This window comes from Microvirga sp. HBU67558 (genome assembly GCF_018069605.1).
Taxonomy (GTDB): Bacteria; Pseudomonadota; Alphaproteobacteria; order Rhizobiales; family Beijerinckiaceae; genus Microvirga; species Microvirga terrae.
Genome location: NZ_JAGPUP010000559.1, coordinates 1 through 56,830 on the forward strand (window position 1 = coordinate 1; position 56,830 = coordinate 56,830).

Here is a 56,830-nt window from a genome sequence, read left to right on the forward strand (position 1 = left end):
CACACCTGTCCACCACTCCCACGTCATCACCGGCCTTGGGCCGGTGATCCCGATCAGAAAGGCACGGCGGGGATGGCCGGGACAAGCCCGGCCATGACGTCGAGGATGTCAGGACAGGCGGAGGGTGCCAGCACGGGCGGAGGGTGGTCGGGACGGGCAGCGGCCTCAGAGCCCAGGGCATCGTCTGCGCGGGCGGACGAGGCGTCAAGTTCGTTGACGCGGCAGCCGCTCCGCAGTACCGATTGTTCGAAAGAACGAACCCTTCCGTTTTATGATGTCATTTGCTCCCCTGTCCTCCGAACCGCGAAGCCAGGTCGACGACCCGTCGAGCCTGGTCATGCGGTTTGGCGCACACGAGCCCCTGATGATGGATGCAGGGATAGCGCTCGCGCCGTGGCAGATCGCCTATCAGACCTACGGCACCCTCAACGCGGACAAATCGAACGCCGTGCTGATCTGCCATGCGCTGACCGGCGATCAGCACGTGGCGAACGACAATCCGGTGACGGGCAAGCCCGGCTGGTGGCTCACCATGGTCGGGCCCGGCAAGCCCGTGGACACGAACCGCTTCTTCGTGATCTGCGCCAACGTGATCGGCGGCTGCATGGGCACCACGGGCCCCGCCTCGACCGACCCGGCGGCGGGCCGGCCCTACGCGCTCGACTTTCCGGTCGTGACCATCCGGGACATGGTGCGCGCCCAGGCGGCGCTGATCGACAAGCTCGGCATCGAGAGCCTGTTCTGCGTCGTCGGCGGCTCCATGGGCGGCATGCAGGTGCTGCAATGGGCCGCGAGCTATTCCACCCGGGTCTTCGCCGCCCTTCCCATCGCGACGGCGGCCCGCCATTCCGCCCAGAACATCGCCTTCCACGAGGTCGGCCGCCAGGCCGTGATGGCTGATCCGGAATGGCGCGGCGGGCGCTACCTGACCGAAGGCACGCGGCCCTCGAAGGGCCTCGCCGTGGCCCGGATGGGCGCGCACATCACCTATCTGTCCGAGATGGCCCTGCACCGGAAGTTCGGCCGCAACTTCCAGGACCGCGCCGCCCCGACCTTCTCCTTCGACGCGGATTTCCAGATCGAGAGCTACCTGCGCTACCAGGGCATCTCCTTCGTCGAGCGCTTCGACGCCAATTCCTATCTCTACGTCACCCGGGCGATGGATTACTTCGACATCGCGGCGGAGCATGGCGGCTCCCTGGCCAAGGCCTTCAAGGGCTCGGCCACGCGCTTCTGCCTGATCTCCTTCACGTCCGACTGGCTGTTCCCCACCTCCGACTCGCGGGCCATCGTCCACGCCCTGAACGCCGCGGCGGCCTCCGTCGGCTTCGTCGAGGTGGAGAGCGACAAGGGCCACGATGCCTTCCTGCTCGAGGAGCCCGAGATGTTCGCCGCGGTCCGCGGCTTCATCGACGCGGCCGCCCGGGTGCGGGGGATCGCATGACCGTCTCGAGCCTTCCGGCGACCGACCTCGAGACTGGCCACCGGCTCGACTTCCTTCTGGTGGCCGACATGGTCGAGCCGGGCTCGCGCGTGCTCGACATCGGCTGCGGCGACGGCTCGCTCCTGGGGATCCTGCGCGACCGCCGGGGGGTCGACGGGCGCGGCATCGAGATCTCCCGCGAGGGCGTGAATGCGTGCCTGGCCAAGGGCCTGCCGGTGATCCAGGGCGATGCCGACACCGACCTCGCCGATTACCCGGACGATGCCTTCGACTACGTGATCCTCTCGCAGACCATCCAGGCCACGCGGCAGCCCCGGGTGGTGCTGGAGCATCTCCTGCGCATCGGCCGCCGGGCCATCGTGTCCTTCCCGAATTTCGGCCATTGGCGCGTGCGCTTCGATCTGGGATTCCGCGGCCGGATGCCCATGACCGAGAACCTGCCCTATTCCTGGTACGACACCCCCAACATCCATTTCTGCACCATCCGGGACTTCGTGGAACTGTGCCGGGAGGTCGGTGCCCAGATGGAGAAGGCCGTGGCCCTCAACGCGGGCGGCCAGCCGATCCGGGTGACCCTGCCCTGGTGGGCGTGGAACCTGCTCGGCGACCAGGGCGTGTTCCTGCTGAAGAGGCGGTGAAGCTCCAACGACGACACCCCACGTCATGGCCGGCCTCGTGCCGGCCATCCCGAAGAGAAGACCGGGGCGCTTCAGTCAATCGACATCATCGGCACAAGTCCGGTGATGACGAGGGGGAGAATGCTATCCCTCCCCGTCCGCCAGCGGGTGCAGATCGCGCACCATGCTCTTCAGGCGCTCGTCGAGCACGTGGGTGTAGATCTGCGTGGTCGAGATGTCGGAATGGCCCAGAAGCTCCTGCACAACGCGCAAATCGGCCCCGTTCTGAAGCAGGTGGCTGGCGAAGGCGTGGCGGAGCACGTGCGGGCTGACCCTGTCGGCCCTGAGGCCCGCCGCCCCGGCCAGGGCCTTCAGGTCACGGGCGAAGGCCTGGCGGGTGAGATGGCCGCTCTCGCTGTCGGCCGGGAACAGCCAGGGGCCAGCGGCCTTCGTCCGCTCCTCCAGCAGAGCGAGATAGGCGCGCGCCGCATCCCGGGCTGCCTCGGTCAGCGGAACGAGCCGTTCCTTGGCGCCCTTGCCGCGCACCACGAGGAACCGGTCCCGGGTCCTGGCGGCGCTGCGCGGCAGCGCGACGAGTTCGGAGACGCGCAGACCCGTGGCGTAGAGCAGTTCCAGCAGGCAGGCCATGCGGGCCGCGCGAAGGCACTCGGCCGGCGTGGCCTCCGGGTGCTGGATGCCCTCATAGGCGACCTGCAGCAGGCGATCGACCTCGGTGACCGAGAGAACCTTCGGGAGCACCCGGCCGCGCTTGGGTGCCGAAACGGCGGCGGTCGGGTCGGCCGGGGCATAGCCTTCCACGTAGAGGAACTTGTGGAACTGGCGCACCGCCGAGAGCCTGCGGGCGGCCGACGAGGCCTTCAGGCCGCGCTCCTCCAGGCTGGCCATGAAGCCCCGGACGGTGGAGGCGCTCGCGGTATCGGGCTGGCCGCCGGTCTCCTTCAGATAGGCGAGGTAGTCGTCGAGATCGCGCCGGTAGGCCTCGAGCGTGTTCTTGGAGGCGCCCCGCTCGGCGGCCAGCATATCGAGGAAGAGGCTCGCGTGGCGCGCGCCGCTCATGAGGACGAGGGCGTGCGGCTGGTGGGCACCGGGACGGTGATTTCGCGCGGATCGGGGTCGACGAAGGTCGCGAGCGCAAACATGGCCGCGAAGCCAAGGCCTGCGAGAATGGCGACAACGAGGAGGAACCGGAACAGGGTGGGCAAGTGAGCCTCTTGATACGTTGAACCGCTAGAACCATGCCAAGGCCGCGAAGGCAAGTCCCTCACTTCGGTTAAGTTTGCCAGGGAAAGGGGAATAACGCCCTTGTGACAGGCCGCCGCGCCCGTGCTAGGACTGGAGCCATGAACAATATCAGCCGCTTCAATTCGCTCGATGAAGTCGGCGGGCAAGACCAGTCAAGCCGGCGCGGCCATCCGATCAGCCGCCAGCTCGGCACGCGATCGCTCGTGCTCGTCGGGCTCATGGGCGCCGGAAAGAGCACGGTGGGCCGCAGGCTCGCACAGACGCTCAAGCTGCCGTTCCGCGACGCCGATCACGAGATCGAGGCCGCGGCCGGCATGACGATTCCCGAGATCTTCGCCATCCACGGCGAAGCCCATTTCCGCGACGGCGAGCGCCGCGTCATCGCCCGCCTCCTGCAGGAGGGGCCGATCGTGCTCGCCACGGGCGGAGGCGCCTTCATGAACGAGGAGACCCGCCACCGCATCGCCGAGCACGGGATCTCGCTCTGGCTCAAGGCCGATCTCGACATCCTCATGCGCCGGGTCCGCAAGCGGGCGACCCGCCCGCTCCTGCAGAACCCGGACCCGGAGGGCACCATGCGCCGCCTGATGGAGCTGCGCTACCCGGTCTATGCCACGGCGAACGTGACCATCGACTCCCACGAGGCCCCGCACGACCGGGTCGTCGCCGACGTCATCAAGGCGCTGAGCGAGTGGTTCGCCCGTGAAAAGCAGGGAAACATCGAACCATGACGCGTCCCGCCTCCCGGAGGGACGATCCGTCCTTCATCACGGTGCCGGTCCCGCTCGGCGACCGGGCCTATAACATCCTGGTCGGGCGCGGGGTGGTCGAGACGGCCGGATCGCGCATCGCGTCCCTCGGCGCCCGCGCGGCCGCCATCGTGACGGACGAGCATGTGGGACCGCTCTATGCCGCGCCTCTGGCCGGAGCCCTGGAAGCCCAGGGATTGCGTGCGTCCGTGATCACCCTTCCGCCCGGCGAGGCCACCAAGTCATATGCCAACCTGGAACAGGTCTGCGACGCGGTGCTGGCCGCCAGGATCGAGCGCGGCGATCTCGTGGTGGCGCTCGGCGGCGGCGTGATCGGGGATCTCGCGGGCTTCGCGGCCGCGGTGGTGCGCCGGGGCGTGCGCTTCGTCCAGGTGCCGACCACCCTGCTCTCCCAGGTCGATTCCTCGGTCGGCGGCAAGACCGGCATCAATTCCCGCCACGGCAAGAACCTCGTCGGCGCCTTCCACCAGCCGAGCCTGGTCCTGGCCGACACGGCGCTGCTCGACACGCTGCCCCTGCGCGAGATGCGCGCGGGCTACGCGGAGGTGGCCAAGTACGGCCTCATCGACGACGAGCGCTTCTTCGCCTGGTGCGAGGCGAACTGGCAGAGCATCTTCGCCGGCGGGCCCGAGCGGGACGAGGCCGTGGCGCAGAGCTGCCGCGCCAAGGCCGCCGTGGTGGTGCGCGACGAGCACGAGAACGGCGACCGCGCGCTGCTCAATCTCGGCCACACCTTCGGCCATGCGCTCGAGCGGATCACCCGGTACGATTCGGCCCGCCTCGTCCATGGGGAGGGCGTCGCCATCGGCCTGTGTCTGGCGTTCCGCTTCTCGGCCGCGCTCGGCCTGTGCCCCGAGAAGGATGCCGAGCGCGTCGAAGCGCATCTGTCGGCCGCTGGACTTCCCACCCGCCTCTCCCATGTTCCCGGGGGCTGCGGCACAGTCGACGCGCTTCTCGACGCCATGGCCCAGGACAAGAAGGTGAAGGGCGGCGCCCTGACCTTCATCCTGGCCCGGGGCATCGGGCAGAGCTTCATCGCTCCCGGCATCGGGGCCGACAAGGTCCGCAGCTTTCTGGACAGCGAACTCGAACCGTCACGGTCATGATCGAAGACTCCTCCGGCGATCTCTGGTTTGCGGCCCTGGTCGTCGTCTTCTGCCTTCTGCTCTCGGCCTTCTTCTCGGCCGGTGAGACGGCGTTTACCGGCGCATCGCGCTCGCGCATGCTGGTCCTGGAGAAGGGCGGCGACCGGCGCGCCAAGCTGGTGAACCGCCTGCTCGAGATGCGAGAGCGCTTCATCGGCACGGTGCTGATCGGCAACAACATCGTCAATATCGGCGTTTCGGCCTTCGCCACCAGCGTGCTCGTGGCGATCTTCGGCCAGGAGGGCGCGATCTACGCCACGGTCATCATGTCGGTCCTGGTGATCGTCTTCGCCGAGGTGCTGCCGAAGACCGTCGCGATCTCCTCACCCGAGACCGTGTCGCTCGCCCTCTCGCGGCCCATGACCTGGGCGGTGGCGTTTCTGGGGCCGCTCGCGATCGCCATCGAGGGGATCGTGCGGCTCATGCTGCGCCCCTTCGGCATCCGGATCGGGGCGAACACGCCGATCCTCTCGGCCAGCGAGGAGATCCGCGGACAGGTCGCCCTGCTGCACAAGGAGGGCGGCGTCGCCAAGGTGGAGCGCGACATGCTGGGCGGCCTCCTCGACCTCGAGGACCTGACGGTCTCGGAGGTGATGGTCCACCGCACCAAGATGCGCACCATCAACGCGGATCTCTCGTCCGAGGAGATCGTGCGCGAGGTGCTGTCCTCGCCCTATACCCGCATGCCGCTCTGGCGCGAGAGCCAGGAGAACATCGTCGGCGTGCTCCATGCCAAGGACCTGCTGCGGGCCCTCGATGCGGTGGGCGGCGATGCGGGCAGGCTCAAGGTCGAGGCGATCGCGCTGGAAACCTGGTTCGTGCCCGACACCACGTCGCTGCGCGACCAACTGAAGGCTTTCCTCGCCAAGAAGACCCACTTCGCCCTCGTGGTCGACGAATACGGCGAGGTGATGGGCCTCGTGACCCTTGAAGACATCCTCGAGGAGATCGTCGGCGACATCAAGGACGAGCACGATCTCTCGGTCCAGGGCGTGCGCCCCCAGCCGAACGGCTCGGTCAATGTCGACGGATCCGTGCCGATCCGCGACCTCAACCGAGCCATGGACTGGAACCTGCCGGACCAGGAGGCCACCACCATCGCGGGCCTCGTCATCCACGAGGCGCAGACCATTCCCGACACGGGCCAGATCTTCACCTTCCACGGCTGCCGCTTCCAGGTGCTGCGCAAGTCGCGCAACCGGATCATGGCGCTCAGGATCACGCCGCTCACGACGGTCCGCGCCAGGGCGGAGTAGAATTGACCCGGTGAAACCTTCCCGTCATGACCGGGCTCGTGCCGGTGACGACGGGAGCGGATCGGAGAAGCGTTCGATCGACTAACCCGTCAGAAATTCCACCAGCGCCGCGTTGACGGCTTCCGGTTCCTCGTGCTGGACCCAGTGGGTGGCGGTCTCGATCCAGCGAATGTCGCCCGACCGGCACAGGGCGAGGCTCGCCTCCGCCAATCCTCTTTCGAGAAACCGATCGCGTGCGCCCCAGATGACGAGCGTCGGTGAACGGACCGTGGGATCCTTCATGTCCGGCCGGAACGGGAGCGCCCGGTACCAGTTCAGCATGGTGGTGAGCGCCCCGGGCCGGGACCAGGCTTTCACGTAATGCGCCATGTCCTCCTCCGAGAACGTGCCGGGACGGCTCGTGCGCAGGAGGGCATCCTTAAGGCTGCGATGGCCATTGGCCGAAAGCATGGCCTCGGGCAAACGCGGGATCTGGAAGAACCCCACATAGAGGCTTCTCAGCATCTGGCTCGGATGCGAGCGGATGTAGGATCCGGCGACGCTCGGATGGGGCGCGTTGAGAACCGCGAGCTTCGCGATGCGGTCCGGATACCGCGAGGCCGTCCACCAGGCGACGAGCCCGCCCCAGTCGTGGCCGACCACGGAAAACGTCCTGCGCCCGAGCGCATCGGCCAGCCCGACCACATCCTTCGCCAGGACGTCGAGATCGTAAGCGCGCCGTCCGTCGGGCTTGTCGCTGAGATTGTACCCGCGCTGATCCGGCGCGAGCACGCGGAACCCGGCCTCCGCGAGCGAGGCGATCTGATAGCGCCACCCCCACCAGAACTCGGGAAAGCCGTGGAGCAGGATCACGAGCGGCCCGTCCTCGGGCCCTGCCTCCACGGCATGGAGCGTCACGCCCTCGACCCGATGGCGGATGCCCGTCGTCTCGGGATCGAAGCTCCGGGTCATGCGTGCGCCGATACCTTCACGCGCTTCGGCGGCGGCTCCTCGGAGGCCATGAACTGCGCCCGGGCGAGTTCGGCGAACCGGCCGCCCTTCGCCACGAGGTCGTCGAAGGTGCCGGTCTCGATGACGCGGCCCTGATCGAACACGAGGATGCGGTTGGCGTTGCGGATGGTGGCGAGGCGATGGGCGATCACGAAGGTGGTGCGTCCCTTCATCACCTCGTCGAGGGCGAGCTGCAGCTTGCGTTCGGTGGCGGCATCGAGCGCGCTCGTCGCCTCGTCGAGGATGAGGATCGGTGGGTTCTTCAGGAGCGCGCGGGCGATCGACAGGCGCTGGCGCTCGCCGCCGGACAGCGAGCGTCCGCGCTCGCCGATGACGGTGTCGAGCCCCTCCGCCTGGCGTGAGATGAACTCGATGGCCTGCGCGCGCTCCAGGGCCTCGATCATCTCCTGGTCGGTCGCGTCGGGCCGCCCGACCTGCAGGTTCTCGCGGATTGTGCGGGCGAACAGCATCGGCTCCTGGAACACCACGCCGATGTTGCGGCGCAGGGACGAGAGCGTGACGTCGCGGATGTCGAGCTCGTCGATGCGGATCGAGCCTGATTGCGGATCGAAGGCCCGGTGCAGCAGCCCGAGCGTCGTCGACTTGCCCGATCCGGTGGCGCCGACCAGTGCCACGTTCTCGCCGGCGCTCACCGTGAACGACACGTCCTGCACGGCGGAGCGCTTGCCGTCGTAGGAGAAGCTGACATTGTCGAAGACCACGTCGCCCCGATAGCGCTCCACGTGCCTGGCGTTGACGCGATCGTGCACGACCGGGGCGGTGTCCAGGATCTCGAAGAATTCCTGCAGCTTGGGCGCCTGCATGAAGAGCTGGTTGATGAAGCTCACCGCCTGCTCGAGCCGGCCGATCAGCATGGTGGCCATGCTCATGAACATGACGACCTCGCCGATAGTCGCCAAGCCGTTCAGATGCAGCCAGGTGCCCAGAAGAAAGATCGCCGTGACGGTGATCGTCGCGGAGGCCCGGGATGCCACGGAGGCGAGCGCCCACCAGGACAGCACCGGATTCTGCGCCTGGAGCAGTTGCTGGATGATGGTCCGCAGGGAACGGCTCTCGGCCTCGACGCGGGTGAAGGACTGGATCACCGGCACGTTGCCGAGCGCGTCCGAGGCATGCTCGGCGAGGCTCGAATGATAGCGCTCCACGGAGCCCTGCAGGGTCTCCGTCTTGCGGAGCACGATGGCGGTGAGAAACGTGAAAACCGCCACGAGCCCGACGAGAAGCAGGCCCAGGCGCCAGTTCAGGAATACGGTGAGCGGCAGGAGGACCACGAGGGCGATGAGAGCCGACAGATGCTCGCGGAAGAAGCCGAGCCAGAGCCACGACATGGCGCCCGAGCCTTCCAGCATGACCTTCAGCACGCGGCCCGAATGGGTCGAGGTGTGGAAGGCGAGCGGCAGTTCGAGCACGTGCTCGAAGTAATTCGCCACGACGGCGAGCCGCCGCCGATGCGCCAGCCGGTCCGCATGCAGCGCCACCAGGGCGCCGGCCCCGATGGAGAACAACCCGAACGCCACCCAGGCGAGGATGAGGGGCATCAAGGCCCCGAAGGTCACCGGGGTTCCGTTCGCCGCCTGAGCCCGGGTGAGCACGTCGATGATGCGCCCGAACAGGATGGGCTCCGCGAAAGCCGAGATCGCAAGGGCGATGTTGGCCAAGGCCAGCAGGGCGCCGATCCTGATATCGGACCCGAGCTCGCCCAGAACACGGATATAAAGCCTGATCAGCCGCATGGAGATTTACCCGCGAACATGACGAAGGGCACTCCGCCTCCCATCAAGATTTGATCCCGTCCAGATTTGCGCACTTCACACCGCTTGGAAAGTCGAGACCTTCCCGTCTGTTCCACATCATGCCCTGCTCCTCGCCGGCTTCAGGCTCCGGCGGAAGCGCCCGATCCATTTCGGCCCGCTCTTCGAGTGAGAGCCTTCATTCTGCCGTGACCGCGGCCGGGCCAGGAGAATGGCGCCTTCCTTGGTCTTGCGGATATGGAGGGTGCGGGTGTGGAACTCCTCGAGACCGGGCCGGTGTCCGATCGACAGGACGCTCGCGCCGTTCAGTTCGTTCTCGAACAGGGCCAGCATCGACGCCTGGTTCTCCTCGTCGAGGGCCGAGGTCGCCTCGTCCATGAACACCCACCGGGGTTTGTGCAGCAGCACCCGGGCGAAGGCCACCCGCTGCTGCTGGCCCAGCGACAGGCTCCGGTCCCAGCGCTCGTGCCTGTCCAGCATCGTGACGAACTCGCCCAGGCCGCAGCGCTCGAGGGCCTTGCGCACCTCCTCATCCTCGAACGTCTCCGGCGAGGCCGGATAGCTGATGGCGGCCCTGAGCGATCCCAGAGGCAGATAGGGCCGCTGCGGCAGGAACATCATCTCCTCCGGCTTGGGGATGCGGATGCGGCCCGAGCCCCATGGCCAGAGGCCCGAGATGGCGCGGAACAGCGTGCTCTTGCCGGCGCCCGATTCACCCATGATCAGCACTCGCTCGCCGGGCTGGATCTCGGCCGTCGCATCCTCGATCAGGATGCTGCCGTCGTTGAGCGCGATCGAGACGGCCTCGAAGCTCAGCCAGCCCTTGGGATGGGGACCGATTTCGATCTTGCGGCTCTCGGCCGTGACCTCGTCGAGATCCACGGCGGCCTGCCTGAACGTCGCGACGCGCAGGACGGCGGAGCGCCAATCGGCGATCTTCGGGAAGTTGTCGACGAAATAGCGCAGGGCCGACTGCACCTGATTGAAGGCGCCGACCACCATCATCATCTCGCCGAAGGACAGGCGACCCGCGAAATAGTCCGGCGCGGCCGCGAGAATCGGCACCACGATGGCGAGCCAGCCGTAGCCCGAGGTGATCCAGGTCAGGCGCGCGAGGCCGCCGGAGAGGCGCCGCGACGCCTTGAGGACCGCCTCGACGAACTCGTCGAGGTTGCGGCGCTCGTCCGGCTCGCCATTGTAGAGGGCGACGCTCTCGGCGCTCTCGTTCACGCGCACGAGCGCGAAGCGCAGCTCGGCCTCGCGGGCGTAGCGCAAGGTGTTGAGGCGGATCATCGGACGTCCGACGAGCCAGGTCAGCCCAGACCCGATCCCGGCATAGCCGACCGCGACCCAGACCATGTAGCCGGGAATCGTGATCTCGCGGCCGCTGAGCGTGAAGCTCACCGGACCCGACAGCGCCCAGAGAACGCCGATGAAGCTGACCAGCAGCAGGAAGGCCTGCAGCATGCCGACCCCGAGCTCGGTCGAGAGTTCGGAGAAGAGGCGGCAATCCTCCTGCATCCGCTGGTCCGGCTGGGCGCTGTTCTCGCCCATGAAACCCATCTGGTAGGCGCGGTTCGGCAGGAGCCAGATGTCGAGCAGCACCTGCGTCAGCCGCTGGCGAAGCCGGATCTTGAGTCGCTCCTGCAGCCAGGTCTGCGCCACCACGAGGGCCAGAAGGACCGCCACGATGACGAGGAAGACCAGGAGCTGATGGAAGAAGGTAGCCGAATCGCGTTTCTCGACGGCGTCGAAGAAGGCGCCGTTCCACTCGTTGAGCCGCACCTGGCCGAACATGTTGCCGACCAGGATGACGAGAATGGCCGCGCCCAGCCGCAGCATGGGCCAGCCCTTGCCGCTCCGGAGCATGTCGCGAAACAAAAGAAACAGCTCTCGGATGATGCTCGGGGCGATTTCGTGCGCATGGGGCGGCTCGGGAGGATGCGCCGCCGCGGTGGCGGCCTCCTTCGCCAGGGTGACGCCTTGGCCGGGACCGACCTCCTGATCGCTCCCCACCGCTGGCGGCGGAGGCAGCTGCTTGCCCAGTTTAGGGTCGAAATCCGGCATCGTGATACGCGCACTTGGTGAGCTTGAGAGTTCCTCAAGCTAAAGCGCGCTCACATAGGTTAAGTTCCGACCAGGGCCTTCCGGGTCGCCGCCGGCGGTCAGCGGCGGTCGGCCGCGACCGCCAGGGCCCAGTAGACCTTGTACTTGGAATTCGGCGTGTAGGCCGTGGCGATTCCGATCCGGGTCGCCCTGGAATCGAGGAGAACCCGGTTGTGCTGCGGGCTCTCGCGCCAGCCCGAGAAGGCCTCGGCCAGGGTGTGGTAGCCGGCGGACAGGTTGGCGGCCGGAGCCGTGAAGCCCGAGGAGGCAAGACGGGCCTTGAAGGCCTCCGCGGAGCTCGGCTTGTCGGCCCGTGCCATGGCGTCGGCCTCGGCCTGGGCGGCCGCCTGCAGGTCGGGATCGAGCGTGAGCGGCCGCAGGCCGTTGTTGCCGCGATAGGCCCCGATCATGTCGCGGGCCATGGCGGCATCCACGACCGCATCGGCCCGGGCCATGGAGACGTAGAAGCTCGGGGTCTGGCTGCGTTGGACGGGCTTCTCGCTCTGGCAGGCGGCAAGAGCGAGGGCGGGAAGGATCAGGAGGATGAGACGCTTCATGCAGGCGTCTTATCCTTGAGAAGGGTTAAGGTTTCGTCCTCTTTCTCATCCGCCTTTGGGGCTTTGTCCTGCGGCTCTTCGGCTGGTTCGGGCGCGGGCGCCGGCGCGGGAACCCCGACGCCGGCCTTCCGCAGGCCGCGGAAGATCTCGAAATAGATGTCGCTCGAGACCCGGCCGGCCGCATCGATGTCGTCCACGAAGCAGATGAGATCGAAGTCGATGGTGTTTTCCGTGACCTTCTTGAACAGGACCCGGGGCGCGGGCTCGCTCATTACCTCCCGGTGGGCGAGAGCCGCCTTGCGCATGATCTCCGCCACCTGATCGGGATCCGAGGCCCGGGGGACGGGGATCGACACCAGCACGCGCCCGACGCGGTCGTTGCGCACCCGGTTGCGCACGATGCCGGAGATCAGGTTCGAATTCGGCACGATGATCGTCGAGCGGTCGAAGGCCTGGATCTCCGTGGACCGCACATTGATCCGGCGCACGTAGCCCTCCCCGTCGCCGACGACCACGAGGTCGCCGACCCGGATGGGGCGTTCCCACAGGAGGATGAGGCCGGAGATGAAGTTGTTGACGATGGATTGCAGGCCGAAACCGATACCGACCGACAGGGCGCCGGCCACGATGGTCACCCGCTCCAGGCTGAGGCCCAGATAGGTGAAGGCGATCATGCCCGCGATGATGATGCCCACATAGCCCGCCGCCGTGCTGATCGAGTTGCGCAGACCCGCATCGAGCTCGGTCGCCGGCAGGAAGGTGTTGTTGAGCCAGCGCTGGATCACCCGCGTGACGGCGAAGCCCGCCGCGAACAGCACGGCCGCGATGAGGATCGACGACAGGGAGATCGTGACCTCGCCGACGTTGAAGCCGAAGAACAGGGCCCGGAGCGATCCCGTCACGTCCGCCGACTCGATGCCCCAGGGCAGCAGCACGAGCAGGATCGCGATGACGATCAGGGCCAGTCGCATGATGCCGCTGGCCAGGATGCCGATCTGCTCCAGGGAGCGGCGGCGCAGGCCCGTATTGGCCTGGAGTGCCGTGGCGAGCCGGGTCTGGCCGCGCAGGGAGCCGCCGATGAACTCGTCGGCGAACGCGATGCCGAGGACCAGTAGGGCGATCACGATGGAAATGCCCACCGCCTGATCGACCACGAAGGACGCCAGGGCCACATAGCCGCCCACCACGCTGCCGACGATGAGCGCGACCACGAACCAGCCGAAGCTGCGCAGGGGTCCGCCGATATCGACCTCCTGCGCGACGTACGGCCCCAGGCACGCCTCGTCCTGGGACTCGCGCGCCGCGAAGCGCCGCAGGAGCTCGGCGAAGACCAGCCCGGCGGCCAGGGCGAAGACCGCTCGGGTCATGACCGTGACGGGCAAGGCGGCCGCGATCGCCGTGTTGAACGACTCGATCACCTTGCCGGCCACCATGACGGTCGCCAGGGTCACGGCAAAGCTCATGATGCGTGCCGCCGAGGCGTCTCGGACCGGGATCAGCCGCCAGGAGGTATGATCCGGCGCCAGGATCGCATCGATCAGGGCGCGCACGAAGGCGATGAAGGCGAGGCCGCTCAGAAAGGCCCTGCCGACCTGCTCGAGCCGCGGCGGCACGATATCGACCGAGTCGAACGCCACCCAGACGATCCAGCTGCCGGCGATTGCCGGGCCCGCCCCCAGGATCAGCACGCCGAGCGCGGCCAGAAGGCGGCTGCGACGGGCCGGGTCGGTGACGGCGGGATCCCGCCTGACGAGGCGCGGCGCGAGGGAGCGGCGCCCGGCATAGAGGGCGATCGCCACGCCGATGGCCAATCCGAGAAGCAGCAGCACGCCGATCGAGGTGCTGCGCTCAAGCTGCTCCAGAGCATCGCCCAGGACGATCCCGAGCGCCCGAAGCTCGCGCGGAACGGCCTGCACCACGTTCATCCAGAGGCTGGGGCTGAGGAGGCCGTCGCTCTGCTCGAACAGCGCCCGGGTGAACCCCGCCCGGCGCAGGTCGCCGATCTGGGTGTTGAGCTGCTCGGCCTGGACGAGCAGTGCGCGCCCGAGCCGCTGGGTCTCGTCCAGTTCCGCTACGGCAGCCTCGCGCTCGGCGCGGTCGCGGGCCACGTCGGCGCTCTCCTCGGGCTGGCCCTTGTCCGGCTTCGGTCCGAGTTGGCTCAGTCGCTGCTTGCTGGCCTCGAGCTTCGGGGCCTGTTCGTCGACGACGGTGCGGATTTCGGCGATGATCGGCTCGATCTGCACGCGGATGTTCTGCAGGTCCGCATCCGGCATGGTCCGGCCCTGGATGGCCGCTTCCTTCTGATCGAGGTCGGCCTTGAAGCCGTCGAGCTTGGCGCGGGCGGCCTTGGTCTCGGCCGAGATGGGAGCAGGCGCCGGCACGGCGGCCTGAGGCTGGGTTGCGGCGGGGCTCTGAGCCGGCGGGGTGGTCGGAGAGGTCTGAGCCTGCTGCGCATGGGATGCGCCGCCTGCTGCAATGCCCGCCACGATCACGGCAGCCCGGAAGAGCCGCTTCATCCCCATGCTGATCATTCAGTCGTCCTATCGCATTCCCTGGAGCACCGGATCGCTCCGGTGCCCGTCTTTTCAAAGAGCGTCCCGTTCGCGCCGAGAACCGGCCCGCTTGTGCAGGTCGCCGCATCGGCGGGGCGGTTCTTTGCGAATCATTACGGCGAAAAGTCGCCGTCCGGTCGGCCAAGCGCAACAAAAAAGCCGGGAGAGGCGGCTGCCTCTCCCGGCTTCCTGAAGGGAAGATTCTTACTGCTTCGGAGCTTCGTTGGCCGAAGGCTGTGCGCCGGGGGCCGGATAGGCCGGGTTGGCGGGCGAGATCCGGTTGGTCGGGTTGGCATTCGAGGAGCCGGTCGTGGAGCCCGTCACATTGGCCCGGGCCGCATCGGTGCCCGGATCGTCCGGAGACGTCGAGCCCGCCCAGATCATGTATCCGGACACGGCCACCGCCAGGAGCAGGAGCGAGCCGATCAGAACACCCAGGACCGGGCGGCCGGACGCCCCCTGTCGGGCACGATCATCAGGAATCTGTTGAGCCATCTGGAGCCTCTTCGAGAAATGCGGGTTGTCGGGCGAGCAGCAAGGCTCGGCATTATCAGGGCAACGCGAGATGGAAGAGCCGGTTCCTGCCGACCCGTCCGTTCGACCCGGCCTCGGGATCGATCCGTCCCGGGATCCAATGGAGCGTTTCTCCGTTGTTCGAGACGGGCCACCAACAATGGTCAGAGACGAGGGGCCGATGGTTCGAGCAGGCTTCGACGACACGCTATGTCGCAGGCTGGGCGCCTTCCCGCATCGCCGGCATTCGGCCATGTTCTCGCCGCTTTCGAAACCATTGGGTAATCTCTGATTCAAGGAGATGTCATGCAGGACAATCGCATCAGTCTGGACGGGACTTGGGAATTTTTGCATGTGGCCGACGACCGTCTGTCGGGCCCGGCCGAGGTTCGCCAGATCACGGTGCCAAGTCCCTGGCAGGCCCAGTTTGCGGACCTGCGGATGCGCGCCGGCATCGGGATCTATCGCCGGACCATCGAGATCGACGAATCTTGGCTGCACGACAGCGTCTGGATCCGCTTCGGCGCCGTGTTCCACAACACCAAGGTCTTCATCAACGGAGAGGCCGTGGGCCACAACGAGGGCGGGTTCCTGCCGTTCTCGTTCGACGTGACCTCCCACCTCAAGCCGGGGGCGAACGAGATCAAGGTCCGCGTCGACAGCCCGACCGACAACCCGGCCGAGTTCCCGGATTCGCCCTTCGCCGAAATTCCGTTCGGCAAGCAGAGCTGGTACGGCCCCCTGTCGGGCATCTGGCAGCCCGTCTACCTCGAGCGCCGCATCTCCGACCACATGAACCGGGTGCGCCTCGTGCCCAACCTGACCACCGGACGGGTGACTTCCGGGGTGTTCTTCGCGCGCCCGCTCACGGACGCGACCCAGATCCGCATCGCGGTCACGGACCCGTCGGGCGATGTGGTGCTCGACGAGATGCACGAGACGCAGGTGGGCGTCACCTCCATGCCGTTCGAGTTCACGCTCGACGACGTCCGCGCCTGGTCGCCTGACCATCCCAATCTCTACCGCGTCCGCCTCGAACTCATCCGCAACGGCGAGGTGAAGGACGAGATCGCTGACCATTTCGGCTTCCGCTCGATCGAGACGCGCAACGGCAAGTTCTATCTCAACGGCGAGCCGCTCTACCTGCGCTCCGCGCTCGACCAGGACTACTATCCGGACACGATCTGCACCGTGCCGTCGGTGGAGTTCCTGGAAGATCAATTCCGCAAGGCCAAGGAACTCGGCCTCAATTGTCTGCGCTGCCACATCAAGGCGGCCGATCCGCGCTACTACGAGGTGGCGGACCGGATGGGGATGCTGATCTGGACCGAGCTACCGAACGGCGGCATGGCCACGGACCGCTCGCGGGGACGCAAGGAAAAGCTGCTGAAGGGCATCGTCGACCGCGACGCCAACCATCCGTCCATCGTCATCTGGACGATCATCAACGAGAACTGGGGCGTCGATCTGGTCAACGATGCGGATCACCGCGACTGGCTCAAGCGCACCTTCGCCTGGCTGAAGGCCTACGATCCGACGCGCCTCGTGGTCGACAACTCGCCGCTCGCGCCGAGCTTCCACGTGGAATCCGACATCGCGGATTACCATTTCTATGCCGCCTATCCCGACCATCGGGCGCAATGGGACCAGTTCGTGGACGAGCTGTCGAGCCGGGCCTCGTGGCTCTACTCGCCCCATGGCGATGCGGTGATCACCGGCCGCGAGCCGCTGATGTGCTCCGAGTTCGGCAACTGGGGCCTGCCCTATCCGAAGGACCTGCGCGACGCCAAGGGCGAGGAGCCCTGGTGGTTCGAGACCGGACACGACTGGGGCGAGGGCGTGATGTATGCCCACGGCGTCGAGAACCGTTTCTCGGACTGGAGCCTGGACCGGGTCTTCGGGGATCTGCGCCGCTTCGTCATCGCGGCGCAATGGCAGCAGTTCCGCGCGCTCAAATACGAGATCGAGGCCATGCGCCGGAAGCCGAACCTCGCCGGCTACGTGATCACCGAACTGCACGACTGCCATTGGGAATCGAACGGTCTGCTCGACATGCGCCGCAACCCGCGCGTGTTCCATGAGCTCTTCCATATCGTCAACTCGGACACGGTGATCGTGCCGAAATGGGAGCGGGCCTCCTACTGGTCCGGCGAGACGGCGGTCCTCGGCCTGGCGATCGCCCACGGGGCCGGACCGGTGCTGGAGGACTGCACGCTGGAGATCTCCCTCTGCGGCGAAAGCCAGACCCTCTCCCTGCCCCGCCTCGAGGCGCCGGCTGTGCTCGATCTCGGCCGCATCGAGATTCCCGTGCCGGGGATGGACGAGCCCTCCCTGCGGCGCATCAGCCTCGATCTGCGCACCGCGGATGGCCGCTTGGTCGCGCATAACCATCATGACATCGCGATCCATCCCAAGCGCACGAGGCCGGTTCATGCGCGCGAGCTGGTCTGGTCGCCGGACGAGGACATCCGGGAACGGTTCCGGGCGCTGGGCTACAGTATTGCCCGCGCTTTCGAGGAATCGACCCTGATCGTCTCCCGCACGCACAACAAGGCCATTGCGGATCACGTGCGGGCGGGCGCCAAGCTCCTGCTTCTGCCGGAAGAGGATATGGCCCTTTACCCGTTCTTCCCGCACTGGCAGGCCGTGAGGGTGCAGGCGCGTGCCGGCACCCTCTGGTCCGGAGACTGGGCCTCGTCCTTCGGGTGGCTGCGGCGCTCGGGTCATTTCGCCCGCTTCCCGTCCGGTCCTCTCCTCGACGAAACCATGGACCGGGTGCTGCCGGATTACGTGATCGCGAACTGCAACCTGCTCGACTTCCAGGCGCGCGTTTTCTCCGGTCTCGTGGTCGGCTGGATCCACAAGCCTGTGGCGCTCGGCGTCGAGCGCTCCTATGGCCGCGGGCGGCTGGTGGCCTCGACCCTGCGTCTGTTCCGCGACGAACCGCTGGCGGATCCGACCGCCACGATGCTGACGGACGCGCTCGTGGAGCTGGCCGTGGAGTCCAGAGCGGCGCGCCTCGAGGAAGCCGTTCGAGCCGCGGAGGCGGCCGCGTAAGCCTCGCCCGCACAATCAAAAGACGGCCAGGGAAACCTGGCCGTCTTTTCTTTTGCCTTGCGCCGGAAGGGTGCGCGTGCAGGAGCTCCCTATTCGGCCGCCACCTTCATGGCTTCGTCCGACCATTCCACTTCGCTGTCCGCGAAGAACCGGTCGAGGGCGCTCTCCAGCCGCGGCATGAGAAGACCGCGCTCGGTGGAGAGAGCCGTGTTGAGAGCCGGATCATCGCCGGCCCCGATCACGCGCTCAGGATCGAAGCCCGCACGCTCGGCCGCCATGGCGGCGAGATCGCGCCAGGAGGTCTCTCCGGTATTGGCCATATGCCAAATGCCGGTGCCCCCATCGATCAGGAGGTCGAGGGACGTGTTGACCAGATCGGGCACGTAGGTCGGCGACACCACGTCCAGGCTGGCTTCCACGTCCTCGCCCTTGCTGAGGGTGTTCAGGATCGACCAGATGAAGTTGTAACGATCCCAGGGACCGAAGAATGCGCTCGTGCGCAGGACGAGAGCCTTGTCATAGGCCTCCAGGATTCTGCGCTCGGCCTCGGCCTTGCTCTCGCCATAGACCGTCGTCGGGTTGACCGCGTCGCTTTCGACGTAAGGCCGTTCGAGCGTTCCGTCGAAGACGAGATCGGACGAGAAGGTGACGAGGGGAATGTCCAGGTCCGCGCAAACTCTGGCCAGCGTCTCTGCGCCTGACGTGTTCTCCCGGAAGCATGCCTGTCGGTCGTTCTCGGCTTCCATCACGCGCACATACCCGGCGGCGTTGATCACCGCCCAGGGCCGATGGCACTCGAGCGCCTTCGCGACGCTCCTAGGATCGGCGATGTCCATGTCCCGACGGGAGAGCAGCACGTGATTGAGGCCCCGGAAATCGCACAGGCGCGAATAGGCGCGGCCGAGGGTTCCCGTGGCGCCCGTGATCAGGAGCTGGCGCGGCTCGTCGGCGAGCCAGCAGGACCTCGATTGTCTCGCCGGCGGCCTGTAGAAGCGGATGTCGCGCTTCCACCAGCCGGCGCGGTCGAGCACCGGATGGTCGAAGGTGCCCGTCTTGGCGAGCGCCTCCGCCGCATGGGCGAGCGCCGTGCGCCGCGGCTCGGGAGCCCGCACGTCGAAGGGCCCAGGCTCGTAGAAGCCGTTGCGGCGCGTCAGCAGGCTGTTCCAGTCGACGGCCCCGTAGAGGGACCAGACGGTGACGGCCCGGATGTCGGCTCCCTCGTCGCGCAGCGTGTTGGCGCCGTTCCAGACCTCCATGAGCCAGCGCAGCTGGTCGTCGCGGGTGCTGCCGTGGTGCGCCTCCGTGACCGCTATGGGCCGCTTGTAGCGCTCCCAGACCTCCCGAAGCCGCGCGGCAGGCCCAAGGTCAGTGGACGGCAGAGGCATGCGGACCGCTTCCGCATCCGCGTATCGGTGCCGGCCGTTGCCGCCCCAATGATGCTCCGGATAACGGTTCATGCGCTCGTCGAGATAGCGCTCGCTGGTGAGGTAATGGTTGATGCCGATAATGTCGGGCGCCGCATCGGCCTCGAGCAGGAGCTCGAGATCGGCCTGCGGGACGCCGTTGTCCAGCAGGATGCTCCACCAGGGATGATCCCGATCGACCATGCCGCAGAGGAGATCGAATCCCAGGAAGCGCCGCTGATTCTCATGCTCGGCCTGATAGGCGAGCGTGGACGTCGCGAAGGTCTTGCCCATGTCGTCGGTCTGAACCAGCTGCGCATCCGGCCGGACCTTGCGGATGGCGCGCATGGACAGGACGGTCGCCTTGCACTCGTTCACCAGGATCTTGAGGAAAGCCTCATAGGTCGTTCCGTGCGGATACCAATGACCGTAGAGCCCCGAGAACCGGGCGGTCGTGAGCGGCTCGTTGACGGGGGTGTAGAGATCGAGGTGGGGATAGCGCTCCGCCACATGCGCCGCATGACGGGCCAGGAGATCGGGCCAGGCGGGATCGAGCATGTGGGTGTAGCGAGGGCCGCTCCCGTGATGGCACAGGCCCGCGATGGCGCGGATGCCGAGGGTCTGGAGATGCTCCAGGCGCGCATCGTGCCAGGAGAAGTCCGTGCGGTCCGGGCTCTCGGGAGAGATCCTCTCCCAGAGCACCGGATGACGCAGCGTGCGGATCCCGAGCTCGGCGATGCGGTCGAGATCCTCGATTCGCTCATGATGACCGGTCTCCAGGCTTTGGTCGCGGTAGTCGTCGCCAACTCTTGCGACGGTACATTCCAGTCCGCCCCAAAGCTCTAGTGGTCGTTTCATCATGCAACTCCGAGCTATTACAACAGTACTTCCACAACTATTCCTAGTGCGGAATGTTCAATGCTCTTTGTCGATTACGAAACCAAGGCTGCCGAGCCCGATACGACTTTCACCGCGGAGGTGTCGGCCCCGACTGGCAGAGACTCGTTGATGCGCCGGAAGGTGGCGAGCGCCTGACCGACGATCTGGTCCATGTTGTAGTAGCGATAGGTTGCCAGCCGTCCGACGAACCACACGTCGGGCGTGGCCAGGGCAAGCTTCTCGTACTTCTTGAACAGTTCCTGGTTCTCGGCCTTCGGAATCGGGTAGTAGGGATCGCCTTCGGCCGACGGATACTCGTAGGTGAGCGCCGTCTTGGCGTGTTCCTGGCCGGTCAGGTGCTTGTATTCCGTGACGCGGGTGTAGTCGTTCGTCTGGGGGTAGTTCACGACACCGACGGCCTGATGCCAGGTCTGGTCGAGGGTCACGTGCTCGAAGCGGAGCGACCGGTAGGGCAGCTTGCCGAACTGGAAGTTGAAGTACTCGTCGATCGGCCCGGTATAGATGACGCGGCGATGGGGAACGACGTTCTTCACGTCGTCATAATCCGTCTGCGTCATAACGTGGATGTTCGGATGGCTGACCATCTTCTCGAACATCCGCGTGTAGCCGTGCTTGGGCATGAACTGGAATTCGTCCGTGAAATAGCGGTCGTCCCGGTTGGTGCGCGTCGGCACGCGCGAGGTCACCGACTTGTCGAGTTCGGAGGGATCGAGCCCCCATTGCTTGCGCGTGTAGCCGCGGAAGAACTTCTCGTAGAGCTCGCGTCCCACGACCGACACCACCACGTCCTCGGACGTCTTGATCTCGCCGATCGTCTCGGCACGCTCGGCAAACCAGTCCTGCAGCTGCTCGGACGTGAGATTCAGGCCGTAGAGCTTGTTGACCGTGTCGAGGTTGATGGGAATCGGCACGAGCATGCCATCCACTTCGGCCAGGACCCGGTGCTCGTAGAAGCGCCATTCCGTGAAGCGGGAAAGATGATCGAAGATCTGCTTGGAATTGGTATGGAAGATATGCGGACCATACTGATGGATCAGAAGGCCGTCGTCGTCGTACCGATCATAGGCGTTGCCGCCGATATGCGGACGGCGGTCGATGAGGAGGACGCGCTCGTTGCGCTCGGTCGCCAGACGTTCCGCCAGAACGCTGCCTGCAAAGCCGGCGCCGACAATCAACCAATCATACATTCCAGATCACTCCGCAGGCGTGGTGGCATAAACGGGAAGGGAAGAAGCTGGACGATCGGCCGTCGCGTCACCGGTCGCATCCAGCATGAGCTTGTGCATGGACGCCCAGGTCTTGTCCCAGGAGCCGGCCGCGAGATGGCGGTCGACCTTGGCAAGCCACGACTCCTTCGGCCGAGCCAGGATGGTTTCGACCTTGGCGACCACCTCATGGGCATCCTTGGCGATCTCGACGAGTCCCTTCTCACCGTAGGGCCGTACCACATCGGTGATCGGCGTCGAGACGACCGGCACGCCGGCCGCCAGGAATTCCGGCGTCTTCGTCGGACTGATGAACTTCGTGGCCTCGTTGAGGGCGAAATTCATGAAGCCCACATCCCAGCCGGACAGGTAGTGCGGCAGTTCATTGTAGGACTTTCCGCCGAGCCAATGGATATTGGGCCGCTGCGGGAGGGTCGCAGGATCGATCTTCACCACCGGGCCGATCATCACGAACTGCCAGTCGGGACGCAGGTCGGCGACCTCGGCCAAAAGATCGATATCCATGCGCTCGTCGACGACGCCGAAGAAGCCGAGGCGCACATGCGGGATCTGCGCCTGGTCGTCCGGATCCTTGTCGATGGAGCGGGCCTGCGAGAAGTGCTGGAAGTCGATGGAGGACGGGAAGCCGTGAACGCTGCGGTGGCGGTGGCGCTTGGCCTCGAAGAGGCTCATGCCGCCCGTGAAGACCAGATCGCAGCGGGAGAAGAGGGCGTTCTCAAGATCGAGGAGCTCCTGCGATGCGCCGCGGAAGAGCGAGAGCTCGTCCATGTTGTCGTAGACACACAGGTCGCATTCAAGATCGCTGGTGAATGCCATGGCCATCGGCGTGTAGTACCAGAACACGCGCGGGCTCTTGGCCTCGCGGCCGATCAGTTCTTCGATCAGGTCGTGCTGCTCGGCGATGACGTCCTCATGCGACAGACCTTCGGGAAGAACCGGCACCGCGATGGTCACGCCCTGAGGCCGGTCGCTCACGTCCATATGAGGCTTCGCACCGGCTTTGAACATGGGCTCTTCGATGATCAGGACGTCGTAATGCTTGACCGCCCGGCTGAGGAGATGCTGAGGCCGCTGCCAGACGAAATCCCAGCGCAGATGTGAGAAGCAGACGAGAAGAGGTTTTTCTGAACCGACCTTGACAGGCGAACGAAGGGCATAGGACTGCGTCATCAAACGCTCATGCATAGCGCCATCCTCAAATACAGGTGTGTTGTCGCGATCGGACGGAAGAACACGGCCCGGGGTGAATAAAGCGATGTCTTAAGTGAAGCGCACCAACGAAGGGTCGTGGTCGCAATCGATGACACAACGCAGACAGGCCTGTTTAGTTCCATCTGCGTTCATATTCCTGAACGGATATTCATCGCTATAGCCACCGTCATTTCTTCTCGAGCATCAGTGTTCCTTGCTTTTGGATGAAGGTCTTCGCCTTCTCTGCAACCATCGCAAGGATCCACGGCAACTGCACTTCGACGCGAACCTGATCCTGCATCACTTCGAGGTGGCCGCTGACGTTCTGGCCCATCGCCCCGACATGGAAATCCATGCGGTTGCCGTTCCAGGTCTCGTTGATGGACGCGACCTTGTCCCCGAACTGGGATTTCAGGCCCGTCATGCCGCCGTGAAGCCGGCGCATGGCTTCGGCCTGGCCGAGGTTGTGGGGAATGGAAACGATTAGTGGCTTGGCCATGGGAGTGCTCCGCTTTTCCAACGACAAGCGAAGCAGTGCGGGTCGGGTTCCCTCCACGCGGTGAGGAGCCCCGCGGGATGGAACCCGCTACAGCATCTCGACCTTGATGGCGCGCATCACGATGGTTTCCTGCTCGAACCGGCGCTCCAGTTCGGCGCGGTACCGCTCCCACCAGGAATGGTCGAGTTCCCGGGCCATGACTTCGAACACCACGATATCGTCGTGGGCGGTATGGCCGCCCTCCTTCCAGACGCCGTGGGCCGGCGCGCGCGTGAAGCTCGTGATGCCGCCGAACCGCTCGGACAGTTCCGTGCGAACCCGCCCATAGGCGCCGCCGTCGAAGCGGCGGCCGGCATTGTCGGCAAGCGGCAGAAGAATCTGGACCAGGTGCATGGACATCCCCTGAGGCGCCACAGGCTGGCGCAGGAAAATAGTTCAGGAGACGGAAAAGGCGAGGTCCCTATCGCAGGTCAGGCCTGCAGGGCGGCGAACAAGGCGCGATCGGTTTCCGGCCAATCCTCATCCATCCGGTAGCGGCCCGACGGTTTCGAGACGCGCCAGGGACAGGCCGCGGACGCATGGATCGCCTCGGAGGCACGCAGGCGTCGCGCACTCCCATCCGCCTGCACTTCGTCGATCACGACGAAGCCGAAGATGGTGAGCCGCGTTGCCATGGCCTTGGTGGTGCGATCACCCGCGTCGATCGACAAGGAGCCCGCGGCATAAACCGCATCCATGAGGCTCCGCTGATCGCGCCTTGGATTGGACGTCGAGCGCGCGCCCGGAAAGCGGATGACGTTCGTCGCCTGAGACGATTTCGATTCCATGTAAGCAACCCTTGGTCCCGAATCGTGCCAAGGATCGCCGCAAGGGATTAAGAAGCGCCTAATCGAGCCTGTGCAGGGATACGTAGCCCGTGCCGGTGGAAGTCAGCCCCAGGGCCAGCGCGGGCCCCTTGGCGAGGTCGATGATGCGGCGGTGGGCAAACGGACCGCGATCGTTCACCCGGACGACCACGGAGCGGCCATTGGTTTCGTTCACGACCTTGAGTCGCGTGCCGAACGGCAGGGAGCGGTGGGCGGCCGTCATGTCGTTGGAGTTGAAGCGCTCGCCGCTGGCCGTTTTGCGGCCGTGAAACCCCGGTCCGTACCAGGAGGCGGTGCCGCGCTGAAAGGCATTGCCGGTCTCGATATTGGCCTGTGAGATGGATCCCGTGATGCTCGGGTCGTTGGAGGCGGTCGTATTGCAGGCTGCTACAAGAAGAAGAGGCATCATCGCAGATGCCCGGGTGAGGATGTTCTTCAAAGACAGTCTCCCCTTCCGTTGTGGTTGGAAGTGAAACTGAGCCTTAAAAAGGCAAGAATAAGGCGCTGAGAAATTTTTCTACGTTCACTCATCCTTCAGGATTACAAGACTATTCGCGGAACTAGCCTGGAAGAGTCACGAGAGCAATTATTATAGCCTGAATAACGTTACTTTTCCGAGCGGATTAAGCTTCACCTTTCCGTGATCGTGGAGGGCGGCTACTGGTCGAGACGCCGGACTGGTCTAGTTCAGACATCCGTTGTTCCATCACAGCCACAGCCGAGGCAGCCGCTCATGGTCACATCCTCCCCGTCGCAGCCTGTTGCGATTGTCGGGGCCGGCCCGGGAGGTCTTGCTTCAGCCATGCTGCTGGCACGGGAGGGCATTCCCGTCACCGTGTTCGAGCGCGAGCCAGCCGTCGGTGGCCGCACCCGGACGATTCATGCTCCCGGCGGCTACAAGTTCGACATCGGCCCGACCTTCTTCCTGTATCCGCGTGTGCTGAAGGATATTTTCGAGGCATGCGGCGAGCGGCTGGAGGATCACGTCGAACTCAAGCGCCTCGATCCGCAATATCATCTTGTCTTCGAAGGCGGCGGGTCCATTCGCGCCACCTACGATCTCGACCGGCTCGAGCAGGAGATCGCGCGGCTTGCGCCTGCCGATGCGCGCAACGTGCGCCGGTTTCTCGACGACAACCGGGACAAGCTCGAAGCCTTCCGGCCGGTGCTGGAACAGGCCTTCTCGAGTCCGGCCGATCTCTTCTCGCCAGCGATGCTGGCGGCCCTGCCGAAGCTGCGGCCGTTCTCCAGCGTCGACAGTGATCTCAAGCGCTACTTCGCCGATCCGCGCGTGCGTCTCGCCTTTTCGTTCCAGACGAAATACCTCGGCATGTCGCCGTTCCAGTGCCCGAGTCTGTTCACGATCCTGTCCTTTCTCGAATACGAGCACGGGGTGTTCCACCCCATGGGCGGCTGCGGCGCGGTCTCGGACGCGATGGCCCGTGTGGCGCGCAAGATGGGCGTCGACATCCGCCTGAACACGCCGGTGGATCGCATTCTCTACGAAGGCGGCGAGGCCGTCGGCCTCGAGGCTGGCGGTGAAAAATTCGCCGCCGGATCGATTGTGGTAAATGGCGACTTCGGCCATGCCATGCAGCGGCTCGTGCCCGAATCCATGCGCCCGCGCTGGAAGAACAAGAAGCTCGATCGTGCAAAGATCTCGTGCTCGACCTTCATGCTCTATCTCGGCATCGAGGGCGACGTGGGCGATCTCGCCCATCATACGATCCTGTTGTCGCGCGAATACGAGCGCAACATCCGCGAGATCACCAGCGGCATTCTGCCCGAAGAGCCGTCGATCTACGTGCATCACGCCGGCGTGACGGACCCGACCCTGGCCCCCAAGGGCCACACGAGCCTCTACGTGCTGGTCCCGGTGCCGAACCTGCGCTGCGGGGTCGATTGGGCCCGCGAGGCGCCCCGCTATCGCAGGCTCGCCCTCGAGCGGCTGAAGCTGCTCGGGCTCCACGACATCGAAGACCGAATCCGCTTCGAACGCGTCGTGACGCCGCGGGGCTGGCAGGACGACTTTGCCGTGTTCGAGGGTGCCACCTTCAACCTCGCGCACAATCTCACGCAGATGCTGTACTTCCGGCCCCACAACCGCTTCGGGCGCAACGTCTATCTGGTCGGCGGAGGCACGCATCCGGGCAGCGGCCTGCCGGTGATCTATGAGGGCGCGCGCATCACCACGCGCCTGCTGCTGGAGGATCGGGAGCGCCGACGAGCAGGCCACCGGGAATCGGAACCTGCCGTCGCACCGCTCGGCCAAGCGGCTCTCTAGAGGAACACCGGATGGGACGCATTCGACTGACGATCGCTCTTCTGCTTTCCGCCTCGTCCGCTCACGCAGCGACGCTGACGATCCGCGCACAGGGCGTTCAGCCGGATCAGAACATGGTCTATGCTGGAATCTGCGACACGAGCTTCGAGGAAGCCACCTGCCCCTACAAGGATCGCGGCAAGGCCTCCTCGGGAACGGTGGAACTGCAGGTCAGGAACGTGAAGCCCGGCACCTATGCCATCGCGGTCTTCCATGATGTGAACGGCAACGGCAAGCTCGACCGCAGCTTCATCGGCCTGCCCAACGAGCCCTACGGCTTCTCGAACGATGTGGGCCGCCGCGGCCCTCCGAACTTCGAGGCGGCCCGGATCGTCGTCAGGGAACCCGCGACGACGGTCGTGATCCCGATCCGATAGGGCTGCCATGCTGTGGCGCGCCTATGCTCTCCTGTCCCACGGAGGAGACCGCGTGGGCTTCGGATCCATTGGTCTTCCCTCCTGGCATCGCACGGCTGCTCCGCCGTTCCGGCGATCGGGCGACGTGCTGAAAGTCCTCGAAGAGGCCGATCATGCGATCTGGTCGGCCAGCGCCCTTTCAGCCTGTGCCGACAGCGGCCTTCTCGCCCAGCTCGGCAAGCCGACGGCGATTGACGAACTGGCACGAGCTGCATCGCTGCCGCTCCCGCTCGTGCAGGTCCTGATCGACGTTCTCGCCAGCTACGGATTCCTCGTGTGGGAGCACGGCCGCGTCCGTGCGGCCCCGTCCCTCATGCCCTTCACCACGCCCGAGGGGGTGGCGACTTTTCAGGCCTCCCTTCGGGCCCCACTTCTGCAGGCGCAGAGCTTCCGGCACCGATCGGCCGAGGGCGCCCTGACGCTTGACGGCTGGACCCACACCGACGAGGCGATCATCGAAGCACAGGGGACCCTGACCCAGCTCTGGACCACGCGGGCTCTGCCGAAATTGAAGTTTCTGCCGGGCCTCGTGCCGCGTCTCGAGAGACCCGGCGCGGGCCTTCTCGACGTGGGCGCAGGAGCCGCGGGCCTTTCGATCACGCTCTGCCGGCATTTCCCGCACCTGAACGCGGTGGCGCTCGAGCCCGCGCCGCACCCGGCCGCCGTCGGGACCCGCCATGTGCAGGAGGCCGGCCTTGCGGGTCGCATCGACGTTCGGCAGGAGCGCGTGGAAGATCTGAGGGACGAAGAGGCCTTCGACCTCGCCTTCCTGCCTCAGATGTTCCTGCCTGAGGCCATCATCCACGAGGCGATCGAGCGAGTCTTTCGGGCCCTGAGGCCGGGCGGGTGGCTTCTCGTCGCCGTTCTGGCGTCCGAAGGTCATGGCCGAGTCCCTGCGATCAACCGTCTGAAGAATCTGCTCTGGGGCGGAGGCATCCGCAATGTGAACCATCTGAGGCCACGCTTGGCCGCGGCCGGGTTCGACCCGGTGATCCGCGCACCGGGCGGGGCTTCACTTCGCATGATCTGCGCCCGTCGGCCAAACCTTCGTGATCCGCCTTGAACTGGCCCCTGGCCTTCCTAGAACCATGACGATTGGACGCAGACCCACGGCGCGTGGGCTCGTGCCCGGCAGGAGGAATGCGTGAGCGCTCGAGAGACTTCGGTTGCCGTCATCGGCGGAGGATTGGGCGGGCTGGCGGCGGCCTGTGTCGTGGCGGCTCGCGGGCACAAGGTCACCCTGTACGACAAGAATGCCTGGATCGGCGGCAAGGCGGCGGTTCTGCACGAGGACGGCTTCCGCTTCGACATGGGACCCACGATCCTCACCGTCCCGCGTGTTCTCGAACGCATCTTCGCGGAAGCCGGCCGCAACCTTTCCGACTATCTCGACCTCGTCCGCCTCGACCCGCAATGGCGGTGCTTCTTCGACGACGGCACGCAGATCGACCTCCAGGAGAACATCGCCGCCATGGCCGAGGCCATGGATCGCTTCGCGCCCGGCAAGAATGCCGGCGACGGGTACAAGCGCTTCCAGGAGATCTCCGCCCACCTTCACGACATCTCAAACCGGTTCTTCTTCTGGAAGCCCGTCGAGGATCTCTTCGACACCATCAACATCCGGGCCAACATGAACCCCGCGACCTTGCGGGATGTTCTGTCCCTGCGCATGGGCTCCTCCGTGGCCGGCACCATCCGGTCCAAGGTGAAGGACGAGCGTCTGGCGCAGATGCTGGACCACTTCACGCAATATGTCGGCTCGTCCCCGTACGGCTCGCCCGCGGTGCTCTGCGCGATCGCCCACATGCAGGCGGCCGATGGGGTGTGGTATCCCATGGGCGGCACCCGCGCCGTGGCGGAGGCCCTGGCGAAACTCGCCACGGAACTGGGCGCCACGATCAGGACCGACAGCGATGTCGCCTCGCTCAGGATCGTGAACGGCGCGGTCGAAGGCGTCGTCCTCGCGAGCGGTGAGACGGTCGCCTACGACAACGTCATCTCCAACATGGATTCCATCCGCACCTACCGGGAGCTCGTGGGCGGCGAGGTCGGCGAGCATTATGCGCGCAAGGATTTCGAGCCGGCCTGTTCCGGCGTGGTGCTCTATCTGGGCCTGAACAAACGCTACGATCATGTCCTCCACCATGACTTCGTGTTCTCCCGGGACCCGGAGGAGGAGTTCGACTTCATCTACCGGCGCGGCGAGCCGGCACCCGATCCCACCTGCTATCTCGCGGCGCCGGCCGCTACCGATCCGAGCGTCGCGCCGGATGGCGGCGAAGCGCTCTATGTGCTCGTCCATACGCCTTATCTGCGCCCGCACCACGACTGGTCGCAGATGTTCCCCGCCTACCGTCATGTGATCATCGACAAGCTGAAACGGACGGCCGGCATGGACGACATCGAAGAGCGCATCGTCGTCGAGCGCCATCTCACGCCGCAGGACATCCATGACCGCTACAAAGTCCTCAACGGCGCCATCTACGGGTTGGCGAGCCACGGCAAGTTCATGGGCGCCTTCAAGCCGGGCAACCGCAGCCGGCAGGTGCGGGGCCTCTACCTTGCGGGCGGCGCCGCCCATCCGGGCCCCGGCATGCCGATGGTGATGATGTCGGGCTGGATCGCCGCCGACGCCCTCGATGCGGATTGCAAGGTCGAGAATCTACGGAACGTGTCTTGAGGCAGAACCCGAGCAAGGCAGAGACGGCGCGCGCCTTTCCCCAGGTCCCGGGAGGCTCTCCCGTCGCGCGCCGCTCCGCCCTGCTCCATCGCTTCATGGTCTCGACCTTCCGGCGCTATTTCATCCGCCACATGAATGCCCTGCGGATCGCCCCATGGGGCCTGCCGGATGTGCCGGAGCGGGGCCCGGTCATCGTCTATTCCAATCACCCGGCCTGGTGGGATGCCGCGGTCTACATTCTGGCGGCCGACAGCCTCTTTCCCGCCTATGAGAGCTACGCGCCCATCGATGCCGCGATGCTCAAGCAATACGGCATCTTCGGCCGCATCGGCGCCTTCGGGGTCGATCTCGACTGCCCGCGTGGCGCAGCCGACTTCCTGAAGGCCGGCGGGGAGGTTCTTGCCGCGCCCAACCGGGCGCTCTGGATCACCGCGCAGGGACGCTTCGGCGACGTGCGCGAGCGCCCGCTCGGCCTCAAGCCCGGCGTGGCGCGCCTCGTCGAGCGTGCGCCCGATTGCACGGTCCTGCCGCTCGCCATCGAGTACAGCTTCTGGCTGGAGCGCGGCGCGGAGGCCTTCATGGCGTTCGGCCCGGCGATGCGCGGGCAGGATCTCGTGAACCTCGCACGTCCCGCCCGCCTGGCGCGGCTCGAGGACGAACTCGCCGCGACCCTCGACCGCCTGAGCGCCGACGTGCAGAGTCGCGATCCCGCCCGCTTCCGGGCCGTGCTCGCAGGGCGCGCCGGCGTCGGCGGGCTCTATGACGGGTGGCGGCGAATGGCGGCGGCCCTGCGCGGACGTGCCTTCGACCCGTCCCACGAGGGACGCGCCTCATGATGGTGCTCGGCTTCCTCCTGCTCGCCCTGGCCGCCATCCCGTTCGTGCTCACGCTCATGAACCTGAGCACCTTCAGGGCGACGCCCCGCCACGCGCCGCAGGGCGATGTTCTCGTGTCGATCCTCATCCCGGCCCGCAACGAGGCGAAGAACATAGGACCGGCCCTCGAGGCGGCGCTCGGCAGCATGGGCGTGCCCATCGAGATCCTGGTGATGGACGACGGATCGACCGATGGGACGGGCGACATCGTCCGCGCCGTCATGGCCCGCGATCCCCGGGTGCGCCTCCTCACTGCACCACCGCTGGCGGAGGGCTGGACCGGCAAGATCCATGCCTGCCACCATCTCTCCGAGGCCGCACACGGCACGCATCTCCTGTTCGTGGACGCGGATGTGCGCCTGGGCCCCCATGCGGCGGCTCTGCTGGCGGGCCACGCGCAGGCCACCGATGCGGGTCTCGTCAGCGCCGTGCCGCGCCAGATCATGGTCACGCTGGGCGAGTTGCTGACGGTGCCGACGATCAATCTTCTGCTTCTCGGCTATCTGCCCATGGGCTTCATGCGCCTCTCGCGCGATCCCGGCCTCGGGGCGGCCTGCGGCCAGCTCATGCTGATGGAGCGCGGGGCCTACCGGGCCAGCGGCGGCCACGCGGCGGTCCGGTCGCGCATCCATGACGGCATCCAGCTGGCGCGCCTCTTTCGCCGCAAGGGCATCATGACGGATCTGATGCCCGGCGAGCGCCTCGCCACCTGCCGCATGTATGCCGGCCTCGACGAGGCCTGGAGCGGGTTTGCCAAGAACGCCCATGAAGGCATGGCGACGCCGGTCGCCCTGCCGATCTGGACCGTGCTGCTGCTCGGCGGCCATGTCCTGCCCTTCGCGCTTCTCCCCTTCCTGCCAAGCCTTCCGATTGCCGGTGCGGCTCTCCTGTCGCTCGTCACCCGCATGCTCGTGACCTTCGCCACGCAGGAGAACCCCTGGTCCATTCCCCTGCATCCCGTTACGACCCTTGTGGGCCTCGCCATCCAGTGGAGCGTGCTCCTGCGGATCGGAGATGCTTGCCGTGCCGGATGGAAGGGCAGGCTTTATCCCGTGGAGGAGAAGCCATGAGCATCGACGCCGGGCAACCCTCGAAGCGGCCGCGTGACGAGAACTTTCCGGTCGCCTCCCTGGTGCTCTCGCGCGAGCACCGGGACGCGGTTCTCGCCTTTTACGGGTTCGCGCGCACTGCCGACGACATTGCCGACGCACCCGAACTCGGCGCGGCCGAGAAGCTGACGCGTCTCGATGCTCTCGAACAGGCTCTCGTGGCCGGCGATACGGACATTCCCGAGGCCGCGCGCCTGCATGCCGTCGAGACGCGGCACGAGGCCGGCCTGAGCCAGGCCCGCGACCTGCTCCGCGCCTTCCGCCAGGACGTGGTCAAGGCGCGCTATCACGACTGGGCGGAGCTGATCGATTATTGCCGCCTGTCGGCCAATCCGGTCGGCCGGTTCCTGCTGGCCGTTCACGGCGAGCGCGGTTCGGCTCATGGGCCGGCGGATGCCCTGTGCACGGCGCTTCAGATCCTCAATCATCTTCAGGATTGCCGCAAGGATCGCGAGCACCTGGGCCGGATCTATATCCCGATCCGATGGATGCTGGGGGCGGGCTCGGAGAAGGCCTTCTTCGAACCGTCGCACACGGGAATGCGCCGCGATGTCTTCGACGCCATGCTCGACCGGGTCGACGCGCTGATCGATCAGGCGCAATCGCTGCCGGAGCACCTGCAGAGCAGGCGCCTGCGGGCGCAGAGCATCGCGACCATTGCCCTCGCCCGACGCCTGAGCGGGCGTCTGCGACAGGCCGATCCGGTTCTGGAGCGCATTCAGGTGAGCAAAGCCGACATCGGCATGGCATTCCTGCAGGGCGTTCGCGGCACCGTTCGGGCTCCCTCATCCAGCGACCGTCACGTCACGGCAGCCGTGGTGCGGCGCTCGGGCTCGTCCTTCCGCCTCGGCATGCAGAGTCTCGGTCCGGAGCGCCGTCGCGCCATTCATGCGGTCTATGCGTTCTGCCGCGCGGTGGACGACATCGCCGACGGCGCGGCGCCTGCGTCCGAGAAACGCGCCTTCCTGCGCGAATGGCGGCGCGAGCTCGACCGGCTTCATCGGGCACCGGAAACGCCCATCGGGCGGGAGCTTGCCCGGGCGTCGACTCTCTTCAAGCTGCCCGTCGAGGAGTGCCATGCCCTGCTCGACGGCATGGAGACGGACAGCGCCGACCGGGTGCGCTTGGCCGGCGATTATGAACTGGGCCTCTACGGCCGCCGGGTCGCCGGCTCGGTCGGCGCCCTGTCGATCCGCATCTTCGGCGTACCCTCGGCGCACGACTTCGCGCTCAATCTCGGACGTACCCTGCAGCTCGTGAACATCCTGCGCGACGTGGACGAGGATGCGGCCTGCGAACGGGTGTACATCCCCCTGTCCCGGCTCGCACAGCTCGGATTGCAGGACGCCCCGGCGGTCACGCTCGTGGCGGATCCGCGTTTCGCCCGCGTCTGCGAAACCCTCGCGGGGGAGGCGCGTGCCGGTTTCGCGGATGCGGATGCGGCCCTGGCGCGTCTCGACCGCCGGGCTCTGAAACCGGCGATCCTGATGATGGAGAACTACCGCCGCGTCCTCGACCGACTGCAGGCCCGCGGCTGGGGCGTCCGTCAAGGCAGGCTGCGCCTGAGCGCCGCCGACCGGCTGCATCTCATCACCCGCGCCATGAGGCCCGCATGACGACGAGGCCCGCATGACAAGGCGCACCCACATCGTCGGAGCCGGCATCGCGGGCCTGAGCGCGGCGCTTGCCGTCACGGGGCAAGACGGCGAGGCCGTGGTCTACGAGGCCGCCCCGCAACCAGGCGGGCGATGCCGGACGCTCCAGTCCTCCGATGGCTTCATCCACGACAACGGCACCCATGTGCTGTTCACGGCGAACGGACGGACGCTCGATCTCCTCAAGGCGGTCGGCGCCCGCAACCGGTGGATCGAGCCCGAGCCCAAGGGGCTTCCGCTCTACGACGGACGGACGGATGCGTTTCAGCGCGTCGGGCTTTCCCCCTGGTCCTGGCTTCTTCCCTCGCGCCGCCCGCCCGGCCTGACCCTGCCGGATCTCGCGCGCATCCTGCGCCTCGTCTTCCCCGCGAAGGACTGCCCGGTCGCATCCATCATCGGCGATCGGCCGATCATGGACAGCCTGATCGAGCCCTTGACGGTGGCGGTGCTCAACACCCCGGCCGCGCAGGCGTCCGCGCAACGGCTTGCCTGCGCTCTGCGACGGCTCCTCCGGCCCGGCTCCGGACGGCTGCTGGTGGCGAGGAACGGACTGAGCGCGGACCTGATCGAGCCTGCTCTCGCCACGCTCGCGACGAGAGGCACGTCCGTCCTCACGGGGCAGCGCCTGCACAGGCTCCTGATCAGCAACGGGCGTGCCATCGGCATGGCCCTGTCCGACCGCACCGTGATGCTCGGTCCCGACGACCAGGTCGTTCTGGCGCTTCCCCCCTACGAGGTGGCGCGGCTGCTCCCGGGCCTCCCGGTGCCCGCCTCCTTCGAGCCGATCCTCAACGTCCACTTCCGCATGGCCGGCCCGGCCGCTCCGCGCTTCGTCGGCTTTACCGGCACGCTGGCGCAATGGGCGCTGATCCGGCCGGCCCATGTGAGCGTCACCGTCTCGGCCGCCGACGCGGTGATCGACCAGAATTCCGCCGATGTAGCGGCCAGGATCTGGCGCGAGATCGTGCCGGCGCTGCGCCGTCTCGGCCTCGATGCTGCCGGCGACCGCCAGCCCGAAACCAGGGTGGTGAAGGAGAAGCGCGCGACGATCCGCCAGGCCGCCGAGTTTCTCCCGCAACCACCCCTTCTGCCCCTCGCCAATCTCGCTCTGGCCGGGGACTGGCTCGGCTCCCTTCCCGCCACCATCGAGAGCGCCGTCATGGCCGGGGAGCATGCCGCTGCCCTCCTGCGCAATGCACGCTGCACCCGCGCTTCCATTCTGCGCGACCGCCCCTTGAAGACGGAGGATGCGGCATGATCCAGGACCATCTCCCGCTCACCGTGCTGCTCGCGGCGCCCCGCAGTTTCTGCGCCGGAGTCGAACGGGCCATCCGCGCCGTCGAGGATGCCCTCGAGCGGACCGGAGGGCCCGTCTACGTGCGTCATGAAATCGTGCATAACGGCCGCGTGGTGGAGGACCTCAGGCGCAAGGGCGCGATCTTCGTCGAGGACATTGCCGAGATCCCGGACGGAGCCGTGGCGATCTTCAGCGCCCATGGCGTATCCCGTGCGGTGGAGCGCGAGGCGGCGGGGCGTCAGCTCTCGGTGCTCGACGCCACCTGCCCACTCGTCCGCCGCGTCCATCTCGAGGGGCAGCGTCATGCCAGGGCCGGACGCGAGGTCATCGTCATCGGCCACCGCGGCCATGTGGAGATCGAGGGAACGACGGGGCAGATCGACGGCATCGTCCACGTGATCGAGAGCGTCGCCGAAGCCCTGACGGTTCCCGTCACCAACCCCGAGCGCATCGCCTACATCACCCAGACGACCCTCTCCGTCGACGATACGCGCGAGATCATCGCGGCCCTGAAGAAGCGCTTCCCGTCGATCCAGGGGCCCGACATCAAGACGATCTGCTACGCGACGCAGAACCGCCAGATGGCCGTGCGCGTGATCGCCAAGCGGGCGGAGCGGATCATCGTGTGCGGGGCGCGCAATTCCTCGAACACGAACCGTCTGTGCGAGGTGGCGGTCAGCGAGGGCCGCCAGGCCCTGCTCATGCAAGATCCGAAGGATCTGTCCCTCTCCTTCATCGACGGTGCGGCGGTCATCGGCCTGACCGCCGGCGCTTCCGCCCCCGAGGATCTGGTGCAGGAGGCGCTGGAGCGCCTTGCGCGGTGGCGCAGGCTGACTGTCGAAGAGGTGCGCGTGACCCATGAGGACGCGCAGTTCGCGCCCGTCGATCTCTCGCGCCTCGTCAATCAGCTCGCGAATGCTTCCTGAACGTCCTGCGGCGCCGCCGTGACCAGTCCCAGCCGGTCGCGGTGCAGCCAGCGCCACAGCATCAGGCAGGCCACCACGGCGAGCCCGCTCGCAAGGCCGATCCAGATGCCGACGCCGCGCAGCGAGGTGCCGAAGGCCAGGAGCGTCCCGAGCGGGAGGCCCACGCCCCAATAGCCGAACGCCGCATAGAGCATGGGCACCCGGGTATCCTGCAGGCCGCGCAGCATTCCGGCCCCTACCGCCTGCGCGCCATCGACCAGCTGGAAGATGGCGGCCACCACCAGGAAGGTCCGCGCCAGATCGATGACGAGCGCGTTCTTCGGGTCGCCCACGTCGAGGAAGACACCGAGCAGGAGATGGGGCGCGAACAGCATGAGGGAGGCCGTGACGACCATGAAACCGGTGCCGAGCGCAAAGGACGTCCAACCGGCGCGGGTGACGCCCTCCGCGTCCTGCGCCCCGTAGGCCCGGCCCACGCGCACCGTCACGGCCTGACCGATGCCGAGAGGCACGGAGAAGCAGAAGGACGCGATCTGCAGCGCCACCGCATGGGCGGCCAGTTCGCTCGCGCCGATCCGGCCCATGAGCATGGCGGCGGCGTTGAAGATCGTCACCTCGAACATGAGCGTCAGGCCGATGGGAACGCCGATCCGCCACAGGGTGCGGTAGCGCGGCCAGTCGGCCCGCCAGAAGCGCCCGAAGACATGGTAGCGCCTGAACTTCGGATGGAGGACGATCACGAGGGCGAGCCCGAGGAACATGAAGATGCTCGAGATGATCGTGCCGATGCCGACGCCGATCAGCCCCAGGGCCGGCAGGCCGAACGAGCCGACCATCAGCACATAGGCGGCGCCGAAATTCACCGGAATGGCCAGGAGGCCGATGAACAGAGCCCAGCCGGGGCGCTCCAGGGCCGCCAGGAAGGAGCGCAGGACCAGGAAAAACAGAAACGGCAGAAGACTCCATTGCAGGGCACGGATGTACTGACCCGCATCGCGAGCAAGGCCCGCCTCCTGCCCGATGGCGAGAAGGATCGCCTCCCCGTTCCAGGCCACGATCCAGATCGGGACCGCGACGGTGACGCAGGCCCACAGACCCTGACGGACCGTGCGGCGCACCTCGCGCACGGAATGGCGCTTGCGGCCGAGTTCCTCGGCGATCATCGGCGAGGTCGCGTTGACGAGGCCGATGCCGAAGATCAGGAAGGCGAAGTAGAGATTCGTTCCCAGGGCGCCCGCGGCCAGAGCCCCAGACCCCATCCAGCCCATCAGGATGACGTCGGACGTGATCAGGGCGTTCTGCGCCACGGTGGCGAGAACCAGAGGCCAACCAAGGGACAGGGTCGCGCGCAGCTCCGCCATCCAGGCGGCGCGCTCGATCGGAGAGGTGCGGTGAATCATGGTAGCGGGCTTGTAACCGGCCCACGACCGGAAGGCCACACCTCACGGCTTTGAGGGGAACTCTTGCTGGACAAGGAACCCGAGCGGAAGCGCATCCGTTCATTCCCGTGCTCACGTTTTCGTGTTGTTTTCCGGAGTTCTCGATGGCGCAGCCGGCGCTCTCAACCGATATCGACTTCGCTCTCCCGCCCTGCCTGTACAACGAGCGGGGCGAACGGCGCACGGTCGGGGTCGAGATCGAGTTCGTGGGCCCGTCCGCGGAGCGGACCGTGCAGGCCCTGCAGCAGGCCCTCGGCGGCAGGCTGATCGAGGAGGATCCGCATGCCTTCGCCCTGAAGGAATCGGCCATCGGCGACCTTACGGTCGAGCTCGACAGCCGCATCCTGCACCCGGGCAAGCAGGCCGGAACGCAGAAGGGCGTGCTGCCCAAGATCGCGGCCCTGTTCGGATTCGCGGCCCGTTATCTCGTTCCGTGCGAATTGGTCACGGCCCCGTTTCCGATCGACCAGCTCCAGGAGCTCAACCGCATCCTGACGGTCCTGCGCGGGCTAGGCGCCAAAGGCACGCAGGATGCGCCCTTCTATGCCTTCGGTCTGCATTTCAACCCGGAGATCCCGCGCCAGGATGCGGCGACCCTCACGGCCTTCATGAAGAGCTTCGCCCTGCTCAACCCCTGGCTCCGACGGGAGGCCTCGCCGGACGCCACGCGCAATCTCCTCGGCTTTGCCGACCCGTTTCCGGCCGAGTACGTCCGCAGGATCGCAGAGCCGGATTACTGGCCGGACATCCCGGCCTTCATCGACGATTATCTCAGCCACAACGCGACCCGGAACCGGGATCTCGACCTGCTGCCGCTTCTGCATCATTTCGACTCGAAGCGCGTCCGAGCCATTCTGCCGAACGAGAAGATCAACGGCCGCCCCACGTTCCATTACCGCCTGCCCGATGCACGGGTCAGCGACCCGGGCTGGAGCATCGCGCCGGACTGGAACCGCTGGGTCTGCGTCGAGCGCCTGGCGGGCGACCGTGACACGCTGGACGCCGTTGCCTCCGCGTATCTGTCGTTCGACGGCGAGGACAAGAGCTGGGCCAACGTGGTGGAGCAGATCGTACGGTCATGACGAGCCCCTTGATCGGCGTAACCACGTCCCGGCGCGGTGGATGGCGCAGCTATCTCATGCACCGGCTGGCGCTCTACCGCGCCGGCGCGCGCTCCGTCCGCCTCGTGCCGGGACATCCGCTGCCGACGGAGCCGCTGCAGGGCCTCGTGATCGGCGGCGGCGACGATATCGGGGCCGAGATCTATGGCGGACAGGTCCTGCCCGACGTGCGCATCGATCCCGAGCGGGACAAGCTGGAGCTCGGGCTCCTGAAGGCAGCCCTGCCGGCAGGGCTGCCGATCCTCGGCATCTGCCGCGGATCGCAGATGATCAACGTGGCGCTCGGCGGCACGCTGCATACGGACATCTACGAAGTGTATGTTCAGGCGCCGAAGATGCGCACGGTCCTGCCGCGCAAGACGGTCACCATCACGCGCAGCTCCCGGCTGGACCGGATCCTGAGCTGCAATCCCTGCCAGGTGAATGCCCTCCATCACCAATCCGTCGACCGGCTCGGACAGGGACTGACGATCGCCGCCCATGACGAGAGCGGCATCGTGCAGGCCATCGAGAGCGAGAGCGGTCCGTTCCTGCTCGGCGTTCAGTGGCATCCGGAGCTTCTGGTCTGGAAGAAGCCGCAGCAGCGATTGTTCGCGGCTCTGACCGATGCGGCGCGCGAGGCGGAGGCGCCCCTGTCGGCGGCAGCGCTCGCCGGCTAGATCGTCGAACCCGAACCGAACCTGCGTTCGGGTCCGATGCGCTTGTTCAGCGAGCGCGCCGCGACGTGCGCGGGAACAGCGAAATCACCTTGTTGTCGCTGCGCGCATTGAGGTGCCGCTGGATCGCCACATGCAGGTCGCGGCTGACGACGGGCTTTTGCAGCAGCGGGAACTCGCTGTCCTCGCCCGCGATGCTGGGACTGCCGGTGATCAGCAGCACGGGCAGGTCTGGGAAAACCTGCCGCACCTCGCGCGCCAGTCCGACTCCGTTCATCGTTCCGTGCATGGCCACATCGGCGAGCACGAGAGCGGGCCTGCGCGTGTTCAGGGCCTTCACGGCCTGGGCCGCGTCTGTCGCGATGCTGGTGACGTAGCCGAATTCCTCCAAGGTCGATTGCAGCGCCAGCGCGACTTCGAGTTCGTCGTCCACCACCAGAACCTCCGTATGGCCCTGCACGCTCTCGTCCGGTGCATCGTCCTCGCGCAGAGGAGCCATGGGGAGCAGGGTCGCATCGGACCGGGGAATGTAGAGGATGATGGACGTCACAGGACCGTCCCGGCGGACTTCCGAGGTTCCGCCGAGCTCCTGCAGGAAGTGGAGGCTCTGACGAAGGGACAACCAGGATGAGAGGTCGAGATCCCGCAGGGCGAAGGCCTGCTCCGCGTCCGTCTCCACGGTATGGCGTCCCTCATCGGGGCCGGCGCTGTGGATGGTGAGCTGCACGAAGTCGCCCTCGCGGGTCAGATCGGGCAGCGCGCCTCTGTCGACCTGCACGTTCCGGGCCTCGATCGTGATGGCCCCCCCTTGAGGCAGGGCGTCGCGAACGTGGCCGCTCAGGGACACGATGGCCGTCTGGATGTCGTCGGGATCCGCCTCGATGGTCCAGAGGTCCTCCGCCAGGGACACGTGCAATTCGACCGTGTCGCGCAGCAGAGAGCGGCTCATCAGGTCGGCGACCGTACTCACCTGTTCGGCAATGTTCACGTATTGCCGCTTCCCCTCGCCCGGCTTGGCGAAGGCCGTCGATTGCGCGATGAGCTTGGCAGCCTGATCCGAGGCCACCAGCGCCGAGAGCAGCTTGCGCTGGAGGATCGGCTGGTCCTTCAGCTGGCGGGCTGCCGCATCGATATTGGCACTGATCACCATGAGCCGGTTGTTGAGGTCGTGCGCGATCCCGTCCCGCAGCCGATCGACCGCCTCGGCCTTCTGCATGCGGCGCAGCACATCGTCTTCGTCGGATGCCGGCGGCTCCTCGAACGCAGTGAATTCGGCAAAGGTGAGGGCTGGGTCCTCAGGCAGTTCGAAGGCCGCCGCGGTGACGTCCTCGAACACGGAGAATTCGTCGGATTCTCCATCCTCCCTGTCTCGCAGAGACTGCCTGATCTGGCGGCCGATCACCAGGGGGGATCCGGCGGCGAGCAGCAGAAACAGTCCTGCCGAAGCGGCGACGAGAGCCGAGTTCCGGAGATAGGCGGCCGCCGCCAAGGCTGCTCCCGACATGATCAGGGCGCCGGACAGGCTCAGCAGGGACAGCTTCAACGAGACGGGCAGCAGATGCATGAGGCTTTCTAAAATATGATTTGACCTGACGGCCCCCAGACGCCACTTGCACAACCAATCTTGTGCGGCACGACCGGGCGGCAAGCGAGGGCGGTCTCGCGATAAAGTGGTATTGTTCCATAAAGGAGATAATTGTGCGGCTTTCTGATGTCCCGGGCTTGACGCAACTGGCGCTTGCATTCGCCCTGACGGCTTCCTCTCCTGCCACAGCGGCCGCTCAGGAAACCGGAGACCAGGCGGTCGAGCGCCGCGTGAACGAGCTTCTCGGGCAGATGACCCTGGAGGAGAAGGTTGGGCAGCTAAACCTCGTCTCCCACGGCCCGCCGCTGCGCTGGGAGGACATTTCGGAAGGTAAGGCCGGGGCTCTCCTGAATTTCAACAGCGCCCAGGACGTCGCCCGGGCTCAGGGGCTGGCCCGCCAGAGCCGCCTCAAGATCCCGCCCCTGTTCGGCCTCGACGTCCTGCACGGCTTCCGCACCCAGTTTCCCCTGCCCCTGGGCGAGGCTGCGGCCTTCAGCCCGCGCGTCTCGCGTCTCGCGTCCGAATGGGCCGCCAAGGAGGCCGCCTATGTGGGCGTGAACTGGACCTTCGCACCCATGGCCGACCTGTCGCGCGACAGCCGCTGGGGCCGCATCGTCGAGGGCTTCGGCGAGGATCCCACCCTGGGCGCCGCCCTCACGGCGGCTCGCGTGGAAGGCTTCCGCAAGGGGGGCCTCGCGGCAGCGGCCAAGCATTTCGCCGGCTACGGGGCTCCTCAGGGCGGGCGCGATTACGACACGACCTATATCCCGCGAGCCGAGATGTACGACACCTACCTGCCGCCGTTCCGGGCCGCCGTGGAGGCCGGCACGGCGAGCTTCATGGCGGCCTTCAACGCCCTGAATGGCGAGCCTTCGACGGCCAATCCATGGTTGCTGACGGATGTGCTGCGTACCCAGTGGGGCTTCGACGGCTTCGTCACCTCGGATTGGGTCGGCATTGGAGAACTCATCAACCACGGCGTCGCGGCCGACGGCGCGGAGGCCGCCCGCAAGGCGATCCTCGCCGGGGTCGACATGGACATGATGGGCCAGCTCTACATCAGGCACCTGCCCGACGAGGTGCGCGCCGGCCGCGTGCCGGAGAGCGTGGTCGACGAATCCGTGCGGCGCGTGTTGCGCGCCAAGTTCCGCATGGGCCTGTTCGACCGTCCGGACATCGACCCGACCCGCGTGGATTCGACCTTCCCGACGCCGGAATCGCGCCAAATGGCCCGGGAGGTCGCGCGCGAAACCTTCGTGCTGCTGCAGAACCGGGACAACGTGCTGCCGGTGCCGTCGACCGCGCGTTCCATCGCCGTCATCGGGCCGCTCGCCGATGCGCCGCACGACCAGCTCGGGCCTCATGCCGCCCGCGGCCATAAGGAGGACAGCGTCTCGATCCTCGAGGGAATCCGCCGACGCGCCGAGAGTGCCGGGATTTCGGTGCGCCATGCCCCGGCCTGCGACCTGTTCTGCCGCAACACGGACGGACTGCCCGCCGCGCTCGATGCGGCCCGGCAGTCGGACTTCGTTATCGCGGTCTTCGGCGAACCGCAGGAACTGTCCGGCGAGGCCGCCTCCCGGGCCCATCTGGAGCTCAACGGCCGGCAGATCGAGGTGCTGGAGGAGCTCGCCAAGACCGGCAAGCCCGTTGCCCTCGTGATCATGGGCGGCCGGCCGCAGGTGCTGGGTCCGGCGGCCGAGCGCATCCCGTCGATTCTGATGGTCTGGTATCCGGGCACGGAAGCCGGTCCGGCGGTGGCCGATGTGCTGTTCGGCGACGTGAGCCCGAGCGGCAAGCTGCCGGTCACCTGGCCGCGCGCCACGGGACAGCTGCCCTTCTACTACAACCGGCTCCCCAGCAGCCGTCCCACCCTGCCCAACAACCGCTTCACCCTGAACTACATCGACGAGGCGATCACGCCGCTCTACCCCTTCGGCTGGGGCCTGAGCTACACGCAATTCGCCTATTCCGACGCAAAGCTGGCGAGCCGGCGGCTCGACGAGGGCCAAACCCTGGAAGTGTCCGTCAGCGTGAAGAACACCGGCGCGCGGGACGGCCAGGAGGTGGTGCAGCTCTATACCCGCGATCCGGTGGCGAGCCGCAGCCGTCCCCTGCGCGAGCTGAAGGCGTTCGAGAAGATCGCGCTGAAAGCCGGCGAGACGAAGCAGGTGACGCTGCGGGTGCCCGTCGAGTCCCTCGGCTTCCACCTCGACGACGGCACCTATCTCGTCGAGGCCGGGGCCATCCAGGTCTTCGTCGGCGGCTCTTCGCTGGCCGAGCCCGCGGGCGAGGCCGAGGTCCTCAAGACCGTCCGCATCCCGCCCATGGAGCGGCGCGCCTCGGCCTCGACGAGCGTCGCGCAATAAGCGCAACGACGGCCGGAGACCGGTCTCCGGCCGTCGTTGCGGCCTCTTGGATTCAGCAGGGGATCGGCGATAGGCTCATCTCCATGAGAGTCCAATCGACAAAGCCGGGGCATCGGGATTTCACGATCCGATCGGTGAGGACCATCGCGGCGTCCGAACGGACGGGCATGGCCGATACGCTCCTGGGCATGGCCCTCACCTTCGTGGCGGGGGCCGTCAACGCCGGCGGCCTTCTGGCGGTCGGCCAATACACCTCGCACATGTCGGGAATCGTCTCCGCGACGGCCGACAATATCGCCCTGGGCTCGCTGGGCCTCGCAGGGTTGGGCCTCGGGGCCTTTCTACCCTTCGTCTTCGGGGCGGCGTGTTCAGCCATGCTGATCAACTGGGGCAGGCGCCATCATCTGGGCAGCCGCTATGCCATGCCGCTGATGCTCGAGGCCTTCCTTCTTCTGGCCTTCGGCCTCCTGGGCTGGCTCACCCATCCGTCGCCGGGCTTCGCGGTCGTCGCGGTGCCTCTCCTCTGCTTCATGATGGGCCTCCAGAATGCCACGGTGACGAAGATCTCGGGCGCCCGCATGCGCACCACCCATGTGACCGGCATCGTGACCGATATCGGGATCGAGCTCGGCAAGCTGTTCTACTGGAACCGCAATGCGCACAATCCGGACCGGGTCCTGGCGGACCGGGGCAAGCTGCGCCTGCTTGTCCTGCTGTTCGCATCCTTCTTCGCCGGCGGCATCATCGGGGCCATCGGATTCAGCAGGATCGGGTTCCTGTTCGCGCTGCCCTTCGCCCTGCTCCTGCTTCTGCTTGCCGGACCGCCCCTCGCCGAGGATGCGGCCGCCCTGACCCGACGCGCGACAAAGCGCTGACCCGGCATTGGCCAGCGTGAGGCGGGTCCTAGAGCATCGGACCCAAAAGCGGGTCCACTTTTGGAATCTCATCCGATGCACCGCTCCTTGAAGAGCGCATCGTTCGGGGCGGACCCAAAGGGCCGCGTCAGCGAAAATCGGATCCACTTTTCCGCACGATGCACTAGATCCCCTCCATGCAAGAGAGAGCCGCCGGCACCCTTCCGACACCGCCTGACGCGCGCACGCGCCGGACGACCCGCTTCATCGGCGCGGCGCTTCTCCTCGCGCTGACGCTCTGGATGATCCAGTCCTATCTCGTCACGCTCGGCTGGGCGGTGATCATCGCCATCAGCGTTTGGCCGCTCTACCGGCGGATCCGCGCCCGCCTCGAGGGCTCCCGCATCGCCGCGCCACTGCTCGTGACGATCGGGCTTGCGGCCCTTCTCCTGGTCCCGGTTGCCCTTGTCCTCACCGAAATCGGCCGCGAAGGGCAGTTCGCGGTGCAATGGGTCACGAACATTCAGCAGAACGGTCTTCCCGTGCCTGAATGGGTTCACCGGGTGCCGCTGATCGGCGGCCATCTGGCCCCCTGGTGGCAGGCGCATCTGGCTCAGCCCCATGCCGCCGAGCAGTTCCTGAACGGCATCGACAACCGGACCTTGACCGGCTGGTCGAAGAGCCTGGGCGGTGCGCTGGCCTCGCATGTGCTCCATGCCTTCCTGACCTTCCTCACCCTGTTCATCCTGCTGCGCAACGGCGACGAGGCCGCCCGGCACGTCTTCAACGCCATCGACCGCTGGTTCGGACGGCCGGGCGAGCGTCTGGCCGAGACCATGGCGACGGCCGTGCGGGGGACGGTGAACGGAACGATCCTGGTGGCCGTGGGCGAAGGGATCCTGATCGGCATCGGCTTCATGGTGGCCGGCGTGCCGAATGCCATCCTGTTCGCCGTTCTCACCGCGGCTTTCGCGATGCTGCCGCTGGGCGCGTGGTTCGCCTTCGGGGCCGCAGCCATCGCGCTGGTGCTAGCGGGCGGGTCCGTCCTGGCGGCCGCCGGCGTGGTCGGTTGGGGCGCGGTCATCATGCTGATCGGCGACAATGTGGTTCAGCCGGCCCTGATCGGCGGAGCGGCGGAACTGCCCTTCCTCTGGACCCTTCTCGGCATCCTCGGCGGCCTGGAAACCTTCGGGCTGATCGGCCTTTTCCTCGGCCCGGTCCTGATGGCGGCGCTCCTGACGATCTGGCGCCAGCAGAGCAGGCCCGTTCCCGACCAGCCGCGATGAGCGATGTCGTGGCCGCAAGGAACATCCTCGCAGGCTTGACGGTTCATCTGTACCAGACCGGAGCCACCCACCATGCCCACGATCAGCCGTAACCCCGTCGAGACCCTGGCCCGTCTCGGCTATGGCGCGCGCGGCGTGGTCTACGGCCTCGTCGGGGGACTGGCCCTTCTCGCGGCCATGGGATCCGGCGGCCAGACGGGGGGCAGCCGCAGCGCGCTGCAATCCCTGCTCTCGCAGCCTTTCGGCAAGCTCTGGCTGACTTTGATCGCGCTCGGCCTGTTCGGCTTCTGCGCGTGGCGCGTCCTGGAGGCCCTGACCGATGCCGACCATCGCGGCTCCGACCTGAAGGGCTGGGGCGTGAGGGGGGCGCATCTGATCAGCGGCGTCATCTATGCCGGCCTGGCGATCTCGGCCCTGAAGCTTGCCCTCGGCCGTGCCTCGGGCGGCGGCGAGGATCAGGCCGCTCAGGACTGGACGGCCTGGCTCATGAGCCAGCCCTTCGGTCAGTGGCTCGTCGGCCTCGTCGGCCTGGCCATCGCCGGGACGGGTCTGGCCTTCGTGGCGAAGGCCTGGCGCGGCAATGTCACGGAGCGTCTGGCGCTGCCTGCCGACAAGCGGAACTGGATCGTCATCCTCGGCCGGATGGGCTTCGCGGCCCGCGGCGTGGTCTTTCTCATGATCGGCGGCTTTCTGATCCTCGCCGCCCTTCACGCTTCGTCCTCGGACGTCCACGGCCTCGGGGGCGCCCTCCAGGCCCTGCAGCAGCAGCCCTATGGCTGGGTGCTCCTGGCGCTCACGGCGCTGGGCCTCTTCGCCTTCGGCCTCTTCGGCCTCGTCCAGGCCCGCTACCGCCACATCGACGCGCCCGACCTCGACGACGCCAAGGCGGCCGTCGCCCGGGTAGGACGGTGAGTCGTAACAGGGGAGCTGAAATATTGGCGATCCCGGGAAGACTCGAACTTCCGACCTTCGGTTTAGGAAACCGCTGCTCTGTCCTGCTGAGCTACGGGACCGCGTGAGGACAGGGGATTTAGCACGGTCGGCAGGGTCATTCCAGAGGTTTGCCGTTCTTCGCCAGCGGAGAAAGCGTCATCGGTGACCCTGTGTCCCCGTTCGACTGGCCTCACGGCCATCGTGTCGCCGGTCACGGGCACGGCGGCCGGAGCGGCAATGCGGCCGGGTCGGCTACCGGGTCATGGGCTGGGCGGCACGAACCGGCAGCATGAGGCGTTCATAGGACGTGCCGGCCCTCGGGGTCTCGGACAGCCCTCCATCATGCCCTTGGCTCCAACCGCCCGACATGTTGGCCGGTCTCGATCAGTCGTTGCCAGGCGCCGGTTGCCAGGCCTAGGGATCGGTTTCATGGCTCACCTCCTGTTGCTGGCGACCGGCGCGCTCGATTCGACTCCCATCGCGCCGCCAGGAGGAGGTGGGTCGCCCGACGGAATGCCGCCGGAATCCGGACGATTCGCACCGCGAAGGAACCCGCCACGTCCCGGCCGGTTTGTTGAGGGCAACCGGAGGCATATCATGGCGCAGACGCTTCGAGACTTCCTGAAACAGGTCGAGAACCTTCCTCCCGATACCCTGCTCTGCGTGGCCGAGGTGGACGAGGCGTTTGCCGCTCACGTCGAGGAGATCGAGATCGTCGAGGACGCGAGGACGCAGAACCGGAAGGTGGAAGGCACCGAGGCAGTCGAGCTGGGTAACGGCCATCAGAGGGTCGTGGTGATCCGCTGGTAGTTCCGGGAAATCCGTACTCGACCGTGAGAAACCCGCAGATCTTGGCCGCAACAATTCGTGCCCTTTGCCATTGATGTCCCGGGAAAACGGTTCCTGCCGGCCTGCGGCCCGCTCCTGAGAAGTGGGAGGTCCCGCGCCCGGCCGTTGCCCCGTCCCGGCACGACAACCAGTCAGGATTTCATCATGACGAAAAACATCCCAGGCTCGCGCACGAATCCCGAGGGCATTCCCCAGGAAGGCCATGGCGGCTTGAACGGGCGCGGAACGCAGCACCAGCAGGGCAAGGACGGCAACGGCGCCCAGAAGCGGCAGCAAGAGAAGAAATCATGAGCAGCACCGGCAATCGCAGCAACCCGAACGAGACCCGCATCGGGGGCCGTCCGGAGACCAACGAGGCTCGCGGCGATGCGGGCGCCAAGCCCGATATCGGCCGACAGGGCGGCGCGACGCATCAGGAAAGCCGCGACCACAACAAGCACAACAAGGCCGGGCAGAGCGGTCACGCACCGCAAAAGCACAGCCCGGCGCAGGAAAAGCACTGAGCGGCCCGTTTCAAGCGTAGCCGTTCTCTGCCGAACGGGTATGATCCCGTCTGATGACGGGATCGACCCTGAAAGCTTTCTGGGGCGCAGGCCTCGGGATCGTCCTGACGATCCCGGCCGGCTGGGCGCAGCCCCTTTCGCCGGCACGACAGAAGCCGGGCTGCGTGGCCGAAGCGCGACCCGATCGGCTGCAGGCCCTCTCCCCAGAGGGCGACCTCGTTCTGGCCTCGGGCTTCCTGGCCCGGCTTGCCGGCATCCGGCTTCCCGACGAGGCGCCGCACCGCGCGATGGCCGTGGCCTGGCTGCAGGACCGGGCGGAGCAGCCCGTTCTCATCCAGGCCGCCGCCGGCCCGGATCGCTGGGGGCGAATTCCCGCCCGCATCCGGTCTTCCGGTCAGACCCCTCCGGTCGATTGGAGCCATGTCCTCGTGGAGGCCGGGCTCGCGATGGTGGATGCGGGCCTGGACGATCCCTTCTGCCAGCCCGAACTGCTCGCTTTCGAGGCCACCGCCCGCGAACGACGCCTTGGTCTTTGGGCCGATGACCGCTATAAGCCCGTGGACGTCAATGAGTCCGAGCGCCTGCGGGACCGAATCGGGAGCTTCGTGCTGGTCGAGGGTCGCGTCAGGAGCATCGGGGAGCGCAAGCAACGCACCTACTTGAATTTCGGGGGGCACTGGGCAGAAGACTTCACGATCATCATTCCGAGGAAGACCTGGAAGCAGATGTCGGATCGCGGCATGGGCGCCGAGGCGCTCAAGAATCGGCAGATCCGGGCCCGAGGCATTTTGCAGTCTTGGCAAGGGGCGGCCTTCTCCATTGTCATACCGGATATGATCGAGCGTCTCGAAGACGGTCGCCTGCCATGATGAACGAGCATGAGCATCACACGTCCGACAGGTAGCTTCAGAGGTCTCGCGACCATCATGCTCGGCGCCATGCTTGCAGGCTGCACCGGCTTCGGCGGGGACGTTTCGCTGCCCGCCAACGCACCCCGGGTGATCGGCCCGGACAGGGACCGGGACCATATCAGGCTCGTGAGGGCGTTCGGGGGCGAAGGACGGGCGCCCCAGCTCCAGCAGATGCTCACTGACGTGACGAACCGGCTCGTCATGGCCACCGACAGGCCCGATGAGGCCTTCCAGGTGACGATCCTGAACTCGCCCGTGGTCAATGCCTTCGCCCTGCCCAACGGGCGCCTCTACGTGACCCGCGGGCTTCTGGCGCTCGCCAACGACACGTCCGAGGTGGCGGCCGTGCTGTCCCATGAGATCGCCCACGTGACCCTACGCCACGCGTCCCAGCGGAGCGAACTGCAGGCCCGCTCCGAGTTGATCGAGCGCGTGGCCGAGAACGTGCTGAACGACGCCGAGGAGGCCGCCGTGGCGCAGAGCCAGGCCCGTTCGACCCTGGCAAGCTTCTCCCGCGCCCAGGAGCTCGAGGCGGACCAGACCGGCGTTAAGGTGCTGGCCCGGGCCGGATTCGATCCCTACGGAGCCTCTCGCTTCCTGACCGCCCTGGGACGCTCGGGCACGAGTTCCGACAGTTCGACCGCGGAGCGGAACGCCTCGCACCCGCGCACGGACGACCGGGTGGCCCGGTCGCTTCAGGCGGCGCGGCGCACGGGCATGCAGGGCACCGGCGAGACCGGACGCCTCGCCTATCTGGGGGCCCTCGATGGGCTCGCCTATGGGGACGACCCGGCCGACGGCGTCGTGAAGGGCCGCCGCTTCATCCATTCGCGGCTCGGCGTCGCCTTCGAGGCGCCGGAGGGCTTCACCCTGGAGAACACCTCCCAGGCCGTGCTAGGCGCCTCGGGCGACAGCGAGCGCCGTCTCCTGTTCGATGCGGCCGACACGCCGGAGGGGCAGAGCCTCGAGGATGTGCTGCGCTCCACCTGGACGGACACGCTCGAACCCGGCACCCTGACCACCGGGATGGTGAACGGCCTGCCGGTGGTCACCGCCCTGTCGAACGGCAAGGAATGGACCTTCCGCCTCTCGGCCATCCGGATCGGCAGCACCACCTACCGGCTCATCATGGCGACCCGCGGCAACAGGGGAGACCTGGAGGCCATCTTCCAGCAGACCCTGAACAGCGTCCGGCAGGTGCAGCCTGACGAGGCTCGCCGGATCAGGCCGCTGAAGCTCCAGATCATCACGGCCCAGCGCGGCGACACGGCCCAGTCCCTGGCCGCCCGGATGCCGGTCGACCGGGCGCTCGAGAAATTCCAGCTCCTCAACGGGCTCGACAGGAACGACGCCCTGAAGGTGGGCGAGCGCTACAAGGTCGTCGTGGAGTAGACTTTCCGGATCTTGAAAGGAAAGCGGCGAGGCGGTGACCACCTCGCCGCGTGCATTGTGTGCGAACCCGGAGCCGTCAGACGAAGGCGCCGGAGGCCTGGGGGTACTTTTCCACCAGGGCGCGCTTGAGCTTTTCCAGAGCCCGGTTCTCGATCTGACGGACTCGCTCCTTGGAGATCCCGAGCCTGTCGCCCAGAAATTCCAGGGTTACCTGCTCATCGTCGAGACGGCGGGCCCGCAGGATCCGCAATTCGCGCTCGTTGAGAACCTCGAGCGCCTGCTGCAGCCAGCGCACGCGGCGCTCGGTGTCGATCACGTCGCTGACGCTCTCGTCCGGCAGCGGGCTGTTGTCGACGAGGAACTCGACGCGCTCGGCGGAGTTGCCCGGATCCGCGTCCAGGACCGGCGCATTGAGGGACGTGTCGGGTGCGGACAGGCGGGCATCCATGAGAGCGACGTCCGCTTTGGAAACGCCGATCGCCTCGGCGATCTTCGCGTGCACGTCGGACGAGATGCGCTCCTCGCCGCCACGGGTCAGGCGGGCACGCAGGCGGCGCAGATTGAAGAAAAGTGCCTTCTGGGCGGAACTCGTTCCGCCGCGAACGATTGACCAATTGCGAAGGATGTAATCTTGCACGGAGGCACGGATCCACCAAGTCGCATAGGTCGAGAAGCGGACTTCCCGTTCGGGCTCGAACCGGGCGGCGGCTTCGAGAAGACCCACATGGCCTTCCTGAACGAGATCGGCCATGGGCAGGCCATAGTGCCGGAAACGGGCTGCCAGCGCGATGACGAGGCGCATATGGGCAGCAGTCAGTTGATGAAGTGCTGCTTCATCGCGGTTCTCTTTCCAGCGCACGGCAAGAAGATGCTCCTCTTCCCTTTCGAGAAAAGGTGCATTCATGGCTGCGCGGACGAACCGGCGGCGAACCCCTGAGATTTCTCCCATTGTGTGCTCTCCCTTGGCAGAGACACAACGAGCGAGGCCGCGAAAAGTTCACTTCCAACAGCCAAGTTTTGCGAAATAGATTCCTGCTGATGAAAAACAAGGCATCCGGACACAAAAAAGCCCGGCAAAGGCCGGGCTTTTTCGAACACTAGGGGGAGCCTCCGATCAGGCGGCTTCTTCCTGAAGATCGTCACCCTCGCCCTCGCCGTCGGCCTCGGCGCCCTTGGCACGGCGCGGCGACTTGGCAAGGCTCTGCTCGATCAGCTTGAGGGCTTCCGTGTCGGTGATCTTGTTCACGGCGGCGATTTCGCGCACGACACGATCCAGAGCGGATTCATAGAGCTGGCGCTCGCTGTAGGACTGCTCGGGCTGGGCCTCGGAGCGGTAGAGATCGCGCACGACCTCGGTCACGGCGATCAGATCGCCGGAATTGATCTTGGCCTCGTATTCCTGAGCGCGACGCGACCACATGGTGCGCTTCACGCGGGCACGACCCGTCAGAACGTCCAGGGCCTTTTGGACCAGGGCCGGCTCGGCAAGCTTGCGCATGCCGACACTGGAGGCTTTACCGGTCGGAACCCGAAGGACCATCTTGTCCTTGTCGAAGGAGACCACGTACAGCTCCAGTTTGAAACCAGCGATCTCCTGCTCTTCGATGGCCGTGATGCGGCCGACACCGTGAGCGGGATAGACGATCGCTTCACCGGACTTGAACCCAAGGCGCGGGGCGGACTTCTTGGCGGTTGTCATGCGAGAGAGGCCTCCTTGCATGGTCCTCGCTTGGCAGCGAGGAAGCTTTGGTTCCACCGGGCAGGGTCCCAGGGGAACGAGGATAGGATTCGAGTGTCGCGGAACTTGACTATTCCGCTCGTCTCCCTGATGTAAGCCAGCGGCTACAAACGCTCATACCCTTGACCAAGGCAGCAACGCTCCCTTAAGTCAAAGGACGCGAATCTTTGCTTCATTATGTGAACCGCCGGTCTGCGGAGACGGTGCACGGCTTGAGCGCAAGCGACGGCATTTGCGGACCCTATCACAGTCCGGCCGAAAAAGCAAAAATATTCCAACAGATAGCGTAAAGAGCGCCCGTTTCGGGCCGCGCCGGAACACTGACGCAGCGTCCGGCAAAGCGGTTCCGGTTTCCCGCTTCGAACGATTCGTTCTCAGAAAAGAGCGGCCGGGGCCCTCCCGAGGCCCCGCTAATCCGGGTCGAGCCCCTAGTCGCCGTCACCCGGATTGGCCGAGAAATACGTCTCGAACTTGCCCGCCACCCCGTCGAATTCCTTCGCGTCGCCGGGCGGATCCTTCTTGATGGTGATGTTGGGCCAGTTCTTGGCCATGTCGGCGTTGAGCTTCAGCCATTGCTCGAGGCCGGGCTCCGCATCCGGCTTGATGGCCTCAGCCGGGCATTCCGGCTCGCAGACGCCGCAGTCGATGCACTCGTCGGGGTGGATGACGAGCATGTTCTCGCCCTCGTAGAAGCAATCGACCGGACAAACCTCGACGCAGTCCATGTATTTGCACTTGATGCAATTTTCAGTGACGACGTAGGTCATGAACGGTCCTTCGAAGGTCTTCTGGAAGATGAGAACAACGCGCCGCCGCTCTAGCGGTTGTCGGGGTTGCTGACAAGCGCTGCGTTGTCCTGGTTGAGATCTATGTAGAGCTGCCTTGCTTCCGTTGCAGGACCCCGGCGGTCGCCCAGGCTCTCGACCCGGACCACGACGGTGGTCCGGGGCAGCGCAACGGTTACCACGTCACCGACGGCCACCGCCTTGGCGGCATTGTCCGTGCGCTGGCCGTTGAGCCGGACGAAGCCGCTCGTCACCAGCTTGGCGGCAAGCGTCCGGGTCTTCGCGAAGCGCGCGAACCACAGCCACTTGTCGAGCCGCTGCCGGTCCTCACGCATGCGCGTCATGCCCTCACTTCTTGCTGTCCTCGAGCTGAGCCTTGAGGGCCATCAGCTTGGCGAAGGGCGAGTTCGGGTCCGGCTGCTTCTCGCGGCGCTCGTGACCGCCTTCGCGGCGGTTGTCGGGGCGCTTGTCGGGACGCGGCCCGCGGCGCTCCTCCCCGCGGCCCGGGCCGCGCGGCGGACGGTTCTGCGGCCGGCCGCCCTCCCCTTGCGCCTCGCGGCGTTCGGGACGGGGACGGCGCTCGCCGGCCTGGTCGCCCTGGGCATCGCCATGGCGTGGACGCCGGTCGCCGCGATCCTGACGGTCGCCGCGCTCGTGCCGTCCGCCGCGGGCGTCGCGGCCGTGACGGGCGTGGCCGCCCTCGTGGTGGCGCCGGCCTTGGCGCCAGACCTCGATCATCTCGGGTTCGGCGGGGGTCTCAGCCGGAACTTCGGAAGAGACCTCGGCAGAGACCTCGGCGGGGATTTCGGCAGACGCAGCCTCGTCGGGCGCCAGAGCCTGACCCTCGGGCGAGGCCATGGCCTCGGCGGCGCTCGTCGCTAGTTCCTGCGCCGAGACGCTCGCGTCGGGTTCTGCTACGGCGACAGCGCCGATCTCCTCCGTTCCGACGGCTGCTTCGGACGCCTCGGCGGGCGCCTCTTCGGCGGGCGTCTGCTCGGCCGGAGCGGCAGTCTCGCTCGTGGCAGGTGCCTGCGGCTCGACGGCCTTCGGGGCCTCGACCAACGGCACCGTGATGGCCGGGCCGGGACGACGCTCCATCACATAGCCGAGGGACTTGAGGATCGTGGCGAAGTCCTCGCCCGCGCAGCCCACGAGCGACGTCATGGACACGGTCGGGACGAAGCTTTCCCCATCGGCGGTGCCGGCCGGCGGCTCGCCGGGCGTGATCCCGGGCCGATAGGCCATGGCCGGACGGATCAGGTCGGCCAGGCGCTCCAGGATGTCGACGCGCACGGCGCGGCCGCCCAGCACGCGGAAGCCTGCGGCCCGGTAGAGGCCGTGGGCGATCTCGGCGTCGACCGGGATCGAGGTGCGGCCGGACTGGGCGAGATGGGCGATCTCGTCGATGCCCTTCTGCTCGAGGCCGCCGTTCTGCAGCGCCCAGAGCTGGGTCGCCAGGACGCGGGGCGCAGGCTTCAGAAGGGCCGGCAGGTAGAGATGATAGGCACCGAACCGGACCCCCGCTTTGCGCAGGGCGCCGCGGGCGTCCTGGTCGAGGCTGCGCACGTCGTTGAGAACCTTCGCGCGCTCGAGCACGCCCAGGGCCTCGCCGATCTGGAACCCGATGCCGCGGGCCAGGCCCGTGAGCTCCGTGCTGTCCTCGAGCTGCTGCAGCGGCCCGAGCAGGCGGACCACATAGGCCTTCAGCCATGCGCGCAGGCGGGTGTCGACCTTGTCCCGGGCCGGACCCGTGAGGTGCTCGTCCGAGAGGATACGCACCCTGGGCTCGAACAGCTTGTCGCCGGCCTCCAGCTTGGCCACCGGGTCGCCCATCCACCGGATGGTACCGTCGTTCGACAGCACGAGCATGGCGTCCGGCGTCTCGGCGAACCGGTCCGCCCGTGCCTCAATCTCGCCGGCCAGGGCCTTGCTGGCTGCGTTGCGCAGGGTCTTGGCCTCCGTCGTGTCAGCCTGGGGATCGGGCACGAAATGGAAGCCGTGCAGGTGACCGATGTGCTGACCCTCGACATTGACGTCGCCGGTGGTCGTGATTTCCGCTTCGAGCATCGTTTTCTCTCTCAAGCGCCGCATGAGAACGCTCGTCCTCCGGTCGATGAACCTTTGGGCGAGGCGTTCATGGAGCGCATCCGATAGCTTGTCCTCTACCTGACGCGCAACATCCTGCCAATGCTCTGGATCCTTCAACCAGTCGGGACGGTTAGCGACGAAGGACCAGGTCCTGACCTGGGCGATGCGGTTGGAGAGGGTGTCGATATCCCCATCGGTCCGGTCCATGGCGGACAGATGGCGGGCAAACCAGTCGGCCGGGATGGCCCCGTCCTTCATGAGGAAACGATAGAGCTGGCCGACGAGATCCGCATGGGTCTGCGGAGAAACCTTCCGGTAATCCGGCACCTGGCAGATCTGCCAAAGACGCTCCACGGCATGTTGGGAGCGGGACATGGCCTTGATGTCGTCTTCCCGCGACAGGACCTCGAGGGCCGTCGCGTCCTCGCCCGTGGGCGCCCGCACAAGGCCGTGCTCCCGCGGCTGCACCCCGAGCGAATCGCGCAGACGGACGAGGGACGAGAAATCCAGGTCGGGGTTGCGCCATTGCAGGATGCGGATCGGATCGAAGGTGTGGTTTTCGAGCGCCTCGACGGTTTCGGCATCGAAGGGCGGGCAGCGGCCCGTGGACCCGAAGGTTCCGTCGCGCATGTAGCGGCCGGCTCGGCCGGCGATCTGGGCGAGTTCGGGGTTGTTAAGCTTGCGGAACTGGAACCCGTCGAACTTCTTGTCGGACGCGAACGCCACATGGTCCACGTCGAGATTGAGCCCCATGCCGATGGCATCGGTGGCGATCAGGTAGTCCACGTCCCCGTTCTGGTAGAGTTCGACCTGGGCGTTGCGCGTCCGGGGCGAGAGCGCCCCCAGCACCACGGCCGCGCCCCCGCTCTGGCGGCGGATCAGCTCGGCGATGCCGTAGACCTCCTCGGCCGAGAAGGCCACGATGGCCGAGCGGCGGGGCAGGCGCGAGACCTTCTTCTCGCCCGCGAAGGAGAGCTTCGACAGGCGCGGCCGCGTAACCACGTGGACGCCCGGGATCAGAGCCTCGATGAGCGGCCGCATGGTGGCCGAGCCGATGAGAAGCGTCTCCTCGCGCCCGCGCTGGTTGAGGAGCCGGTCCGTGAAGACGTGCCCCCGGTCGAGATCGCTGGCGAGCTGGATCTCGTCCACGGCCACGAAGGCTAAGTCGAGATCCCGCGGCATGGCCTCGACGGTGGAGATCCAGTAGCGCGGCCGGTCCGGCTTGATCTTCTCCTCGCCCGTGATCAGCGCCACGTTGTGGTGGCCCGCCTTCTCCACCACGCGGTTATAGACCTCCCGGGCGAGCAGACGCAGGGGCAGGCCGATCATGCCGCTGTCGTGACCGAGCATCCGCTCGATGGCCAGGTGGGTCTTGCCGGTGTTGGTGGGGCCGAGCACGGCGGTCACGCCGCGCGAGCGCGCCTGCGGGGGAAGGGAACGACGGGCCATGCCTTGATGACGGGTAATCGGAAAGGTCCCGGAGTGAGAGCCGAGAGGCTTTAGGACCGGAGACCGGCGCCGGGAGCCTTCTCTACAAAGCAGCCTCGGTCCCAAGCGGCGGGCTGCGGTTAACCCCTTATATGGGGCAAGAGGCTGCTTTCGCTACCCGGACCGGCGCGAATGTCCAGGGGATTTTCAGGAAATGTCCATGGGATTTTCAGGACTTGAGCAGGATCTGGATCTGCCCCGGCTTACGGCACGGCCTCGGCCTTGACGGTCTCCCCGGATGTCTCGGCCTTTCGGTCGGGCGCGGAAGATTTGCCGTCGTCCAGCGACCAGAGAGAGGCCTGCAGTTCGCCCATGCCGATCATGGTGCGGACCGAGATCTTGAGCGGAAAGAGCAGGCGCGGCCCCTCGACGGGCGCCAGCCAAACGGACATGTCCTTGTTTTCCTGCATGAATTTCGTGGCCGGCCGTTCGCTCCGGTGACCGGAAATCGGCACATAGCGGGCATTGCAGACGAGGACGGGCCCGGAATAGCCCGCCATCTCGACCGTCTTCGTTTCCGCATAGGACAGGACCACGTTCATCCGGGAAGCCCCATCGAAGACCGGGAGGGTCCGGTCGCAATTGGCCGGGTCGGTGAGGCTCTTGGAGGCCACGGCCGGCATGAGCAGCGCGCTCATGGGGTCGACCACGTCGCGCTTGTCGGCCGCCTTGACCGGGACCCGGTCGGGCTTGGGCTCGAGGGGCGGATCGATCTCGACCTTGGCCACCCGGCCGCTCTTCAGCCCCATGCGGACGCTGCGCTGATTGTCGGAGGTCCTGGAGATCACCGCGAAGCTGGTCGAGCGGGGCGGCGCGTCTCCGGCCAGGGTGCCGGACGCATTGGCCTCGCCCTTGCCGCCGGTCAGGATCATGGCGAGCCCCGTCAGCTTCGCCCGCCCTTCCATCGCGTATTTCGCCCCGTTGAAGGACGAGGACAGGTCGGCCTTGCCCAAGGGAAGGCCCGCCAGGGTGATGTCATAGCTCACCTTCAGGGTCTGACCCTGCGGGCTCTGGGCTTGCGCGAGCGAGGCCGATCCGGCCAAGGTCAGGGTCACGAGAGCTGAGGCGATGAGGCGCATAAGGCTTTTCCGACAGTCTATTCCGTTGCATCGCACGAGATACGGAATAGATAATGACCATGGTGCTCTAAAAAAACGAGATGCGGCGTCGCACTATTCTTGACGTCCGCCCCGTTTTTGGCCTATAGGCTCGCACCTTCCAAGGACTTCTGGTGTCCGGCCGCGTGGGATCTGCGATCAGGCAAACCCGCGAATTCAGGGTCGCGACCCTTCATAGACGAATAGGATTGAACCCATGTCGCGCCGTTGCGAACTGACCGGCAAGGCCGTGCTGAGTGGCCACCTGGTGAGCCACTCGAACCGCAAGACGAAGCGGAAGTTCCTGCCGAACCTCTGCAACGTCACG

The 56,830-nt window shown here is 66.6% G+C and carries 50 protein-coding genes and 1 tRNA gene (1 of these 51 cut by a window edge); 27 read left to right on the forward strand and 24 right to left on the reverse strand.

The features are described from left to right. The first annotated feature begins 271 nt into the window (after nt 1–271). Entirely contained in the window at nt 272–1,444 is a 1,173-nt protein-coding gene (locus tag KBI52_RS28125) for a homoserine O-acetyltransferase (RefSeq protein ID WP_371823223.1), read from the forward strand. Next, on the forward strand, nt 1,441–2,082 hold the full coding sequence (gene metW / locus KBI52_RS28130) for a methionine biosynthesis protein MetW (RefSeq protein ID WP_173948157.1): 642 nt from the start codon (nt 1,441–1,443) through the stop codon (nt 2,080–2,082). The genes KBI52_RS28125 and metW overlap by 4 nt, the downstream gene beginning before the upstream one ends. A 123-nt stretch (nt 2,083–2,205) precedes the next feature. Here metW and xerD read toward each other — a convergent pair whose 3' ends face one another. Together xerD and KBI52_RS28140 are read right to left on the reverse strand one after the other, a co-directional pair. Then, nucleotides 2,206–3,138, reverse strand: a complete 933-nt coding sequence (gene xerD, locus KBI52_RS28135) for a site-specific tyrosine recombinase XerD (RefSeq protein ID WP_173948156.1) — start codon at nt 3,136–3,138, stop codon at nt 2,206–2,208. Continuing rightward, a complete protein-coding gene (locus KBI52_RS28140; RefSeq protein ID WP_036354334.1) occupies nt 3,135–3,284 on the reverse strand; it encodes a hypothetical protein in 150 nt (49 codons plus the stop codon). Before KBI52_RS28140 ends, xerD begins: the two co-directional genes overlap by 4 nt. 138 nt (nt 3,285–3,422) lie before the next feature. Between KBI52_RS28140 and KBI52_RS28145 the strand changes: the two genes are divergently transcribed. From KBI52_RS28145 to KBI52_RS28155, 3 genes are read left to right on the forward strand one after another with little or no spacing between them, the layout of a single operon-like run. Then, on the forward strand, nt 3,423–4,055 hold the full coding sequence (locus tag KBI52_RS28145) for a shikimate kinase (RefSeq protein ID WP_173948155.1): 633 nt from the start codon (nt 3,423–3,425) through the stop codon (nt 4,053–4,055). Further along, on the forward strand, nt 4,052–5,200 hold the full coding sequence (gene aroB, locus KBI52_RS28150; RefSeq protein WP_210812431.1) for a 3-dehydroquinate synthase: 1,149 nt from the start codon (nt 4,052–4,054) through the stop codon (nt 5,198–5,200). The genes KBI52_RS28145 and aroB overlap by 4 nt, the downstream gene beginning before the upstream one ends. Continuing rightward, nucleotides 5,197–6,495, forward strand: a complete 1,299-nt coding sequence (locus tag KBI52_RS28155; protein WP_173948153.1) for an HlyC/CorC family transporter — start codon at nt 5,197–5,199, stop codon at nt 6,493–6,495. The genes aroB and KBI52_RS28155 overlap by 4 nt, the downstream gene beginning before the upstream one ends. 81 nt (nt 6,496–6,576) lie before the next feature. Here the strand turns inward: KBI52_RS28155 and KBI52_RS28160 are convergent, their stop codons facing one another. The 6 genes from KBI52_RS28160 to KBI52_RS28185 form a co-directional block, all read right to left on the reverse strand. After that, nucleotides 6,577–7,446, reverse strand: a complete 870-nt coding sequence (locus KBI52_RS28160; protein ID WP_210812432.1) for an alpha/beta fold hydrolase — start codon at nt 7,444–7,446, stop codon at nt 6,577–6,579. Then, nucleotides 7,443–9,239 (reverse strand): glucan ABC transporter ATP-binding protein/ permease, encoded by a 1,797-nt coding sequence (locus KBI52_RS28165; protein WP_173948151.1) that lies wholly within the window; start codon nt 9,237–9,239, stop codon nt 7,443–7,445. The genes KBI52_RS28160 and KBI52_RS28165 overlap by 4 nt, the downstream gene beginning before the upstream one ends. A gap of 117 nt (nt 9,240–9,356) precedes the next feature. Next, nucleotides 9,357–11,324 (reverse strand): ABC transporter ATP-binding protein/permease, encoded by a 1,968-nt coding sequence (locus KBI52_RS28170; RefSeq protein ID WP_173948150.1) that lies wholly within the window; start codon nt 11,322–11,324, stop codon nt 9,357–9,359. 98 nt (nt 11,325–11,422) lie between these two features. Then, nucleotides 11,423–11,920 carry a CAP domain-containing protein gene (locus KBI52_RS28175; RefSeq protein WP_173948149.1) on the reverse strand — a complete coding sequence of 166 codons (498 nt, stop codon included), beginning with the start codon at nt 11,918–11,920 and terminating at the stop codon, nt 11,423–11,425. After that, nucleotides 11,917–14,451: a DUF3772 domain-containing protein gene (locus KBI52_RS28180; protein ID WP_247654703.1), complete on the reverse strand. Its 2,535-nt coding sequence runs from the start codon at nt 14,449–14,451 to the stop codon at nt 11,917–11,919. Before KBI52_RS28180 ends, KBI52_RS28175 begins: the two co-directional genes overlap by 4 nt. A 225-nt stretch (nt 14,452–14,676) precedes the next feature. After that, complete coding sequence (locus tag KBI52_RS28185; protein ID WP_173948148.1) at nt 14,677–14,967, reverse strand: hypothetical protein; 291 nt, start codon at nt 14,965–14,967, stop codon at nt 14,677–14,679. A 324-nt stretch (nt 14,968–15,291) separates the two neighbouring features. Between KBI52_RS28185 and KBI52_RS28190 the strand changes: the two genes are divergently transcribed. Beyond that, a complete protein-coding gene (locus tag KBI52_RS28190) occupies nt 15,292–18,042 on the forward strand; it encodes a glycoside hydrolase family 2 protein (protein ID WP_173948147.1) in 2,751 nt (916 codons plus the stop codon). Nucleotides 18,043–18,131: 89 nt separating this feature from the next. On the opposite strand, the gene KBI52_RS28195 is transcribed toward KBI52_RS28190, so the two are convergent. The 7 genes from KBI52_RS28195 to KBI52_RS28225 all read right to left on the reverse strand — a co-directional run bounded on the left by KBI52_RS28195 (nt 18,132) and on the right by KBI52_RS28225 (nt 24,566). Next, complete coding sequence (locus tag KBI52_RS28195; RefSeq protein ID WP_173948146.1) at nt 18,132–20,303, reverse strand: family 1 glycosylhydrolase; 2,172 nt, start codon at nt 20,301–20,303, stop codon at nt 18,132–18,134. 74 nt (nt 20,304–20,377) lie between these two features. Next, nucleotides 20,378–21,532 (reverse strand): UDP-galactopyranose mutase, encoded by a 1,155-nt coding sequence (gene glf, locus KBI52_RS28200; RefSeq protein WP_210812433.1) that lies wholly within the window; start codon nt 21,530–21,532, stop codon nt 20,378–20,380. 6 nt (nt 21,533–21,538) lie between these two features. After that, nucleotides 21,539–22,741: a glycosyltransferase gene (locus tag KBI52_RS28205; RefSeq protein WP_247654704.1), complete on the reverse strand. Its 1,203-nt coding sequence runs from the start codon at nt 22,739–22,741 to the stop codon at nt 21,539–21,541. Nucleotides 22,742–22,949: 208 nt separating this feature from the next. Beyond that, the gene (locus KBI52_RS28210) at nt 22,950–23,261 is read right to left on the reverse strand and encodes a polyhydroxyalkanoic acid system family protein (protein ID WP_173948143.1); all 312 of its coding nucleotides are present in this window, start codon (nt 23,259–23,261) and stop codon (nt 22,950–22,952) included. 87 nt (nt 23,262–23,348) lie between these two features. After that, nucleotides 23,349–23,654, reverse strand: coding sequence for a hypothetical protein (locus KBI52_RS28215; RefSeq protein WP_173948142.1), 306 nt, complete (start codon nt 23,652–23,654; stop codon nt 23,349–23,351). A 77-nt stretch (nt 23,655–23,731) separates the two neighbouring features. Continuing rightward, entirely contained in the window at nt 23,732–24,088 is a 357-nt protein-coding gene (locus KBI52_RS28220; RefSeq protein WP_210812435.1) for a hypothetical protein, read from the reverse strand. 58 nt (nt 24,089–24,146) lie between these two features. Next, nucleotides 24,147–24,566, reverse strand: coding sequence for a septal ring lytic transglycosylase RlpA family protein (locus tag KBI52_RS28225; protein ID WP_173948140.1), 420 nt, complete (start codon nt 24,564–24,566; stop codon nt 24,147–24,149). Between the two features lie 294 nt (nt 24,567–24,860). Between KBI52_RS28225 and crtI the strand changes: the two genes are divergently transcribed. The 9 genes from crtI (at nt 24,861) to ispH (ending at nt 35,408) form a co-directional block, all read left to right on the forward strand. Next, on the forward strand, nt 24,861–26,411 hold the full coding sequence (gene crtI, locus KBI52_RS28230) for a phytoene desaturase family protein (RefSeq protein WP_173948139.1): 1,551 nt from the start codon (nt 24,861–24,863) through the stop codon (nt 26,409–26,411). Between the two features lie 11 nt (nt 26,412–26,422). Then, nucleotides 26,423–26,827: a DUF2141 domain-containing protein gene (locus KBI52_RS28235; RefSeq protein ID WP_210812436.1), complete on the forward strand. Its 405-nt coding sequence runs from the start codon at nt 26,423–26,425 to the stop codon at nt 26,825–26,827. Nucleotides 26,828–26,834: 7 nt separating this feature from the next. After that, nucleotides 26,835–27,929 (forward strand): cyclopropane-fatty-acyl-phospholipid synthase family protein, encoded by a 1,095-nt coding sequence (locus KBI52_RS28240; RefSeq protein WP_210812437.1) that lies wholly within the window; start codon nt 26,835–26,837, stop codon nt 27,927–27,929. Between the two features lie 81 nt (nt 27,930–28,010). Then, nucleotides 28,011–29,546 (forward strand): NAD(P)/FAD-dependent oxidoreductase, encoded by a 1,536-nt coding sequence (locus KBI52_RS28245; protein WP_210812438.1) that lies wholly within the window; start codon nt 28,011–28,013, stop codon nt 29,544–29,546. 95 nt (nt 29,547–29,641) lie between these two features. Beyond that, nucleotides 29,642–30,382 (forward strand): lysophospholipid acyltransferase family protein, encoded by a 741-nt coding sequence (locus KBI52_RS28250; RefSeq protein WP_210812479.1) that lies wholly within the window; start codon nt 29,642–29,644, stop codon nt 30,380–30,382. Beyond that, complete coding sequence (locus KBI52_RS28255) at nt 30,379–31,491, forward strand: glycosyltransferase family 2 protein (RefSeq protein ID WP_210812439.1); 1,113 nt, start codon at nt 30,379–30,381, stop codon at nt 31,489–31,491. Before KBI52_RS28250 ends, KBI52_RS28255 begins: the two co-directional genes overlap by 4 nt. Further along, nucleotides 31,488–33,146 (forward strand): squalene/phytoene synthase family protein, encoded by a 1,659-nt coding sequence (locus tag KBI52_RS28260; RefSeq protein ID WP_173948134.1) that lies wholly within the window; start codon nt 31,488–31,490, stop codon nt 33,144–33,146. Before KBI52_RS28255 ends, KBI52_RS28260 begins: the two co-directional genes overlap by 4 nt. A gap of 13 nt (nt 33,147–33,159) precedes the next feature. Then, a complete protein-coding gene (locus KBI52_RS28265) occupies nt 33,160–34,443 on the forward strand; it encodes an FAD-dependent oxidoreductase (protein ID WP_210812440.1) in 1,284 nt (427 codons plus the stop codon). After that, nucleotides 34,440–35,408, forward strand: coding sequence for a 4-hydroxy-3-methylbut-2-enyl diphosphate reductase (gene ispH / locus KBI52_RS28270; RefSeq protein WP_210812441.1), 969 nt, complete (start codon nt 34,440–34,442; stop codon nt 35,406–35,408). Before KBI52_RS28265 ends, ispH begins: the two co-directional genes overlap by 4 nt. Here the strand turns inward: ispH and KBI52_RS28275 are convergent. Then, a complete protein-coding gene (locus KBI52_RS28275) occupies nt 35,387–36,808 on the reverse strand; it encodes an MATE family efflux transporter (RefSeq protein WP_173948131.1) in 1,422 nt (473 codons plus the stop codon). The two genes, ispH and KBI52_RS28275, sit on opposite strands and share 22 nt — an antisense overlap. A 143-nt stretch (nt 36,809–36,951) precedes the next feature. Here KBI52_RS28275 and KBI52_RS28280 point away from each other — a divergent pair, with 143 nt between their 5' ends. Together KBI52_RS28280 and KBI52_RS28285 are read left to right on the forward strand one after the other, a co-directional pair. Then, the gene (locus KBI52_RS28280; RefSeq protein WP_173948130.1) at nt 36,952–37,929 is read left to right on the forward strand and encodes an amidoligase family protein; all 978 of its coding nucleotides are present in this window, start codon (nt 36,952–36,954) and stop codon (nt 37,927–37,929) included. Further along, nucleotides 37,926–38,627: a gamma-glutamyl-gamma-aminobutyrate hydrolase family protein gene (locus KBI52_RS28285; protein ID WP_210812442.1), complete on the forward strand. Its 702-nt coding sequence runs from the start codon at nt 37,926–37,928 to the stop codon at nt 38,625–38,627. The genes KBI52_RS28280 and KBI52_RS28285 overlap by 4 nt, the downstream gene beginning before the upstream one ends. Before the next feature lie 46 nt (nt 38,628–38,673). On the opposite strand, the gene KBI52_RS28290 is transcribed toward KBI52_RS28285, so the two are convergent. Then, nucleotides 38,674–40,188 carry a response regulator gene (locus KBI52_RS28290; protein ID WP_210812443.1) on the reverse strand — a complete coding sequence of 505 codons (1,515 nt, stop codon included), beginning with the start codon at nt 40,186–40,188 and terminating at the stop codon, nt 38,674–38,676. A gap of 134 nt (nt 40,189–40,322) precedes the next feature. Here KBI52_RS28290 and KBI52_RS28295 point away from each other — a divergent pair, with 134 nt between their 5' ends. From KBI52_RS28295 to KBI52_RS28310, 4 genes are all read left to right on the forward strand, one after another. After that, nucleotides 40,323–42,578, forward strand: a complete 2,256-nt coding sequence (locus KBI52_RS28295) for a glycoside hydrolase family 3 N-terminal domain-containing protein (RefSeq protein ID WP_173948127.1) — start codon at nt 40,323–40,325, stop codon at nt 42,576–42,578. A gap of 134 nt (nt 42,579–42,712) precedes the next feature. Then, on the forward strand, nt 42,713–43,453 hold the full coding sequence (locus KBI52_RS28300; RefSeq protein ID WP_315974854.1) for a YoaK family protein: 741 nt from the start codon (nt 42,713–42,715) through the stop codon (nt 43,451–43,453). A 176-nt stretch (nt 43,454–43,629) separates the two neighbouring features. After that, nucleotides 43,630–44,718, forward strand: coding sequence for an AI-2E family transporter (locus KBI52_RS28305; protein ID WP_210812444.1), 1,089 nt, complete (start codon nt 43,630–43,632; stop codon nt 44,716–44,718). A 72-nt stretch (nt 44,719–44,790) separates the two neighbouring features. After that, nucleotides 44,791–45,630: a DUF1206 domain-containing protein gene (locus KBI52_RS28310; RefSeq protein WP_210812445.1), complete on the forward strand. Its 840-nt coding sequence runs from the start codon at nt 44,791–44,793 to the stop codon at nt 45,628–45,630. Nucleotides 45,631–45,654: 24 nt separating this feature from the next. Here KBI52_RS28310 and KBI52_RS28315 read toward each other — a convergent pair. Continuing rightward, nucleotides 45,655–45,731, reverse strand: a tRNA-Arg gene (locus KBI52_RS28315). Between the two features lie 517 nt (nt 45,732–46,248). Here KBI52_RS28315 and KBI52_RS28320 point away from each other — a divergent pair. The 5 genes from KBI52_RS28320 (at nt 46,249) to KBI52_RS28340 (ending at nt 49,306) form a co-directional block, all read left to right on the forward strand. Continuing rightward, entirely contained in the window at nt 46,249–46,461 is a 213-nt protein-coding gene (locus KBI52_RS28320) for a sugar phosphorylase (RefSeq protein WP_173948123.1), read from the forward strand. A gap of 183 nt (nt 46,462–46,644) precedes the next feature. Next, entirely contained in the window at nt 46,645–46,791 is a 147-nt protein-coding gene (locus KBI52_RS28325) for a hypothetical protein (RefSeq protein WP_210812446.1), read from the forward strand. After that, on the forward strand, nt 46,788–47,003 hold the full coding sequence (locus tag KBI52_RS28330; protein ID WP_173948086.1) for a hypothetical protein: 216 nt from the start codon (nt 46,788–46,790) through the stop codon (nt 47,001–47,003). The genes KBI52_RS28325 and KBI52_RS28330 overlap by 4 nt, the downstream gene beginning before the upstream one ends. A 53-nt stretch (nt 47,004–47,056) precedes the next feature. Next, the gene (locus KBI52_RS28335; RefSeq protein WP_173948121.1) at nt 47,057–47,872 is read left to right on the forward strand and encodes a thermonuclease family protein; all 816 of its coding nucleotides are present in this window, start codon (nt 47,057–47,059) and stop codon (nt 47,870–47,872) included. A gap of 9 nt (nt 47,873–47,881) precedes the next feature. Beyond that, the gene (locus KBI52_RS28340; RefSeq protein ID WP_173948120.1) at nt 47,882–49,306 is read left to right on the forward strand and encodes a M48 family metalloprotease; all 1,425 of its coding nucleotides are present in this window, start codon (nt 47,882–47,884) and stop codon (nt 49,304–49,306) included. A 76-nt stretch (nt 49,307–49,382) separates the two neighbouring features. Here the strand turns inward: KBI52_RS28340 and KBI52_RS28345 are convergent, their stop codons facing one another. The 6 genes from KBI52_RS28345 to KBI52_RS28370 all read right to left on the reverse strand — a co-directional run bounded on the left by KBI52_RS28345 (nt 49,383) and on the right by KBI52_RS28370 (nt 56,484). Further along, a complete protein-coding gene (locus tag KBI52_RS28345; RefSeq protein ID WP_173948119.1) occupies nt 49,383–50,255 on the reverse strand; it encodes an RNA polymerase factor sigma-32 in 873 nt (290 codons plus the stop codon). A gap of 165 nt (nt 50,256–50,420) precedes the next feature. Then, a complete protein-coding gene (locus tag KBI52_RS28350; RefSeq protein WP_173948118.1) occupies nt 50,421–51,005 on the reverse strand; it encodes a CarD family transcriptional regulator in 585 nt (194 codons plus the stop codon). A gap of 467 nt (nt 51,006–51,472) precedes the next feature. After that, a complete protein-coding gene (fdxA, locus tag KBI52_RS28355; protein ID WP_173948117.1) occupies nt 51,473–51,811 on the reverse strand; it encodes a ferredoxin FdxA in 339 nt (112 codons plus the stop codon). 50 nt (nt 51,812–51,861) lie between these two features. Further along, nucleotides 51,862–52,164: an RNA-binding S4 domain-containing protein gene (locus KBI52_RS28360; RefSeq protein ID WP_173948161.1), complete on the reverse strand. Its 303-nt coding sequence runs from the start codon at nt 52,162–52,164 to the stop codon at nt 51,862–51,864. A 13-nt stretch (nt 52,165–52,177) separates the two neighbouring features. After that, complete coding sequence (locus KBI52_RS28365) at nt 52,178–55,366, reverse strand: helicase-related protein (RefSeq protein WP_210812447.1); 3,189 nt, start codon at nt 55,364–55,366, stop codon at nt 52,178–52,180. A 242-nt stretch (nt 55,367–55,608) separates the two neighbouring features. Beyond that, nucleotides 55,609–56,484, reverse strand: coding sequence for a DUF3108 domain-containing protein (locus KBI52_RS28370; protein WP_210812448.1), 876 nt, complete (start codon nt 56,482–56,484; stop codon nt 55,609–55,611). Nucleotides 56,485–56,719: 235 nt separating this feature from the next. Between KBI52_RS28370 and rpmB the strand changes: the two genes are divergently transcribed. Next, nucleotides 56,720–56,830: the start of a 50S ribosomal protein L28 gene (gene rpmB, locus KBI52_RS28375; protein ID WP_173948114.1), read on the forward strand. The gene runs 180 nt beyond the window's last position; only the first 111 of its 291 coding nucleotides appear in the window; the start codon lies at nt 56,720–56,722; the stop codon falls past the right edge of the window.

Excerpts from the sequence above, each read along its gene's own strand:
- KBI52_RS28180 (WP_247654703.1), bottom strand. The coding sequence starts at position 14,451 with ATGATCAGCATGGGGATGAAGCGGCTCTTCCGGGCTGCCGTGATCGTG.
- KBI52_RS28205 (WP_247654704.1), bottom strand. The coding sequence starts at position 22,741 with ATGACGCAGTCCTATGCCCTTCGTTCGCCTGTCAAGGTCGGTTCAGAA.
- KBI52_RS28360 (WP_173948161.1), bottom strand. The coding sequence starts at position 52,164 with ATGCGTGAGGACCGGCAGCGGCTCGACAAGTGGCTGTGGTTCGCGCGC.
- KBI52_RS28125 (WP_371823223.1), top strand. The coding sequence starts at position 272 with ATGATGTCATTTGCTCCCCTGTCCTCCGAACCGCGAAGCCAGGTCGAC.
- KBI52_RS28335 (WP_173948121.1), top strand. The coding sequence starts at position 47,057 with ATGACGGGATCGACCCTGAAAGCTTTCTGGGGCGCAGGCCTCGGGATC.
- KBI52_RS28195 (WP_173948146.1), bottom strand. The coding sequence starts at position 20,303 with ATGAAACGACCACTAGAGCTTTGGGGCGGACTGGAATGTACCGTCGCA.
- KBI52_RS28265 (WP_210812440.1), top strand. The coding sequence starts at position 33,160 with ATGACAAGGCGCACCCACATCGTCGGAGCCGGCATCGCGGGCCTGAGC.
- KBI52_RS28185 (WP_173948148.1), bottom strand. The coding sequence starts at position 14,967 with ATGGCTCAACAGATTCCTGATGATCGTGCCCGACAGGGGGCGTCCGGC.
- KBI52_RS28170 (WP_173948150.1), bottom strand. The coding sequence starts at position 11,324 with ATGCCGGATTTCGACCCTAAACTGGGCAAGCAGCTGCCTCCGCCGCCA.
- KBI52_RS28260 (WP_173948134.1), top strand. The coding sequence starts at position 31,488 with ATGAGCATCGACGCCGGGCAACCCTCGAAGCGGCCGCGTGACGAGAAC.
- fdxA (WP_173948117.1), bottom strand. The coding sequence starts at position 51,811 with ATGACCTACGTCGTCACTGAAAATTGCATCAAGTGCAAATACATGGAC.
- KBI52_RS28325 (WP_210812446.1), top strand. The coding sequence starts at position 46,645 with ATGACGAAAAACATCCCAGGCTCGCGCACGAATCCCGAGGGCATTCCC.
- KBI52_RS28235 (WP_210812436.1), top strand. The coding sequence starts at position 26,423 with ATGGGACGCATTCGACTGACGATCGCTCTTCTGCTTTCCGCCTCGTCC.
- KBI52_RS28305 (WP_210812444.1), top strand. The coding sequence starts at position 43,630 with ATGCAAGAGAGAGCCGCCGGCACCCTTCCGACACCGCCTGACGCGCGC.
- KBI52_RS28310 (WP_210812445.1), top strand. The coding sequence starts at position 44,791 with ATGCCCACGATCAGCCGTAACCCCGTCGAGACCCTGGCCCGTCTCGGC.
- KBI52_RS28330 (WP_173948086.1), top strand. The coding sequence starts at position 46,788 with ATGAGCAGCACCGGCAATCGCAGCAACCCGAACGAGACCCGCATCGGG.
- KBI52_RS28340 (WP_173948120.1), top strand. The coding sequence starts at position 47,882 with ATGAGCATCACACGTCCGACAGGTAGCTTCAGAGGTCTCGCGACCATC.
- KBI52_RS28210 (WP_173948143.1), bottom strand. The coding sequence starts at position 23,261 with ATGGCCAAGCCACTAATCGTTTCCATTCCCCACAACCTCGGCCAGGCC.
- xerD (WP_173948156.1), bottom strand. The coding sequence starts at position 3,138 with ATGAGCGGCGCGCGCCACGCGAGCCTCTTCCTCGATATGCTGGCCGCC.
- KBI52_RS28275 (WP_173948131.1), bottom strand. The coding sequence starts at position 36,808 with ATGATTCACCGCACCTCTCCGATCGAGCGCGCCGCCTGGATGGCGGAG.
- KBI52_RS28290 (WP_210812443.1), bottom strand. The coding sequence starts at position 40,188 with ATGCATCTGCTGCCCGTCTCGTTGAAGCTGTCCCTGCTGAGCCTGTCC.
- metW (WP_173948157.1), top strand. The coding sequence starts at position 1,441 with ATGACCGTCTCGAGCCTTCCGGCGACCGACCTCGAGACTGGCCACCGG.
- KBI52_RS28345 (WP_173948119.1), bottom strand. The coding sequence starts at position 50,255 with ATGGGAGAAATCTCAGGGGTTCGCCGCCGGTTCGTCCGCGCAGCCATG.
- KBI52_RS28320 (WP_173948123.1), top strand. The coding sequence starts at position 46,249 with ATGGCGCAGACGCTTCGAGACTTCCTGAAACAGGTCGAGAACCTTCCT.
- KBI52_RS28190 (WP_173948147.1), top strand. The coding sequence starts at position 15,292 with ATGCAGGACAATCGCATCAGTCTGGACGGGACTTGGGAATTTTTGCAT.
- aroB (WP_210812431.1), top strand. The coding sequence starts at position 4,052 with ATGACGCGTCCCGCCTCCCGGAGGGACGATCCGTCCTTCATCACGGTG.
- KBI52_RS28160 (WP_210812432.1), bottom strand. The coding sequence starts at position 7,446 with ATGACCCGGAGCTTCGATCCCGAGACGACGGGCATCCGCCATCGGGTC.
- KBI52_RS28175 (WP_173948149.1), bottom strand. The coding sequence starts at position 11,920 with ATGAAGCGTCTCATCCTCCTGATCCTTCCCGCCCTCGCTCTTGCCGCC.
- KBI52_RS28250 (WP_210812479.1), top strand. The coding sequence starts at position 29,642 with ATGGTCTCGACCTTCCGGCGCTATTTCATCCGCCACATGAATGCCCTG.
- glf (WP_210812433.1), bottom strand. The coding sequence starts at position 21,532 with ATGTATGATTGGTTGATTGTCGGCGCCGGCTTTGCAGGCAGCGTTCTG.
- KBI52_RS28155 (WP_173948153.1), top strand. The coding sequence starts at position 5,197 with ATGATCGAAGACTCCTCCGGCGATCTCTGGTTTGCGGCCCTGGTCGTC.
- KBI52_RS28165 (WP_173948151.1), bottom strand. The coding sequence starts at position 9,239 with ATGCGGCTGATCAGGCTTTATATCCGTGTTCTGGGCGAGCTCGGGTCC.
- crtI (WP_173948139.1), top strand. The coding sequence starts at position 24,861 with ATGGTCACATCCTCCCCGTCGCAGCCTGTTGCGATTGTCGGGGCCGGC.
- KBI52_RS28215 (WP_173948142.1), bottom strand. The coding sequence starts at position 23,654 with ATGCACCTGGTCCAGATTCTTCTGCCGCTTGCCGACAATGCCGGCCGC.
- KBI52_RS28365 (WP_210812447.1), bottom strand. The coding sequence starts at position 55,366 with ATGGCCCGTCGTTCCCTTCCCCCGCAGGCGCGCTCGCGCGGCGTGACC.
- KBI52_RS28255 (WP_210812439.1), top strand. The coding sequence starts at position 30,379 with ATGATGGTGCTCGGCTTCCTCCTGCTCGCCCTGGCCGCCATCCCGTTC.
- KBI52_RS28370 (WP_210812448.1), bottom strand. The coding sequence starts at position 56,484 with ATGCGCCTCATCGCCTCAGCTCTCGTGACCCTGACCTTGGCCGGATCG.
- KBI52_RS28220 (WP_210812435.1), bottom strand. The coding sequence starts at position 24,088 with ATGGAATCGAAATCGTCTCAGGCGACGAACGTCATCCGCTTTCCGGGC.
- ispH (WP_210812441.1), top strand. The coding sequence starts at position 34,440 with ATGATCCAGGACCATCTCCCGCTCACCGTGCTGCTCGCGGCGCCCCGC.
- KBI52_RS28285 (WP_210812442.1), top strand. The coding sequence starts at position 37,926 with ATGACGAGCCCCTTGATCGGCGTAACCACGTCCCGGCGCGGTGGATGG.
- KBI52_RS28280 (WP_173948130.1), top strand. The coding sequence starts at position 36,952 with ATGGCGCAGCCGGCGCTCTCAACCGATATCGACTTCGCTCTCCCGCCC.
- KBI52_RS28240 (WP_210812437.1), top strand. The coding sequence starts at position 26,835 with ATGCTGTGGCGCGCCTATGCTCTCCTGTCCCACGGAGGAGACCGCGTG.
- KBI52_RS28350 (WP_173948118.1), bottom strand. The coding sequence starts at position 51,005 with ATGACAACCGCCAAGAAGTCCGCCCCGCGCCTTGGGTTCAAGTCCGGT.
- KBI52_RS28145 (WP_173948155.1), top strand. The coding sequence starts at position 3,423 with ATGAACAATATCAGCCGCTTCAATTCGCTCGATGAAGTCGGCGGGCAA.